The 57,671-nt window shown below is 31.6% G+C and carries 47 protein-coding genes (2 of these 47 only partly in view); 25 read left to right on the forward strand and 22 right to left on the reverse strand.

All coding sequences use genetic code 11. From position 1 onward, the window contains the following. Positions 1-656, forward strand: the end of a protein-coding gene (locus tag KFE69_06110; protein UTW43661.1) for a DHA2 family efflux MFS transporter permease subunit. It extends 862 nt beyond the left edge of the window; only the last 656 of its 1,518 coding nucleotides appear in the window; its start codon lies beyond the left edge, outside the window; its stop codon occupies positions 654-656. On the opposite strand, the gene asd is transcribed toward KFE69_06110, so the two are convergent. Continuing rightward, the gene (asd, locus tag KFE69_06115) at positions 653-1,744 is read right to left on the reverse strand and encodes an aspartate-semialdehyde dehydrogenase (GenBank protein ID UTW43662.1); all 1,092 of its coding nucleotides are present in this window, start codon (positions 1,742-1,744) and stop codon (positions 653-655) included. The two genes, KFE69_06110 and asd, sit on opposite strands and share 4 nt — an antisense overlap. A 103-nt stretch (positions 1,745-1,847) precedes the next feature. On the opposite strand from asd, the gene thrA reads away from it, so the two are divergent. The 8 genes from thrA (at position 1,848) to KFE69_06155 (ending at position 10,796) form a co-directional block, all read left to right on the forward strand. Beyond that, positions 1,848-4,277 carry a bifunctional aspartate kinase/homoserine dehydrogenase I gene (gene thrA, locus KFE69_06120; protein ID UTW43663.1) on the forward strand — a complete coding sequence of 810 codons (2,430 nt, stop codon included), beginning with the start codon at positions 1,848-1,850 and terminating at the stop codon, positions 4,275-4,277. After that, positions 4,277-5,254, forward strand: a complete 978-nt coding sequence (locus tag KFE69_06125) for a homoserine kinase (GenBank protein ID UTW43664.1) — start codon at positions 4,277-4,279, stop codon at positions 5,252-5,254. The genes thrA and KFE69_06125 overlap by 1 nt, the downstream gene beginning before the upstream one ends. Before the next feature lie 5 nt (positions 5,255-5,259). After that, positions 5,260-6,543, forward strand: a complete 1,284-nt coding sequence (thrC, locus tag KFE69_06130; GenBank protein ID UTW43665.1) for a threonine synthase — start codon at positions 5,260-5,262, stop codon at positions 6,541-6,543. A 93-nt stretch (positions 6,544-6,636) separates the two neighbouring features. After that, positions 6,637-7,053: a SufE family protein gene (locus KFE69_06135; protein UTW44023.1), complete on the forward strand. Its 417-nt coding sequence runs from the start codon at positions 6,637-6,639 to the stop codon at positions 7,051-7,053. After that, positions 7,046-7,816: a uroporphyrinogen-III synthase gene (locus tag KFE69_06140; GenBank protein ID UTW43666.1), complete on the forward strand. Its 771-nt coding sequence runs from the start codon at positions 7,046-7,048 to the stop codon at positions 7,814-7,816. Before KFE69_06135 ends, KFE69_06140 begins: the two co-directional genes overlap by 8 nt. 13 nt (positions 7,817-7,829) lie before the next feature. After that, positions 7,830-9,071, forward strand: a complete 1,242-nt coding sequence (locus KFE69_06145) for a uroporphyrinogen-III C-methyltransferase (GenBank protein UTW43667.1) — start codon at positions 7,830-7,832, stop codon at positions 9,069-9,071. 2 nt (positions 9,072-9,073) lie between these two features. Then, positions 9,074-10,282: a hypothetical protein gene (locus tag KFE69_06150; GenBank protein ID UTW43668.1), complete on the forward strand. Its 1,209-nt coding sequence runs from the start codon at positions 9,074-9,076 to the stop codon at positions 10,280-10,282. A 112-nt stretch (positions 10,283-10,394) separates the two neighbouring features. Further along, on the forward strand, positions 10,395-10,796 hold the full coding sequence (locus tag KFE69_06155; protein ID UTW43669.1) for a hypothetical protein: 402 nt from the start codon (positions 10,395-10,397) through the stop codon (positions 10,794-10,796). A gap of 54 nt (positions 10,797-10,850) precedes the next feature. On the opposite strand, the gene KFE69_06160 is transcribed toward KFE69_06155, so the two are convergent. The 6 genes from KFE69_06160 to KFE69_06185 form a co-directional block, all read right to left on the reverse strand. Further along, the gene (locus KFE69_06160; GenBank protein ID UTW43670.1) at positions 10,851-13,889 is read right to left on the reverse strand and encodes an efflux RND transporter permease subunit; all 3,039 of its coding nucleotides are present in this window, start codon (positions 13,887-13,889) and stop codon (positions 10,851-10,853) included. Beyond that, positions 13,890-14,945, reverse strand: coding sequence for an efflux RND transporter periplasmic adaptor subunit (locus KFE69_06165; GenBank protein UTW43671.1), 1,056 nt, complete (start codon positions 14,943-14,945; stop codon positions 13,890-13,892). 126 nt (positions 14,946-15,071) lie between these two features. After that, entirely contained in the window at positions 15,072-16,229 is a 1,158-nt protein-coding gene (locus KFE69_06170; GenBank protein UTW43672.1) for a hypothetical protein, read from the reverse strand. Positions 16,230-16,332: 103 nt separating this feature from the next. Continuing rightward, a complete protein-coding gene (locus KFE69_06175; GenBank protein UTW43673.1) occupies positions 16,333-18,522 on the reverse strand; it encodes a hypothetical protein in 2,190 nt (729 codons plus the stop codon). A 73-nt stretch (positions 18,523-18,595) separates the two neighbouring features. Continuing rightward, a complete protein-coding gene (locus KFE69_06180; protein ID UTW43674.1) occupies positions 18,596-19,084 on the reverse strand; it encodes a retroviral-like aspartic protease family protein in 489 nt (162 codons plus the stop codon). 7 nt (positions 19,085-19,091) lie between these two features. Then, the gene (locus KFE69_06185) at positions 19,092-20,348 is read right to left on the reverse strand and encodes a D-alanyl-D-alanine carboxypeptidase (GenBank protein UTW43675.1); all 1,257 of its coding nucleotides are present in this window, start codon (positions 20,346-20,348) and stop codon (positions 19,092-19,094) included. A 240-nt stretch (positions 20,349-20,588) separates the two neighbouring features. Between KFE69_06185 and KFE69_06190 the strand changes: the two genes are divergently transcribed. The 7 genes from KFE69_06190 (at position 20,589) to KFE69_06220 (ending at position 29,450) form a co-directional block, all read left to right on the forward strand. Continuing rightward, positions 20,589-21,362 (forward strand): hypothetical protein, encoded by a 774-nt coding sequence (locus tag KFE69_06190; GenBank protein UTW43676.1) that lies wholly within the window; start codon positions 20,589-20,591, stop codon positions 21,360-21,362. 294 nt (positions 21,363-21,656) lie between these two features. Further along, positions 21,657-24,686 (forward strand): DotA/TraY family protein, encoded by a 3,030-nt coding sequence (locus tag KFE69_06195; protein ID UTW43677.1) that lies wholly within the window; start codon positions 21,657-21,659, stop codon positions 24,684-24,686. Between the two features lie 120 nt (positions 24,687-24,806). Next, positions 24,807-25,583: a hypothetical protein gene (locus KFE69_06200; protein ID UTW43678.1), complete on the forward strand. Its 777-nt coding sequence runs from the start codon at positions 24,807-24,809 to the stop codon at positions 25,581-25,583. A gap of 139 nt (positions 25,584-25,722) precedes the next feature. Beyond that, positions 25,723-26,496: a hypothetical protein gene (locus KFE69_06205; protein UTW43679.1), complete on the forward strand. Its 774-nt coding sequence runs from the start codon at positions 25,723-25,725 to the stop codon at positions 26,494-26,496. A gap of 91 nt (positions 26,497-26,587) precedes the next feature. After that, positions 26,588-27,115, forward strand: a complete 528-nt coding sequence (locus KFE69_06210) for a superoxide dismutase family protein (GenBank protein UTW43680.1) — start codon at positions 26,588-26,590, stop codon at positions 27,113-27,115. A 27-nt stretch (positions 27,116-27,142) separates the two neighbouring features. Next, entirely contained in the window at positions 27,143-28,285 is a 1,143-nt protein-coding gene (locus KFE69_06215; GenBank protein UTW43681.1) for a nitroreductase family protein, read from the forward strand. A 193-nt stretch (positions 28,286-28,478) separates the two neighbouring features. Next, complete coding sequence (locus tag KFE69_06220; protein ID UTW43682.1) at positions 28,479-29,450, forward strand: hypothetical protein; 972 nt, start codon at positions 28,479-28,481, stop codon at positions 29,448-29,450. A gap of 20 nt (positions 29,451-29,470) precedes the next feature. Here the strand turns inward: KFE69_06220 and KFE69_06225 are convergent, their stop codons facing one another. The 4 genes from KFE69_06225 to KFE69_06240 form a co-directional block, all read right to left on the reverse strand. Then, positions 29,471-30,388, reverse strand: coding sequence for an alpha/beta hydrolase (locus tag KFE69_06225; GenBank protein ID UTW43683.1), 918 nt, complete (start codon positions 30,386-30,388; stop codon positions 29,471-29,473). Between the two features lie 119 nt (positions 30,389-30,507). Next, positions 30,508-31,437 carry a DMT family transporter gene (locus KFE69_06230; GenBank protein UTW43684.1) on the reverse strand — a complete coding sequence of 310 codons (930 nt, stop codon included), beginning with the start codon at positions 31,435-31,437 and terminating at the stop codon, positions 30,508-30,510. A 61-nt stretch (positions 31,438-31,498) separates the two neighbouring features. Continuing rightward, positions 31,499-31,951 carry a hypothetical protein gene (locus KFE69_06235; GenBank protein UTW43685.1) on the reverse strand — a complete coding sequence of 151 codons (453 nt, stop codon included), beginning with the start codon at positions 31,949-31,951 and terminating at the stop codon, positions 31,499-31,501. 7 nt (positions 31,952-31,958) lie between these two features. Then, positions 31,959-32,804, reverse strand: a complete 846-nt coding sequence (locus tag KFE69_06240) for a sulfite exporter TauE/SafE family protein (protein UTW43686.1) — start codon at positions 32,802-32,804, stop codon at positions 31,959-31,961. A 161-nt stretch (positions 32,805-32,965) separates the two neighbouring features. Between KFE69_06240 and ppa the strand changes: the two genes are divergently transcribed. Further along, on the forward strand, positions 32,966-33,490 hold the full coding sequence (gene ppa, locus KFE69_06245) for an inorganic diphosphatase (GenBank protein ID UTW43687.1): 525 nt from the start codon (positions 32,966-32,968) through the stop codon (positions 33,488-33,490). Between the two features lie 6 nt (positions 33,491-33,496). Here the strand turns inward: ppa and KFE69_06250 are convergent, their stop codons facing one another. The 7 genes from KFE69_06250 to KFE69_06280 all read right to left on the reverse strand — a co-directional run bounded on the left by KFE69_06250 (position 33,497) and on the right by KFE69_06280 (position 39,433). Continuing rightward, positions 33,497-33,904 carry an MAPEG family protein gene (locus KFE69_06250; protein ID UTW43688.1) on the reverse strand — a complete coding sequence of 136 codons (408 nt, stop codon included), beginning with the start codon at positions 33,902-33,904 and terminating at the stop codon, positions 33,497-33,499. 27 nt (positions 33,905-33,931) lie between these two features. Next, a complete protein-coding gene (locus KFE69_06255) occupies positions 33,932-34,723 on the reverse strand; it encodes a membrane integrity-associated transporter subunit PqiC (GenBank protein UTW43689.1) in 792 nt (263 codons plus the stop codon). 1 nt (position 34,724) lies between these two features. After that, the gene (locus KFE69_06260) at positions 34,725-35,642 is read right to left on the reverse strand and encodes an MCE family protein (protein UTW43690.1); all 918 of its coding nucleotides are present in this window, start codon (positions 35,640-35,642) and stop codon (positions 34,725-34,727) included. Continuing rightward, positions 35,632-36,471: an ATP-binding cassette domain-containing protein gene (locus KFE69_06265; GenBank protein UTW43691.1), complete on the reverse strand. Its 840-nt coding sequence runs from the start codon at positions 36,469-36,471 to the stop codon at positions 35,632-35,634. The genes KFE69_06260 and KFE69_06265 overlap by 11 nt, the downstream gene beginning before the upstream one ends. A gap of 2 nt (positions 36,472-36,473) precedes the next feature. Then, the gene (locus tag KFE69_06270; protein UTW43692.1) at positions 36,474-37,637 is read right to left on the reverse strand and encodes an ABC transporter permease; all 1,164 of its coding nucleotides are present in this window, start codon (positions 37,635-37,637) and stop codon (positions 36,474-36,476) included. Between the two features lie 67 nt (positions 37,638-37,704). Beyond that, the gene (locus KFE69_06275; GenBank protein ID UTW43693.1) at positions 37,705-37,995 is read right to left on the reverse strand and encodes a hypothetical protein; all 291 of its coding nucleotides are present in this window, start codon (positions 37,993-37,995) and stop codon (positions 37,705-37,707) included. A 55-nt stretch (positions 37,996-38,050) separates the two neighbouring features. Then, positions 38,051-39,433: an O-acetylhomoserine aminocarboxypropyltransferase/cysteine synthase gene (locus KFE69_06280; protein UTW43694.1), complete on the reverse strand. Its 1,383-nt coding sequence runs from the start codon at positions 39,431-39,433 to the stop codon at positions 38,051-38,053. A 179-nt stretch (positions 39,434-39,612) separates the two neighbouring features. Between KFE69_06280 and KFE69_06285 the strand changes: the two genes are divergently transcribed. The 5 genes from KFE69_06285 (at position 39,613) to KFE69_06305 (ending at position 51,969) form a co-directional block, all read left to right on the forward strand. Next, the gene (locus KFE69_06285) at positions 39,613-40,686 is read left to right on the forward strand and encodes an efflux RND transporter periplasmic adaptor subunit (protein UTW43695.1); all 1,074 of its coding nucleotides are present in this window, start codon (positions 39,613-39,615) and stop codon (positions 40,684-40,686) included. Position 40,687: 1 nt separating this feature from the next. Continuing rightward, on the forward strand, positions 40,688-43,714 hold the full coding sequence (locus tag KFE69_06290) for an efflux RND transporter permease subunit (protein UTW43696.1): 3,027 nt from the start codon (positions 40,688-40,690) through the stop codon (positions 43,712-43,714). Positions 43,715-43,826: 112 nt separating this feature from the next. Next, the gene (locus KFE69_06295) at positions 43,827-44,600 is read left to right on the forward strand and encodes a hypothetical protein (protein UTW43697.1); all 774 of its coding nucleotides are present in this window, start codon (positions 43,827-43,829) and stop codon (positions 44,598-44,600) included. 396 nt (positions 44,601-44,996) lie between these two features. Next, complete coding sequence (locus KFE69_06300; protein ID UTW43698.1) at positions 44,997-51,320, forward strand: pentapeptide repeat-containing protein; 6,324 nt, start codon at positions 44,997-44,999, stop codon at positions 51,318-51,320. Positions 51,321-51,399: 79 nt separating this feature from the next. Continuing rightward, positions 51,400-51,969 carry a GNAT family N-acetyltransferase gene (locus tag KFE69_06305; GenBank protein UTW43699.1) on the forward strand — a complete coding sequence of 190 codons (570 nt, stop codon included), beginning with the start codon at positions 51,400-51,402 and terminating at the stop codon, positions 51,967-51,969. A gap of 2 nt (positions 51,970-51,971) precedes the next feature. On the opposite strand, the gene KFE69_06310 is transcribed toward KFE69_06305, so the two are convergent. Genes KFE69_06310 through KFE69_06325 form a run of 4 tightly spaced genes read right to left on the reverse strand, consistent with a single transcriptional unit; the run spans position 51,972 to position 54,656 of the window. Further along, a complete protein-coding gene (locus KFE69_06310; GenBank protein UTW43700.1) occupies positions 51,972-52,304 on the reverse strand; it encodes an aspartate 1-decarboxylase in 333 nt (110 codons plus the stop codon). A 27-nt stretch (positions 52,305-52,331) separates the two neighbouring features. Further along, positions 52,332-53,099: a pantoate--beta-alanine ligase gene (gene panC, locus KFE69_06315; protein ID UTW43701.1), complete on the reverse strand. Its 768-nt coding sequence runs from the start codon at positions 53,097-53,099 to the stop codon at positions 52,332-52,334. A 20-nt stretch (positions 53,100-53,119) separates the two neighbouring features. After that, complete coding sequence (gene panB / locus KFE69_06320; GenBank protein ID UTW43702.1) at positions 53,120-53,908, reverse strand: 3-methyl-2-oxobutanoate hydroxymethyltransferase; 789 nt, start codon at positions 53,906-53,908, stop codon at positions 53,120-53,122. Continuing rightward, positions 53,895-54,656, reverse strand: coding sequence for a DUF2520 domain-containing protein (locus KFE69_06325; GenBank protein UTW43703.1), 762 nt, complete (start codon positions 54,654-54,656; stop codon positions 53,895-53,897). The genes panB and KFE69_06325 overlap by 14 nt, the downstream gene beginning before the upstream one ends. A 340-nt stretch (positions 54,657-54,996) precedes the next feature. On the opposite strand from KFE69_06325, the gene KFE69_06330 reads away from it, so the two are divergent. The 3 genes in view from KFE69_06330 to KFE69_06340 are tightly spaced (at most 47 nt apart) and all read left to right on the forward strand, a layout consistent with a single transcriptional unit that may run on beyond the window. Continuing rightward, positions 54,997-56,196, forward strand: a complete 1,200-nt coding sequence (locus KFE69_06330; protein ID UTW43704.1) for a multidrug effflux MFS transporter — start codon at positions 54,997-54,999, stop codon at positions 56,194-56,196. Then, positions 56,189-57,154 (forward strand): alpha/beta fold hydrolase, encoded by a 966-nt coding sequence (locus KFE69_06335; protein UTW43705.1) that lies wholly within the window; start codon positions 56,189-56,191, stop codon positions 57,152-57,154. The genes KFE69_06330 and KFE69_06335 overlap by 8 nt, the downstream gene beginning before the upstream one ends. A gap of 47 nt (positions 57,155-57,201) precedes the next feature. Then, positions 57,202-57,671: the 5' portion of an O-acetyl-ADP-ribose deacetylase gene (locus KFE69_06340; protein ID UTW43706.1), read on the forward strand. Its footprint extends 34 nt past the window's final position; 470 of the gene's 504 nt are visible here — the first part of the coding sequence; its start codon is at positions 57,202-57,204; its stop codon lies beyond the right edge, outside the window.

Consider the following 57,671-nt stretch of genomic DNA (forward strand, 5'->3'; position numbering starts at 1 on the left):
AGGCTGTGGTTATGGAATCAATTATGGGCTATACACCAGAGTTAGCTGGTTTAGTGATGGCGCCAAGGGGCATTGCTTCAGCAATATCAATGATATTATGTGTGCCACTATCTAAAAAAATTGATATGCGCATACTATTAGGTATTGGTATTGTATTTTCAGCTTGGGGTTCATATGACTTTGCATTATTGCCAATTAATGCCGATTTTTATAGTTTAATGATGCCTGGTATTGTCCAAGGTTTTGGCATGGGGTTATTTTTTGTACCATTATCAACTTTAGCTCTACAAAGATTACCAGAGAGTATGATTGCTGAAGGCAGTGGTATCTTTAGTTTTGCCAGAAATTTAGGTACTTCAATTGGCGTATCTGTAATGACTACAGTATTAACACAAACATCTCAAGCAGGTTGGAATACGATGATTGGTCATATTCGTGATGATAATCCAAATTATCATACCTGGTTGCAGGCATTTAATTGGCATGCGAGTGACCCTTTAGCGATTACAGTCGTCGGTCAAATCATTGCAGCACAGAGTACCATGATAGGCTTTATTAATAGCTGCTATTTAGGGATGATTTTTTTAGTTGTTTCGTTACCATTTGTGTTTTTCTTACAAAAATCGATTTCAACAGAAATAAGTACAGCTCATTAGATTTTATTAAGTAAAATATTTAACATTCTTCTTAATGGCTCTGCTGCTCCCCATAATAGTTGATCGCCAACAGTAAAAAGATGAATAATATTTTCACCTAAATTTGATTTTCTTAATCTACCAACGGCAATATCTAATGAGCCAGAACTAGCGACTGGTGTTAATTGCTCCAAAGTATCTTGAGGATTATTTTCAATCAATTTGACCCATGGGTTGGCATTTTTAATTAATGCTTTTATTTCATCGAGTGCTAGATTATCAGTTAATTTAATCGTTAATGCCTGACTATGCGAGCGAAGAGATGAAACACGTACACAAAGTCCATCAATTGGGATTTGCGCATTAAGTATTTTGTTCATTTCAGCACTAGCTTTATATTCTTCCTTGGACTGGCCATTAGCCATTTTAATATCAATCCAGGGAAATAAGTTAAATGCTAAACTATTAGGTAATACTTCATTAGGGAATGACGTATCTTGTACTTTATTTCGAATATGTTTTTCAAGCGTTAAAATATTCTTTGATAGATCAATATCATCCAATAAATACTGATATTGATAAATCAACTCTTTAATTGCTTTAGCACCGGCACCAGAGATGGCTTGATAAGTCATTGCAGAAATTGATTCGACTATGTTGGCTTTTAATAATCCATCAATACCGAGCATCATTAAGCTGACAGTACAGTTACTACCAATGAAATTTTTGACTCCCTTATTTAATGCTGTATCAATTTGTTTTCGATTAATGGGGTCAAGAATTAGGCAGGCATCATCTTGCATTCTAAGTGTAGATGCGGCATCAATCCAATAACCATTCCAACCTTCATCTCTTAAGGGTTGAAAAATCTTCTCTGTATATTGACCACCTTGACAAGAGATAAGTATATCCATTTGCATAAGCTTATTAATATCATAAGCATTTTCTAAAAGAGGTAAATTAATGCTAATATCAGGTGGTGGATTTCCATGTGCTGAAGCACTAAAAAAAGTTGTATCAAGATTTAAAAAGTCATTATTTTCAAGCATGCGGTTAATTAAAACAGAGCCGACCATACCGCGCCAGCCGATAATACCTAGTTTTTTCATAGATAATTTAGTTAATTATTGATGAATATTTTTATAATAAACTAATGAAGTTCTTTGTATAATGAATTCTTATCTAAATAATTAAAAAAATTAATGGAATAAGATGCGCGTTGTACATAAATTTGGCGGTAGTTCACTCAAAGATGAGAAAAAAATTAAAAATGTATTAAATTTAATTGATGGTAAAAATGAAGTTATTGTCGTTTCAGCAATTGGCAAAACAACACAAAATTTAAAAAACTGCGTTGATGCAGCAATGAATAATAAATCCTATGTCAAATTACTAAATAGTATAAAAAAACAGCATTTAGCCATTATAGAAAAAATTGCACCAAGAGCTAAAAGTAAATTAATGAAAGTTATAGAACATGATGTTGAAAGTATATTATATTTACTGATTACAATGCATTTAACAAAACTTGATAGTGAAAAAATAAAAAATTATATTCTAGGTTTTGGTGAAATTTGGTCTGCTCAGATTTTAGCAAGTGTTTTAGTTGAAGAGAAAAAACAAGCTAAATATATTAGTGCTGAAGAAGTACTTTGTGTTGATGATTCAAGAACACCAGTATTAGTTGATTGGCAGAAAAGTCATGAACTATTAAATAAAGCGATTGACTCTGAGTTTGATGGTGTTTATGTGATAACTGGCTTTATAGCATCAAACCATGAAAAACAAAGAACAATTTTAGGTATGAATTGTAGTGATTATTCAGCCAGTATATTTGCTAAATTATTTAACGTTGAGCGACTTATTATATGGACGGATGTTGCAGGTATTTATAGTGCAGATCCATCCGTTGTACCGACAGCTAAACTAATTAAGCATGTTTCCTATAAAGAAGCATTAGAGTTAGCATATTTTGGTGCTTCTGTGGTTCATCCATTAACTATTGGTCCAATGATGGATGAAAATATTCCCATTTTTATTAAAAGTAGTGATGAGAAAAACGGTACTGGAACAGAAATTTCTAATAATATCCCTATGGAAAGTGATGCTTTAATTAAGGGATTAACCTGTGTTGGTCAAGTAACTTTAATTAGAGTTCAAGGTGCTGGCTTAATCGGTGTTTCAGGTATTGCAGCAAAAATTTTTAGTATCTTACATGAAGGTAATATTTCAGTGATGATGATTTCACAAGCCTCATCGGAGTATTCAATTTGCTTTGCCGTTGATCTATTAGAAGGCGATCAAGCGGTTAAGTTGTTGGAAAAGGCCTTTGAGGTTGAAATTGATCGAGGCGTTATTGAGCATATTCATAGTGACAAGCATTATAGTTTAATAACAGCTGTTGGTGATGGCATGAAAAATATGCCAGGATCTTTAGCTAAAATGATTAATCCATTATCAAAAGCAGGTATTAATATTCATGCTGTTGCACAAGGTTCTTCAGAAAGAAGCATTACATTAACAATTAAAGAAAGTAGAGAAAAAGCAGCTTTGAATTTAATTCATCAGGAGTATATTGATGATATAGAGGTTGTAGCGATTGCAATTATTGGAGCTGGTAATATAGCTTGTGCATTAATTGAAGAGATTCAACAATCACAAGAGCAGTTAGCTAAGCTTAGAATTAAAATTAATTTAGTAGTAATTACTAACTCCAAAAAAATGCTGTGTTCAGAAACAAGTCTTATTGATGAAAGTTGGAAGTTAAAATTATCAAAAACGACTAAAAAAATGAGCATAGATGCTTTAGCCGATTTTATAGGTGATTTGCGAGTGAAGTATCGTATGTTGGTTGATGCCACAGATAGCATAGAAGTTGCACAGTCTTATTTATCATTCTTAAAACGTGGAATTAGTGTTATTACACCCAATAAATATGCTAATACACAATCAATGGAATACTATTATGCGCTAAGAAGTACAGCATCTGATACTAGGGCACAGTTTAAGTATGAAACAAATGTCTGTGCAGGTTTACCATTGATTAAATCGATTCAGGAAATGATCTATACTGGCGATAAAGTTGAATGTATAGAAGGAGTTTTCTCTGGTACATTAAGTTATCTTTTTAATGAGCTTAATCAAGGAGTAAGCTTTTCAAAGGCAATTAAGAGCGCTTATGATTTAGGGTATACTGAGCCAGATCCTAGAGAAGACTTATCTGGGATGGATGTTGCACGAAAAGTTGTTATTTTAGCTAGAGAGATTGGTTTCTCAGTTGAAGTTGAAAGTTTAGAAATACAAAACCTAACACCTAAGGCATTAAGAAATTGTAGCAAAGCTGAGTTTTTAAAACGTTTGTCAAAATACGATAAAGAAATGGATCAATTATTTAAACAGTTAAAAGGTGATGCATTAGGACTTCATTATATTGGTATGATTAATACAGAGGGTAAGATTAGTGTCAAAATTCAGCCCTATGATCATTCAAGTGTATTTGCAAGAATACAAGGTACTGATAACTTAGTTGTTATTCGGTCAAGTCGCTATCAAAAGTATCCATTCATTATTCAAGGACCCGGAGCTGGTGCTGATGTTACTGCTGCGGGGGTATTTGGTGATATTTTACAGGTTATTAAATAATGGTAGATGTTCAAATTAATCCTAATATTTATTCAGTGAGTGCATTTGCACCAGCAACAAGCGCTAATTTTTCAGTTGGATTTGATTTAATTGGCTTTCCAATTACAGGTGTGGGCGATACGGTTAAATTAGTTAAACGATCTGATAGTCAAATTAAGATTTGTGCAATAAGTGGTGTTGTTAATGATTCGGTATTATCAAAAGATATCGATAAAAATTTAGTATCCATTGTAATTGATAAACTATTAAAAGATTATAAATTATCCATTGGTTTTGATATTTATTTAGAAAAAGGTATTACTTTAGGTTCAGGTATGGGTGGTTCTGCTGCTTCATCTGTTGCAGCACTTTTAGCACTCAATGAATTTTTTGAAAAGCCACTAGCGCTTGATCAATTGATTAATTATGCTGTTTATGGTGAAAGTCAAATCTCTGGTGGTGCCTATCATGCCGATAATGTTGCACCTTCAATGTTTGGTGGCTTAGTTTTATTGCAAAGTTCAAAACCAGTAAAAATGATTCAGCTTCCTACATGTGATTTGTATGCTGCAATTGTTCAGCCTCAAATGAGTATTGAAACAAAACAAGCACGCGCTATTTTAACCAATCCCTATTCACTTAAAGAAATTACACTACAAACAACAGCATTAGCTGCTAGTATTGCTGGGTTGTATAGAAATGATATGACATTATTCAGTAATAATTTAAAAGATATTTTAATTGAGCCTCGAAGAAAATATTTGATTAAAGGCTATGATGATGTAAAGTCGGTTGCACTATCAAATGGAGCGATTGCTTGTGGTATCTCTGGTTCAGGTCCTTCTATGTTTGCAGTGGCTATGAATACCGAAGATGCCAATAGAGTTGCTTTATCAATGAAAGGTGCATTTGAAAATTTAAACATTCATGCACAATCTTGGGTAACTGCATTAGATGCAGAAGGTGGTAAAGTTCTTGAAGTAATTAAGGATGAATAAAATAGATGAAATTTCATAGTACAAAAGATCGTTCACAATTAGTTTTAGCTTCAGAAGCAATGCAGATAGGCTTAGCAGCAGATAATGGCTTGTTTGTGCCAGAGTATTTCCCACAAATTAACTGGCAAGCTTTTAGTGATCAAATGAAGTACCCACAGTTTGCAGCAAAAGTGTTAGCACCATTTTTTGAAAATGATATTTTATCATATCAGTTAGATGAGGTTTGTAATGAAGCATTTAATTTTGAGATTCCTTTAAAAAAACTGGATAAAAATAATTTAGTTTTAGAATTATTTCATGGGCCAACATTATCATTTAAAGATATTGGTGCGCGCTTTTTAGCAGGCTGCTTAAGTCGAATCCAGTCAGAAAAAACATTTACTATTTTAGTTGCCACATCAGGTGATACTGGTTCAGCTGTTGCTGCAGCATTTCATAAAAAGCCAAATATTCGGGTAATTGTAATGTACCCAGAAGGAAAAATTTCACTTAGACAACAAAAACAGATAACTTGTTGGGGAGATAATATATTAGCAGTAGCCGTTAAAGGTAGATTTGATGACTGTCAAAAATTAGTTAAAGCGGCATTTACAGATAATTATTGGTATGAGCGCACTGCATTAAATACGGCAAATAGTATTAATATTGGTAGATTATTACCACAATCAACTTATTATGCTTATACGAGTTGGCAATATTATTGTTCAACAGGAAAGGGCGCAAATTTTATTGTACCTTCTGGTAATGTTGGTAATATTTCAGCTGCTTTTTGGGCAAAGCAAATGGGGTTTCCAATTGATGAAATTATCTTAGCGCAAAATGCAAATAATGTAATTGGTGATTATGTAGTAACTGGCAAGTATCAACCCAGAAATAGCATAGAAACGCTAGCAAATGCTATGGATGTAGGCAAACCTAGTAACTTTGAGCGCTTAGCTTATTTATATCCTGATTATGCCAACTTTATAGATGAGATTAAAGTGTTTAAAGCCGATGATAAGGGAATTACAGATACAATTATATCTGTATATGATCAGTATCATGAGACTATTTGCCCACACACGGCAACTGGTTTTTATGCAAGAGCGCATTTAAATAAAGAAAAACCTTATATAATGGTTGCAACTGCACACCCGGCAAAATTTGAACAAATCATCGAACCTATATTAAATCAAGTAATTCCACCAACAGAACAGTTAAATACATTACTTAAGCGTAAACATTTTAATATGACAATTGACTCTGATATGCAAAACTTAATTCAAGCAGATAAAGCTTATTTTGGTTGAATTTAACTGTAATAGGTGCGCTGTTAAGTGCTATTGAATATGATATAATTTGAAAATATAAATCACTAGCAGGAATGACTTTATAAAATGGAAATAAGTATTGATCAAAAACAAAAAGAAATTGTTGAGAATTTTGATTATTTTGATAACTGGGGTGATAAGTATGCTTATCTAATTAGCTTGGGAAAGTCTTTAGAAGCATTTCCAGCTTTAAAAAAAGATCAACAACATTTAATTAAAGGCTGTCAATCATTGGTTTGGTTTGATGCTGAATATATTGATGGAAAAGTGTTTTTTAAAGGTACAAGTGATGCTGCTATTGTCTCGGGTCTAATTGCTTTATTATTAGATATTTACAGTGGTCAAACACCACAAACTATAATAGATACAGAACCTTACTTTATTGATGAAATTGGCTTATCACAGCACTTAAGCCCAACTAGAAATAATGGCTTATATGCTATGTTAAAAGCAATTAGGAATTTTGCTAAACATTATGCAAATGAATAATAATCAAGGTGTTTATATACTAAATACTCGGCCAGGTAAGCGAGGAGAAGCTTTAACTATTGAGTTAGAACAATATGGATTTCGAGTATTAACGCAACCAATTCAGAAAATGATTCCATTAACAATTGATATTTCATTATTAAATGAACTTGATAAAAATCAAAGTGATTGGATTTTTATTAGCCCAACAGCGGTTGAATGTTTTGTTAAAGAAGTTTCACCAGATAAATTAAAACTTAAATATAAGCCTAAATTATTAGCTGTTGGTAAAGGAACGGCAGCAGTATTAAAATGTTATTTCCCACAATATGATATTTATTATCCAGAAGGTAGCCATGGTGCTGAAGCATTACTTGAATTGATATTTAAACAAGCTTCAAAAACACAGTCTTATTATATCTTTCGAGGTGAAACAGGTTCAAAACTTTTATCAGAAACACTAAAAAGTCAAGGTGCTGATGTTAAATCTATTATTTGTTATAAACGTCAAGTAACAGATGCAGTGAAAAATGGTAGTCTCAATCATTTACTTCAAAGTGATTATCCGAAAATTGTTATATTAACTAGTTTTGAAGCATTTGAACTTTTGCATTATTATTATACTAACGCCTTATGGTTAAAACATGCTTTAATTACAGTAACAAGTAAACGTATGCTTCACTGGGCAAAAAAAATGGGTTATGAAAAAGTGTTATTTCTTGAGTCTTTAGATAATGAAGCAATTTTAAATAAAATCATTTTGAATAATAAACCTTCGGTTTAAAGGAGTATAGCAGGTGAATGACAAGATTGATCCTGAAAAGGATAAGAACCAAAAACAAGAAGATAAAAGTAAAGCTTCAGTAGAGAAGAAAGATTTAAAAGCTGATCAGAAAGCACAAGTTAAACCTGATATAACTAATCATCAAGATATCAATAAACCAATGACTAAAACAAATAAAGGGCACTCGTTTGTCGTATCATTAGCTTTTATAGTTGGGCTCGCAGGATGTACAATTGCAGGTTATAGCTTATATACACAACACCAACAAGTTAAGTCATTTAATACAACAATTGCGCAAAAGAATACAGAATATAATCAATTAAAATCAGAAACAAAAAAAGCATTAGTGACTTTAAATGAAGTTGTTACAACTCAGAAACAGTCAAGTAAGCTTAATCAAGTAGAGAAAGATAATATTTCATCACTAATGAAAAAAACCTATGCTTTGAATCAACAAGTAAAAGCAATTAAGTCAGATTATTTATTACCGCAGAGTGACTTATATCAGCAAATGATTTTGATTCAAGTCAATGCCGCAGGTATTTATTTAAATATGGCTGATAATTATCTAAAACTATATGCTGGTGGCGATCAAGCAGTTAGTTTGATTAAAGCAGCAGAATCTGCATTAGTTAATGCAGATGAGCGTGCAAAACCTGCATTAGCATTGGTTAGAAAAGCACAATATGCAGTAGAAAATGCAACACTTTTTACGCAATATGGTGATAATATGACTAATATTAATCAACTTATAGCAATGCTAAGTGAATTAAAACTTAAACTACCAGGAAATGCAGCTAAAGTTGATACAGTAGATCATGCTTCTACTGTCGATCAAAGTTGGTATCAATCACTTAAAAATAATTTAGATAAAATGTCTTCTTTAGTGCAAATTCATAAATTAAATCAAACAAGTCAATTACTGACAAATTCTAGCGCAAGAGAAAATCTAGTTGTTACATTAAAATTACAGCTAGAGCAGGCAAAATGGGCTTTACAAAGACGTGACTCTGTGGCGTTTAAAGAAAGTATTACTCAAGTAATTGATGAAGTAAAAACATACTATCAAGTCGATCAAACTCAACAGAAATGGTTGGAAATAGCTAATAGTATTCAATTTGGTCAATCGCAAAACTATATGCAAGCAATGCACCAGGCTATTTATGCTGTTTCTCGACTTGAAACACAAATTATTGCTTCAGCAACTAAAAATAATAATGCGGACCAAAATCAAACTGATAGTAAAGGAGCATGATTATGAGCCGTTTTATCAGTTTTTTAGTGATTATATTAATTGCAGGCTTTATTGGAATTTTGCTTGTTCAAGAGCAAGGAATGATGATTATTACAGTATCTGGTTATATGATTGAATCTCCACTTTGGTTTGCATTATTAAGTATTATCGTTTTAGTTTTTGTTTGTACATTATTAGTTAAGATCTTAAAAGGTACAATTCAAGTACCATTTTTGTTTTCATCATTAATGGTTCGTAGAAAAAGAAAAAAAGCTTTAAAATTATTAAAAGAGACAATGTTAAATGATTTAAGTGATGATTATGATTTGATTTATCAAAACACAAAGGATTTAAAAAATATTAAACATTACCAAGCTTTAAATTATCTAAATTTAACGGATTTGGGTTTATTAATTCAAGCCAATGCATTTCTTAAAACAAAAAACTATCAAGCTTTAGATGAACTTACTACATCAATGGTGAAGAAAAAAGTAAAAGGGCCATTTCTTGAGTGGATTAAAGCACAAAAATTATTAGCTTTAGAAGATGATAAAAGCACTAATCAGGCACATCGAGTGCTGACAGAAGCAAAACTGGATTTTCCAAAATCTAGATTAATTTATCGAGCATTGATAGATTTTAATTTGAAAAAAGGTTATCCGGTAGAAGTTTTACCATTACTTGAAGAAGCAGAGCACCATCGATTATTTACAGAGAGTGAGAAGGATAAATATTATCATCAGGCAATTATTGGTGGATTAAAAGGGCTGAGAGATGCAAATGAAGTTAATTTAAGTGAGTTTTGGAGTGTCATTCCAACTAAATATAAAAAAGATAATCAAATACTATTAGCTTATATTGATGTATTAATTCACATTGGTGAATATGATCAAGCTAAACAAAGTCTTAAAAAACTATTTAAAAAAGCATACTCAGTAGAATTTGTTAAATTATGGGCAAAGCTAAAGCCAATTTCAGCACAAGAACGACTTGAATTTTTAAAAGAACAACTTAAAAGTACAGAGTTACTTCAAAACCCAGAGGTTGTTGTCATTTTTGCAAAGCTTGCAATGGAGTCTAATGATTATGATCAAGCTAAAACATATCTTGAAAGTATTCCTGAAACACCTGAAGTTACAGGTTTGTTAGCAGAAATATATCATCAACTGAGTATGTATCATAAATCAGTTGCCTGTTTTCAGCGTGCATTAAGCTGTTATAGAGTGCAGTGAGTTTTTAGTATGAAAAAGCTAATCAAATTATTAAATGTATGTTGTATTTAGGTATGAGTTTTAAATAAGAGGTTAATATATGCTAAAATTTAATATTCAAATGTTATCATCTATGATAGCTTTGCTTTTTTTAGTTTCAGTTAATATGGTAGTTGCAAAAGATCCTTGTCAACTGGCTTATAAAGCACTTGCAGAGAATGATGATATTATTCACGTAACTGAATATGATTTTAGAGTACCATTAACAAGTATTTCAAATACAGTGTATACGAGTAAAGATTGTCAATCATTTCAAAAGGCATTCACAGTGTCTGACCCGGATTTACTAAAATGTACAAATGGTCATTATGTGGGTGTTTTACCTTCATCGGAAATAAAACCAAATTTAAAATGTTTAAAAATTGTAACCTGCGTTGGTAAAATGTGTAAAACAAATATGATTTACCTTAAATATAATAAATCAGTTAAAAAATATACTGCAATTCCACGAAGTAGTTATTTGATTTTTTCTTAGTAGAGACGTCGATTGATCGCGTCTCAAATAAATAGTCTAGTGCTTATCTAGTTTTTAATATTTAGAATTGCGTTTAAACTTACCTAAGATGCTATAGGCAAGCGGTACAATAATTAATGAAAAAATACTACCAACTAATAAACCTGATACAATTACCATGCCAATCTCTCTTCTTGCTAGCTCACCAATACCTGTTGCTAGTACAAGTGGTAATGCACCTAAAATCATCGTAGCCGATGTCATTAATATAGGTCTTAGTCGAGTCGATGCGCCAGCAATTGCCGCTTCAACTAAAGTGTAGCCTTCAGATAAACGTTTATTAGCAAATTGAACAATTAAAACACCATGTTTGGTAATTAGACCAATTAAGGTGACAAGGCCGATTCCAGTATAAATATTAATACTGCCGCCAATTATTTTCAAACCGACTAAACTACCGATTACGCTTAGTGGAACAGTTAACATAATAACCAAAGGATCAATAAAACTTTCAAAAAGCGCTGCTAAAACAAGATAGATAAAAATAATACCAACGATAAATACCATCAACATACGTTGATTACCTTCTTTCATATCTTTAGCTGCACCAGTAAAATGAATACCAGTAGCAGGAGCAACTTTGGGTATAACTGATTCAATCGCGCTAATGACAGGCCCCATAGAAGCACCTGGCGTAAGTGTAACATCAATTTCAATGGCATTTTGATTATTGTAAGTGCCAATAACTGAAGATTTTGCAATTGGTTTGATATCTAAAAGACGTGCAACACTTATCCAAGTGCCACTCGTTGATTCGATATGAATTTTATTTAATGCATCAAAGGTTGATAAGTTATTTTTATCTAATTGGATAACAACGGGGTAATCAATACCATTTTGACGGTAATCATTATCAAGTTGATAGCTACCAAAATAGATTGATAATACTTGTTGTAATTGTGTTAAATCAACATCGAGAAGAGACGTTTTCTGATCATTAATCGATATTTCATATTCTGGCGATAAATTACTATCATTACGATCAGCAGACTGAACACCATTAATTTTTTCAACTGCATTGACAGCTTTTAGTGATAAATCTTCTAGTTTTTCTAAACTCATAACGCCAGTTAGAAAGAATTGAATATCACCACTACCCGGGTCTGAATGGCTTTGGTGTAATGGAACAGCCATTGCGCCACCACGAAAATTACTATCTTTTTGAATATCTTGGCTTATTTTATTCACTAACAAAGATGCTTTGTCAAAATATCTATCTTTCAAAATAATAAAATTAATATTAAACAAATTGCCACTTTGGCTCATTGTGATGCTGCCATAGTGATTAGCATAGCCAGTTTCGGTCATATCATTAGCAATCTGGTTGCCTTTTTTCTGAAGCGCTTCAACTGAGGTTGAAGAAGAGCCTTTAATAAATGATTGAATAATACCAATAGTATCATTTGGAAATAGGTTAGAAGATAGATTACGACAGAGAAAACCACTGAAGATAATAATAATGATCATCAGTACAGTCCATAACCATTTACGTTTAAATAAACGATTTAGTAGTCGCTGATATAGGTTGGTCAGTTTATGTAAGAATAATTCGAGACCTTTTTGATATTTATTTTGAGCTTTTGATTTAAGTAAGTAGGCACACATTGCAGGAGTTAGCGTTAATGCAACAAAGCCAGAGATTAAGATGCTCAGTGCTAATGTAAAGGCAAATTCTTGGAAATAAATAGCAGAAGGTCCTGACATAAATGCAATTGGAAAATAAACAGCGATAAGCGTAATGGTAATACCAATGATTGCAAAATAGATTTCTTGACTACCAATAAGCGCTGCCTTGTACTCATTTAAACCTTTTTCAATATGTCGTATGACATTTTCAAGTACAACAATTGCATCATCAACAACTAATCCTACGGCTAAGACTAGTGCAAGTAAGGTCATCATATCAATAGAGTAGTCTTTAACATAAAGAAAGATAAACGTACCAATAAGACAGACTGGAATTGTTACTAAAGGTATAATTGTTGCCCTTAGCTGTCCAAGAAATAATAATGAGACTAATGCAACTAAAATAATTGCGATTATAATGGTCTCAATGACTTCAACAATGGATTGCTTTAACGGTTGTGCTAAATTCATTAACACAGAAATACTCATACCATGGGGAAGTGAGGCATTGATTTGATTAACTTTTTCAATCACTAAGTTTGCAACATCAATAGGGTTGGCATCATCAGCTGCTTCAATCTCTAGTATAACGCCTGCTTTACCATCAATGGATGCAGAAGTTTCATCAGGAATTGTAGCTGCACCAAAACCAATATCAGCAACATCTTTTAGATAAATTAAGCGACCATTACGTTTTGCGACAATTACTTTTTTAAAGTCTGAAATATTTTTAAATGAACTGGATAAATTGATCGTAATATTGCCACCTTGTGTAATTAATTTACCAGCAGCAGTACTACTATTTAATTTATTTAAAAGACTGGTAATATCGATAGGAGAAAGTTTGTATTGTGCCATTTTATTAGGATTTAAGCTAACACGTACGGCTAGTGTTTGTGCAGTTAAATCAATACCACTAACACCAGGGACTTGATTTAAATCTTGGGTGATGGCACTTTCAACATAGGATGCTGTTTGGCCTGTGGTTTTATTTGGGTCGGTTACACCAAGTAAAATAATTGTATTGCCACCACCTGATTGTTGAAGTTGTGGAGTTTGAGTATTTTCAGGTAAATTCACCGATGAAATTGATCGAGAGATATCTGCTTGAGCAGAGACGAAATCAGCCTTAGAGATATTATTAAATTTAATTTTGATAAAGCTTCTTCCATCAACAGAGAATGCATTGATAAAAGCAATATTAGGAACATTTGATAGTGATGAGACAATTTTTTGTGTCACATCGCTTTGTACTACTTCAGCACTTGCACCTGGATAAACTGTCATTATGCGTAAAGTTGGTTTAAATTGTTTGGGCTCAAATCGTACAGGCAGAAGTAATAAGGTTAATAAGCCAAAAAGAATAATTGTAGCTGAGATGACAATAGATAAGACCGGGCGTTCGATACATAGCTTAGATAAATTCATTTATTTAGTTACCTTAACAGCCATACCGTCAGTGATGCCATTAGCATTTTTAATAATTTTTACTCCAGGGTTAATTCCTGATTTGATAATATACTGGCCACTAGAAGATACAAGCCCGACATCAATTGATATTGCTTTTGCTTTACCATCAACAATTTCAAATACGCTATAACCTTTATTAATCAATGCAAGTGCACTCATTGGTACTAAAATTACCTTACTTTGAGCATTAAGAATATGGTTAACATCAACGTTCATACCAGGCGATAGTAAATCATCAACATTATTATATTTTGCTCTGACATTAAAAGTTAAAGAATCCGTATTTACATCTGGAGAGATATAATTAACGATGGCTTTAAATTTTTGGTTTGGGTAGGCGTCTGTTGTTATGATTACACTTTGGTCAATTTTAACTTTACCGATTAACGTTTCAGGTAAAGCATACTCAACTTCAAGGTCCTTTCGATCTACAAGTGTTACTAATGCGCTACCACTTTCAACATAGCTTCCAATAGCAACTTCAGCGACACCTGTTTTGCCATCAAAAGGTGCTTTAACTTTTGTATGCTCATAGTTTGCTTGTGCTGATTGATAGTTTGCAAGTGCAGTTTGGTATTGTGCTTTGAACTTGTCTAACTCTTCTTTTGAGACAGCTTGGGCGTCTTTATAAAGTGTTTGATAGCGTTGATAGTCAGCTGTTAGTTGATCGAGTTGAGCTTGTGCTGTTTGTAAAGCAGACAATGCGTTTGCATCATCAACTGTTAATAGCAATTGTCCTTTTTTAACCAATTGACCATTGGTAAAGTTAATTGACTGAATAACGCCTGTAACTTGGGATTTTAAATCAACCGAATTCGGTGCAATTAATGAACCATAGGTTGTATATAATTCTGGAGAGTTGGTTTCTTTTAATTCAATTAAATCAACATAAGTTGCTTCTTTATGACTTGAAACAAGAGACTTTGAAGCATTTGAATGGAAATAAAAATAGTAAATACATGATGCAATAATAATAATTGCGATAACAATGATTAAAGTTAAGTACTTTCTCATAAAATATGGGTATATCCAGTAGAATTTTATTCTATTTTATAGCATATCATATTCATTGGTTATTTAATTTAATATTTTTATTTTTAGAGGATTAAAAGTAATCTAAATATTGCTAATCACTTAGATTCAATTTCGACCTAATAAGGCAGAAAAATTCCAGATTGCAAATTTAATGTTATTTGTATTGATATCATATTGTTGCTGTAGTGTTTGGGTTAGCGCTTGATTAAATTGGCATAAGTTTTGTTTTGACCAGCCAGTGTCACCAAAAAATTTAGGCTCACCGGAGAGGGTAATAAAGACTTCAGCATTACTATCATTAGGTTTGCTATTTAATGGTTTTTTAGAAAATAAATAAGCCAGATAATCAGCAACCAAAGTTGGGTTTTGTGAAGTATATATTGTATTTTGCATTCTATTTTGTGCTACAGCAAGTGGCAGGATATTACCTGTATAAGGCTTGCTACCCATATTGGCATCAACAACACGATAAGTTGTTCCAGCTTGTAATGTGCCAGTAGAAGATTTAGGTAAATCAGGTGTTGTTTGTCCTTGTTCAAACGTGAAACTTGATTCTAAATTATAATATTGTGGATAACCATAATCTAAATCATTTGGACCATAACGAGATACATCACCATAGCTTGGACCGACATATCCATAGCTAACAGCGGGTTCTGCTAATGTAATACCTGTAGGACATAATGAGGCAGCATTACCATTAAGGCATGATTTTTCTGCTCGAAGATCATTAATATCTTGTGGTTCTAAATAACTTTGTTCAATTGAAAATTCAGTAAAGCCTTTACCTGAAGGAAAGACAGCATTGATTTTATTCATAAGTATGATGCTATTACTCATAACACATTGCCAACTGATGCAATTTTGTGTATTGGGATTTCCATTATCAGGGTTCCACCAGATATGATATTTAGCACTACTTTTAGAATTATCAGGGTGAAAGCCAATACTGATTGTGTGATTTCCATAAACAGAGTATAACGCTTTGATAAGGTTTTGATACTTTTTAACGAGCTGGTTATAGGCTTCTATCGTTGTTATTCCAGCAAGTGTAACACGTAGATTAATACGTTCAACATTAGGTGCAAGTTGATAGATATCATTAGCATATTGTTGAATATTATCCGGTGGTTGTGTTTCAGCAATCAATGCTTTGATCCAATTATTATTACAAGTTGTTGTATTTTCATGAGCAGATATAAAATTAGGTAAGCCTATAACTAATAAAAACATGGTAATGAAGTAATTAAATTGAAAATTCATATTTGTTACTTTACCTTAAAGCAGTTGTTAATTTGGTTTTATAATCATAGTTGATCTATGATAATGTAGCGAATTTTTACTAATGTAGATCGTAATAATTAACTTATGCATTGATTAATTGAAGTGGTTTTGCATGGGTAGTTTTACTAGGATTAAATAAATTTTTAGGCATCATAGGGTAATGATGATTATTTAGCGTATTTTGTTTAACAAAACGACTAAACTCATTAACACTTACTTCAAATGATTGGCGATCTGCTCGTCTAACATAGAAATCCATCATTTTAGGCTGTAGTTCGATAATCTGTTGATGTATTTGCTCATAACGTTTTAATTTTTGTTCAATAGTGAGAGATTGATTTTCTATTAGTTGATTTGCATAGTACTTAATGTAATTGGTTACAGCTTGATTCATATAAAAATTACAGTGTTTCGATTCAACTGATTTAAGAGGCTTGAGATTGAAAAGTTTATTGATATTTTCAACAAATGATTGCAGTTTATCGATATTAATAGCTTGAGTATCTACGCATTTTAATAAAATATGATTAAAGCATTCTTTTTTAATATCTGGATTGTTAATTTTATCAATTAAAAACACTAATGAATCAATGATATTTTGATCAAAAAAATCATCTAGGTTATATAATAAATCAATTTGCTCTTGTAAATTGAAAATAGATAAGCTTTGCGCTAATTCATATTGGCATGTTTTAGGATAAAGTGTTAATAATGCCTTGATTGTTTTTATAGGTAATTCGTTTTCTGGCAAAGTATTTTGGTATTCATTGTATAATTGTTTGATTGCAGAATTAATGGTGTGATATTTTTGTATAATATAAAATTTAGCTGCTCGATAGCGTTGATATAGACTACCTTTAGGGTTTATACGCTTATAGTTATGAATAATATAATGATTAATGTCACCAAAAATACTTAAATAATTTTGTTCATGATTAGCATATTTATCATTTAATTGAGTAATTAGCTCTCGATGATGGCGTTTTTTAAAAAAGCCAGGGTTATTGTATTGATTAAAAAATGATAATAAATCTGCGATATCAATAGGCTGCTGTTTTGCTAACTGATGCTTTGGTTTAATTAAACAATAAGTTTTATAAACTAAAAAGGGTGTTGCTAATACAGCACCTGCAATGATACAGCCTAAAGATACAGCAGCATCAGCTAATGGGTGTTGACTAATTAGAATATCAATACCAGCTGCAGCAGCAAGTGAGTTTTTAATGGTGTTAACATAATCTCTAACCGTTGAAAATGGTTTTGAAATAGCTTTATATACTTTATAGATTGGGTTATTTTCAAATTTATCTTTTTTAGCATTGAGTTGGATTTCTTTATTGGTTAAGGCAATTTTTAGTTGTGCTTTAATTTCATCATCTGTTTGACCGTCAATATGCCCAATATATTTTTTATAATTAGGATCATGTTTAAATTGATCATGATATGTAAGCAACTTATTTTCTTTATCTAGTGTTTTTAGAAATTTAAGATATTCAAACTCTTCTTTTAACTGTGTTTCTTTTTCTTTGAAATATTTATTAATAATAGAACCTAAAGTATAGATACCATAAAATACAGCCATACCAATAGCGACAGGTGGTACAGAAGCTGATACACCAAATAAACCTAAGAGCATAAATATATTACCAGCAACATATAACCCATCTGTTAAGCCATCAATAACATTGGTAAAAATAAGCTTGCGGTTATTTTTAGTGTTTGGTGGTTTTATTGTATTAATGGAATGTGTAGTAGAATTGATAAGGTATTGCTCGATTGCTTTTAAGTTAGCATTTCTTTTCTCTTCAAGTTTTAATTTATACAGATTATTTGCAACTAATAAAATACCAACTGTAAATCCAATAGCACCAGCAGGTGAAAGTAGTGAAGATGCAATACTTTGATGGCTAAATGTAGCAACTAAATTTGAAATATTAATCACTGCATGACGGCCATTTTTAGCGCCACTTAAACCAGTTCTAAATTGTTTATAATACTGATCAGTTTTTTTATGTGTATGAAATTGAGAGTACGCTTTAAAACTACCAAATATGCCAAGCATTACAAATAAGCTTAAGGATGAGTAATAGGTTGCATCATGCTCAAAATTTAATTCTTTGCCAGAGATATCTTCAAAATAGCCTAAAATACTTTCTGCTAAATAAATTGAGTCAGCTTGTTGGTCAAATGCATTTAAAATACGTTGATAGTAATAACGTTCATTGTCAAACTTATTTTGATAATAAATATTGTCTAATTCAGTATAACTCATCATAAGTACCTAAAACTGAATATTTTGACGTTATTATGGCAAAGAACTGTTACATATTTATTAAATGTGTGATTTATTTGTTTTGAATTAATATAAGCTGATTATTTTTTTGTTGCATTTCAAGACGTCTTAATGCACTCATACCGAGTAAAATATAATCATCATCAGATGATGGGTTAATACTAGCTACAACATGATTAAGCGTAATGCTACCAATTGTTAATTGATCAATATAAGTTCGATAGATAGTAATTTTACCATTAGCAGTCATTGCTTGATAGCGTGCACCTCTTTTAAGACCTATTGTTTTAGCAATAGACTCTGGGATAGAGACGCTGGTTGCACCGGTATCAACGATAAATTTAACTTTATGATTATTAATATAACCATAGGTGGCATAATGATGGTTGATAGCATTTAGAATTACAGTATTGCGATGGAGTGTTTCATTGGATTCTGGTGTTAGCTGTTTCTCTTGATTTGTTTGCATAATTATATGAATAATAAATGCTAGGCAAATAAAAGCTGCAATCCAGAATATATAAATCGTTTTTTTTTGCATTTAAATCTTAAAACCAACCACGAATGGTATGTCCTATATTTGTAAAAAATCCAGCTTTTTCAACAGATTGTAAAGCATATACAGGTGTGGTGACAAGTATCTTTCCTTTTAAGGTAACAGTTAAAGTACCGACTACTTGATCTTTTTTAATGGGGGCTTTTAAATTTTCATTCGCCATAACATTTAAATGAATAAGTTTATCTTGGCCTTTAGCAAGTGTTAAAACTACATCATTTTTAACAGCTACTGGTAATTGATATTGGTAAGTTTCAGCATTATTAATACGCAGTTTAGCAATGCTTTTTCCATGATCTGCAACATCGTAGTTTTCAAAAAATCTAAACCCATAGGTTAGAAGTTTATTTGATTCTTCAGTTCTAGCTGTATCACTTGGCGCACCTAAAACAATAGCGATTAGACGTCTACTATCTTTTATTTGAGAAGATGCAAGGCTAAAACCTGCCTGGTCAGTATAGCCTGTTTTTATTCCATCAACACCTGTTTTTTGATTCAGTAATCGGTTGCGATTATTTTGTGTAATACCATTAAATGTAAAACTTTTTTGACTGTAAAGTTTATATAGCTCAGGAAAAGTATGAATATAAGCTCGCGATAAAATAGCCATATCATAGGCAGAAGTATATTGATTTTTAGCCGGTAATCCATCTGAGGTTGAAAAGTTGCTATGATTCATTCCTAACTGTTTGGCAGTATGGTTCATTAATTCAACAAATGATTGTTCACTGCCTGCAACAAATTCAGCTAAGGCAACTGTTGCATCATTTCCAGAAGAAATGACCATGCCTTTAAATAAATCGCCAACTGTTAAATGATCAGATGGTTTAATAAACATTTTTGATCCTGGTGTTTTCCAGGCCTTTTTACTAATTGGGACTACTTCACCCCATTTGATCATATTATCATGTAATGCTTGACCTATTACATAAGCAGCAAGTATTTTTGTAAGGCTTGCAGGTTTATGCTCTTTATTCATATTTTTTTCAGTTAAGATTTCACCAGTTTGATAATCCATTAATACCCAGGCAGCTGCATTAAGTCTAATTTTAGGTGGTTCAGGAATAACGGTTGGAATTGATTGTTGTGGCATATAATGTGTTGAGGTATTTTGTGCAAGTTGTATTTGAGGTTTATTATCAACTTTAATCATACTTTGGTTAGTATTAGCAATTGTTACTGAGGCTGTAGAAGTTATAATAATAGAGCCTAAAGCAATTAACCCATATGATTTGATTGGATGAATCATTTTCCTTTATACTCCTTATAAATGATTTTAAGTCGCTATTTGTTAATTCTAGTATAGATTTGAAATCCTTTAAAAATAAATAATTTTCTAGTACTTATGGTTATTTTTTCTGATTGGCTTTAGTGTTGATTATATGAAGCACTTAAACTTTTATTGTTTTTTTCAGTTTTTAGTATGACTTATTATGCTTAAACTAAGCGTAAGCGAAATATAATAATAACAAATTAGTAAGAGATTTTAATGAAATTAAGTATATATCAGAAAGTTTTTATCTTAGGTTTTAGTTTTTTTCCTGGCTTTGTATTCGCTAAGTGTGAAACAGTTGCTAAAGTGGAGATGCAAAACTCTTGCCCATTTGCAATTAATGTTATTGTTGATAATAAGTCACCACAAACAATACAGCCGGGTGATACGAAGATGGTTGGGGATGTGTCAAATGGAACGATAAAATTTACAGATGGGATAAATAACGATATTAATACAGATTATGGAGAGATTAAAGTTAGTAAAACTGATACGGGTTCTGGGTGTCAGCATCATATTAAAGAAGATAAGGCTCATGGAGATTTTAGTGATCCAGATGGTTTTGATGATAGAAGTTCTGATAAAGGTAGTGGACAAAAGAAAACTTATACATGGCATTTTGATATATGCAGAAATGGCTATGATAATGCAGTAACAGTTCAAGCAATTGGCTTAGGTAATATTCATATTGAAAAAGATAATACTTATTATTCATCGAATGTAATTTATTTACAACCAAATGATAATGGTGGTTATGATACTTATGATATTACATTTAGCAATACTACAACCGCTTGTCATTTGAAGTATGATTATAATGGTAAATACTTTGTTTCATCATGTGATGGAAGTAATATTAAGGGGTTTTTTACAAATAATAATACGCAGTTAGTCTATATATGCCAACAAAATAGTTCCGGTAATTTAGAATGTCCATTTTTAAAATCCAATGCTGTATCAGAAAGTTATCATTATAATTATGGCGTTTAAAGCATATTACTTTAAACATGAAAATACTGAAAAAATAGCGCATTGTTTCAGTTTTTTGAGATTTATAGTTAATTATAATTAAATAAAACTATAAAAAATATGATTAATTAACAGGCGGGAGCAACAAACCATGACTAATTTAACACGAATCAAATCGGGTTGACTTCATTAAAATTACTTAGGTAATACATCTTTTAGAACTTCTATCTAAAGATAGCAAATTAACAAATTCTCTAGCACTTTAAATAAGTGTTTGTGGCTTATTATATTCAATAATATAGGTGAAAGTAGCGTATGAGTTCGACAATTTGGGGAACAGTCCCAGCAGGTGATGCCTCACAAAAAGTACTAAACACAATATTTGGTGGTGATGTTCAAACCTTATTAACAAGTATTAACCCAACACTATTTAGTACTACATTTAAGTATTTTAATGCAGGCCTTTTAGCTGTAGTTTTTATTATTTATGCTTTTGTTATTCTTGTTGGTACAGTTAATACAGCTAGAGATGGTCAGTTTTTAGGAAAAAACTGGAGTGGGCATTGGATCTCATTAAGAGCTATTTTTGGCACAATGTTTGCAGTGCCATTAAGTACAGGATATTGCGTTGCTCAATACTTGATCTTTGCAATGGTAACAGCAGGAGTGTCATTTGCTGATTATGTTTGGGAAAAAGTAGTTGGGGATGTTATAACGAATAATGTACCTCCGGTTGTTAGCTCAGAAGTATCAAATAATATTGATACTTATTTAGCTACTTTTATGATGAGTAATTTAACAAGAGATATGTTAGGTAATGATACGTTTGTAAAGCCTGAGGGTAGTTCAGGTAACGCTCCGTGTATTAAGGCAAATAATACATTGCCAGTTAAAGTAAAAGTTCCTCAATCAACTTATGATGCAAATGATAATGTTACAGGAACCAGTTATACAACTGAGAAATTTCAAGTTCATCCTATATCATGTGATATTAGTTTTTCAACAGATATTAATAATAGTTTTGTTCAATCGTATGCTGAACCATTAGCTACTGCAGTTCAACTAAATTCTGATGGTTCAATTAATTCTAGCGTAAAACCATTTGATAGTTATACATCGATATTAAATCAAGGCTTATCATCTTGGTCTCAAGTAGAAGGCAGTAATGATCAGTATATTCAATATAAATTAGATACAGCTGACTGGATTGGTAAACTTAATATTAATCAAATGGTTAATCAGCCAAGCCAAAGTGATATTAATACAATTGCAGATCAATATGGTTTATCTGATTATAGTTATTTAATAATTAATTTAGTTGAAGACCCTGATGAAATTTTAGATCCGAAATATTCGAATGCAATTAATGATACATCAACACAAATTATTAAAAAATTAGAAGAATATTCTGGTTCTATAACAGAAGAATGTGACTATTCAGATGATACAAATATATGTTATAAGGCTAAAAATTATGGTTGGTGGGATGCAGATACACTTTATCTTGATTTAGATAATAGTTTATCGCAGAACTTACAGAATCTATATGCCAATTTTGCTAAACTCTCTAATGCAGCAAACTTAGTTTCTAATCAAACAACGATTCCAATTGATTATCAATTTCTTAATGTTCATTACATAAGAGTTGAAAATGGGATTGATAATTTAATAAAGAACTCAGAGTCATTTGACCCAACAGATAATAGTAATTATCAATATCAAGCACAAGTTAACTTAGAACCATTTCAAGATCAGATAGCAGAAGATGATTCATTTACCACTTCAATGAGTGCAGTTAGAGATTTATTTAATCAGATTATCAGTGACTCCAGCTTATCTGATAGTGATAAAAGTTTATATCAACAACAAGTAAATAATCTTTTAACTGATGGTATGCAATTTCAATATGCACAGTATCTTTATATTGATTATTCATTAGTTAGTTCAGTTTATTCTCCCTATGTGGATTCAAGTATCAGTAATAGTAAAAAACAAACTGAAGCAAATAAATTATTTAACAAGGCTGTATTGCCAATTATTAATTTATTTACATTTTTTTCAGGCAATGATATTGATTTTGGTGGTAGTGAAGCTTCAGTTAATACATCAAATGTAACCGATCAAGCACAAGAGCTGTTAACGGAGATATTTAATTCATTAGGTACGAATGATAACTCAGCTGCAGCTGGTGGTTTATTACAACAAATTTATGATATAGGTTGTGTTAATGGTGACTGTAGTGGAGACAGTGACTACACCAATGATGAAGGTGGAACAGATTTTGCTGCACAAAATTTCAGTATGATTCAAAATGTGCAAGCAGTGGGTATGGCGCTGATTGAAGGAACAATTAATAGTATGATGGGTATTTTCTCTCATGCTAAAGATCAACTGCAAGAGATACAAAATTCAGCGCAGAAAAAATTTAAAAAAGATAAAAAGAAATCAGAAGAGTATGCAGGGTGGAATGCTGCAACAGGAGGCTTATACAGTAGTACATTTGCCGCACAAAGTGGTTTAGATTATGCCCAATCTATGTTTCAAGTTACAATGAAGCTAGCAGAATTTTCATTAAGTTTAATGTGGCTACCATTAGTATTATTTGTTTTAACGAGTATATTTAGTATTGGTATTTCATTCTCTATTATTATACCGTTAACGCCCTATATTCTTTTTTGGGCTGGTAAAACAGCATGGTTATTATTGGTTATTGAGGCAATGGCTGCTGCACCTGTTGTTGCACTTGGTTTGGTTTATCCAGAAGGGCATGAAGTTTTTGGTAAAGCAGAGCCTGGTATTCAGATTTGTATGAATTTGATATTAAGACCTGTATTTATGATTTTAGGTATGATTTTTGGTATTGGTCTAACTTATGTTGTTATTCAGTACTCAGCAGATGGTTTTCATGCAATTACAGATTCATTATTAGACTTAATGCCAGCATCTAATGGTACAGATGCGGCAAGTTATGCCAGAGGAGTATTTTCTTGTATGATCATTTTCTTATATGCAACATTTTTATCCATGGCATTTATGAAGTGTTTTTCATTAATTTATGTTATTCCTGATAAAGTATTACAGTGGATTGGCAATACTAGAGGTGAACGTGCAGGGGAGGCTGAAATCCAAGAGTTTAAAGGTGCAGGTATGCAATATGCACAAAGTGCAGCTCAGGCAGGAGGACAGACAATGACTCAAGGCATTGAAGCTGAAAAATCTAAAACATCATCCTATGCACAAGGTAAAAGAGAAACATCTCAAGCAACTTCACAGCGTAATTTAGCAATTTCAAATGACTCTGCAAATACAGCTAAACAAGCAGGGGAGGCGGCATTAATGATGTAAAGAAATTGTCTTTGATTGCTTAAATTTTTCATAATAATTTCAGTTTAATTTGCTTACTAATCTAGTTAGTCTAATTAAAGTTATATTAACAGTATAAATATGATGTGGGGTTGTATCATTATGCTAAGACCAAACCAATTGACTTATTTAATAGCATTACTATTTTTACCAGTGTTTGCATATGCAGGGTGTAAAAGTAAAGCAGTTGTTAAGATTAAAAACTCTTGTCCATTTACGTTAAAAGTAAATGTAGATGATAAGAAAACGATAAAAATTAATCCTGGAGATACACAAGAGGTTGCATCAATATCAAATGATACGGTTGATTTTGATGATGGAATCGTGGTAGGTAATGCTAAAATTAAAACATCATCTAGTGGTAATGGTACGACTGAGTGTAAATGGCATGTTGAATATACTTATTATAATGGATTTGACGATCCACAAGGCTTAAATGATGGATTAGATAATTTTAGTAAAAGTAATTCTAACTGGCTTGGAGTGAAACAAACTGGAACATGGAAGTTCAATTTAAATATGTGCCAAGGAGGGTATAAATTAAAGCCAACAACAATTGGTTTAGGCAGAGTAAATGTTGAAAAAAATAATACACCGGATTCAGATGGTTATATTATTTTAAGTGGGGCTGATGATAATAATAGCTACCCTATGTATGATTTTAATTTTACTTCAACAACAACTGCATGTCATTTAAAATATGATTACTCAGGAAATCATTATGTTTTATCTTGTGATCAAGGTAATGTGAAAGGTTTTTTTATGAATGATAACAAAGATCTTGTATTTATGTGTCAACAAGATGCTTCTGGTCATTCAAAGTGCCCTTATATAACACCTAGAGGATCAAATAACTATCAGTATAACTACAAGAGTTAACTTATATTTACCCTAACTAATAAGTTTTATTACTGAGATTTTTCTTAATAATTTCAGTTTTATTTGATTATTAGCTTAGATAGCCTAAAAACACATTTTATATTAAGAATAATAAATATGTGATTGGGGTTGTGTGAATATGGTAAAATCTAAGCAGTTAATCAGCATAATAATAACATTATTATTACCAATATTTTCTTATGCTAGTTGTAAAAGTAAAGCACAAGTTACCATTAAAAATTCATGTCCATTTACATTAAATGTAACCGTTAATAATGGTTCAGCTCAAAGTATTGACCCAGGGAGCAGTAAGCAAGTTGCTTCTGTATCTAATGGTGAAATTGATTTTAATGATGGCATTGTTAGTGGTACGGCATGGATTAAAACATCGGCAAGTGGTTGGGATAATTTCTTAGGTCATGATTGTACAGCCAAAGTGCAATCATCTTCATCTTATAATTTTGATGCTGGTAGTCAGTTAGCAACCCAAACAACAAATGGAAGCCCTAGCTGGTCAGGTGCAACTGGTACTTGGAAATTTAATCTCACTATTTGTGAAGGGGGGTATAAATTAACACCGACAACGATTGGTTTAGGTAAAGTATCTATTGAAAAAAATAATTCTCCAGATATTGATGGATATGTCACTTTAAGTAGTGCTGATGATAATAATAGTTACCCAATGTATGATTTTCATTTTACTTCAACAACAACTGCATGCCATTTAAAATACGATTACTCAGGAAAACATTATATCCTATCTTGTGACCAAGGTAATGTGAAAGGGTTTTTTATGAATGATAACAAAAATCTTATATTTATGTGTCAACAAGATGCTTCAGGTGATTCAAAATGTCCATATGTAACACCTAAAGGATCAAATAATAGTTATCAGTATAATTATTTGAGTTAATTAAAAATTAAGACAATACAAAAACATAGCTGGATATAATAACTAGAACTAAGCATAATAAACTTAAAGTTTTTAAAAGGAGTATTGATAGATGTTTAAAAAGGTATTAATTGTTTTATTAATGATTTTATCATCGCAAGTATTTGCACATAGTCAAGTAGAAGTTGTTAAAATGTATTTGGTTTCAACTAAAGGGATGGGTGCTGAAATTGGTACAATTACATTTAAAGATACGGCAAATGGTTTATTAGTTATACCTGATTTAAAAGGCTTAACACCAGGTGTTCATGGTTTACATATTCACCAAAATCCTTCTTGTATGCCCGCTAAAAAGGATGGAAAACTAGTACCGGCATTAAAAGCCGGGGGACATTATGATCCTGAGAATACCAATCAACATCTAGGGCCTTATAATGCAAATGGCCATCTAGGAGATTTACCAGCTTTAACAGTAAATCAAAATGGTACAGCTACTTTACCTGTATTAGCACCAAGATTAAAATTAGCTATGGTTGATCATCATGCATTAATGATTCATCAGGGGGGTGATAATTATTCAGATCATCCACAAGCTTTAGGTGGAGGTGGTGCACGAGTTGCTTGTGGGGTAATAGAATAACATTATCTAGTATTTGGAGTTTTGCTAGTGGCATTAGAAATACAAAATAAATTTGAAAAAAGTGCTTTATGGCGATTGAAAGTTCGTTTGCAATTTAGTGGTTGGTTACAATATATTATCCATGCAGTATGGGTTGTGGTTTTATACTTAATTGCAGGTATTGGTTGGTTTATTGGTTACTGGCAAATTATTTTATTCTGGCTGCCATTTGTTCTTGCTATTTTTTTTACTATTGCATTGATAGGAACTATTCTAATCGTTAAATATGGTTTACACCCGCAAGAGAGAATTCCAAAACCAAATGATGGTCTTGATGAATTTACTTTAATGAGGAAACGCCATTCTTGTCGATCTTTTCAATCTCGTAAATTAACAGAAAGACACTTTCAAGAATTATCAAATACGATTAATTTTTATACTCAACAAGAGAATCAACTTGGAAGCTTACCAATAAGATTTGAGTACGTTGCAACTGCATTAACCGTATGGCCAGTTGTTGGAGCGCATGAGTTTTTAATTGCAATTGCCCCAAAAGAATATAGTAGGTTAGCAATTATTGATATTGGTAGAAGCTTACAAAAAATTGTGCACGAGGCTACTAAAATGGGTTTAGCAACGTGTTGGATAGGTCCTGGAGCAGATCAAAAAAGTATTATTCAACATCTTGGTGATAAATTTGATTCGAGTAAGGATCATGTAATTTGTGTTTGTGCTATTGGTTATGAATCCATGTTTAAGCCATTATTTATACGGCTTATTCAAAAATTACAGCATAAACGATTGTCATTATTACAATTAGTTTTTACAGATGAAAAATTAACAAAACCTGCAAATATAATGGAAAAACCATTAGATGAATATGGTCGTTGTTATGAAGTTTGTCAGTGGGCTCCCTCATCCTATAATGGGCAAACAACAAGATTAGTAGCAGTAATAGATAACACCTCAGAAAAAGATAAGTTAGTTAGATTTGATTTTTTGACAGCAACTAAATCTAGGTATTATGCACCTTTAGCGCTTGGTATTTGGTGTGCTAATTGGGAGATTGGTTGTTTAGCATTAAATAAAAGTGGTTACTTCAAAGTTTTTTCAAATAAAGAGCGTGGTAAAGTTAATATTTCAAAATCATCAAACTATGGTATTAGCTGGATAGTTGGTAATATTAAGTAGCTTAATAACAATAAAATATTTCAATGTTTATCATGTTATAACTCTATGGTTTTAATAAATATAAACTAAAAAAATTTCATTTAGTGCTAGAGAATAATAATTTTATATTACACCAGTTTTATTTTTAAGCTTTATTTGCTTCAAAATGTCTGATTATTATGAGGTGTGTTAAATTGATCTGGAGGGTAAGTTTATGCCATTTAGCTGTATGAGTGATAATCAACCATCTGATGCAACCGTTAGAGAATGGGATAGATATCGTGGTGAATTAAGAGCACTTAATGGAAATATTATAAGCATTACAACTCGTCATCCAATTATTTATCAAGAACCACAAGGGGGTGTTAATCAACTAGCAAGAAATGCAAGTAAACTAGAATGTGCAATTTTGAAAAATAATATCCAAGAAAGTGGTAAAGATAATTGGAAACTAACCTCTGCCCGCTTAATTGCTATATCACGATTGATAGATACTTATACGATTGATTTTGAAACTGCATCTGAAAAATTTATGGGTGATATTACAAATCGTAAAAATCATGGTGATTTAGAATTAGCAGCTTATCGATTAAAAGAAGCTTATTTAATAGCAATAGAAGCATGTCAAATTGCAATTACTCAAAATAGAGCTAAACGCGATTCAAAAGCAGAAACTCGTCAAGAAGTAGTTAATGGATTAATTGGACGTATTCAACTTAGCTTACCTAGGCTAAATCGTATCTTAGAAAATGCAGAAGAAGCCACTATCTCAGCAGGTTCAGGGTTTCGGAATCTATGTAGCTTACATATGGCAATGAAAACAAATATAGCAGCAGAATATGAAAAGGAATATCAAGGTGCTGCTGGTGTTTTGGTTATGTTTAGACATGACACAAGAGAAGATGATGTAAAGTTTTTACAAAGTTTTACTGACTGTGCTGAGAATGATCAGCAGCGCTTAGGTGCATTATTATTAGTACATGATAATATATCAAGTAGTAATAGTGCTCTAAAACGAATTATTAAAGATACAATTGAGTCATCTTTTCCTGGTGTAGAAGTTGGTCAAGACAATAGAGATAATCGAAGCTACAAACAACAAGCAATAGATTTTATGAGAGTTAATGATGATTTGATTGATATACCTGAGCATATGAGAGAAACCTCACTTTCTGCACATAGATAAAGTTATACATCCATTTATTTTTACAAATTATTAATCCATTGGCTTGTTTCTTCTATTGCTTTAAGGGCATCTTCAATTACACCAATATAGCCGATAAATCCATGGACCATTTGCTTATAAGTTTTAACGGTTACTATATTATTATTTTCTTTTAGTTTTTCAGCATAGGCAATGCCTTCATCATGCAGTGGGTCTAGTTCAGGTAGGATAATTAGAGCAGGTGGCAGATGATCAAAATTTTCAAAGTATATTGGTGAAAAATTAGGTAGGTAACGATCAGCATCTGATCTAGCATAATTACTGTAAAACCACTCAAGCCAATTTCGATCCAACATATAGATAGAATCGGTATAGGTTTTTTTTGAAGGGTAGTTGTAGTCTGCATCAACTGCAGGATACCAAAGTACTTGTGCTTTGGGTTTCATTAGTTCATTTTTAGTTAAATGTGCTAATGTGGCAGTTATGTTGCCACCAGCGCTGTCACCGATAACAATAATTTGATCAGGTTTAGCATTTAAAGACACTGCATTTTTCACTAGCCAGTGGTAACTATCAATTGCATCTTCCAAAGCAGCAGGAAATTTATGTTCAGGCGCTAAGCGATAGTCGATGGATAATACTTGTGATTTAGACTCATCAGCTAAATAGTCACAAATCAGTTGATAGGTATCAATAGAGCCTAAACTCCAGCCACCACCATGTATGAATAAGATAATATTATCATTATGGCTTTGGGGTGTATAAAGCCGTGCATCAAGCTGATGAAAGCGAGTTTCTATGGATATATTGGTATGCGTAATTTCAGGCTTAATGCTTGTAGAGTAAAATGTTGCAATTCGTTCAGCCCATAATTTACGTTGTTCTTTTGCAGGTTGTGATTTGAAATAGCTAATCATTGGATCTGCTATTAGTTTTTGTAATACTGGATGAATCACCATACTTAATTCCTTGATGAGGTAGCAATTGCTAAATTAGAAGTTTGATGATTTATTTTAATTTATATGTTTAATTTGTAAAGGTATGTTACTTTATATTTAATTTTGTGAAGCTATACTATTTAATTAATTTTGAGTTTTTTAAATTTTAATTTTGGCATATTATTAATCAGCATTGCACCAATAATCATGACTAAGGCAATGATAGTTGATAGATATAGATGATCTCCCATGAATAAAGCACCAGCAAAAGCACTGACTAGAGGCGCAAGATAATTAACAAATGAGGTAAACGTTACACCAGCACGTTTAATTAGTTGAATATACAATAAATATGCAATACCTGAAGGAAAAATACCTAAGATTAAAACAGTCACTATAGATACAGGTGTAAAGTTTAAATAGGCTTGTGGTTCTTTGATTAGTGTAAATAAAAGCATTGGAACAGCAGCAATAATTAAAACATTACGGGTTAATCTAAGTGGTGATTTTTGTTCCATAGTACGAATAATTATTAATGATGAAGCAAAGCATAATGCACCAAAAAGAATAGCTAATTCAGCAATTAAATTATTTGATTTACCCATATTAATCGATGGTAATAGTAGAATAACTAACCCTGCAAAGCCAATGATAATACTAGTAATAACACGTAATGTTGCTTTTTCAGCGGGAATAAAAAGCGTAGCTAAACAAACTGCAAATAAGGGAATTGTACCCATTAAAATACCAGTGATACTACTATCTACATATTGTTGTCCCCAGGCAATAGCAATCATTGGTATGATGGTTTCTAAAAATGCAATTGCAATATAACGTATGATAACTGATCGTGTGAGTTTTTGTTGTTTATTTAATACCTTATGAGCATTATTTTCAAATAATTTAAGCAAAATACATAAAGTTATTGCACCTATGGTTATTCTTGAGGTTGCAAGAATCTCAGGTGAAATAGATTTTAGAGCAATACTATTAAAAGCAAATTGTAGCCCCCAGATTAAAGCTAGTATAATTAATAGATAATAACTAACGATTAAACCATTTTTTTTCATAAATCTCCCACGAAAAGATTGAAATTTCAATCAAGCACGACAGTTTAGCATATGAATTTATTTAATGATAGATAGTTTTGACTTTGATAAGTTGTGGTTGATAAGGCAGCCATGATGGAATATTTTGAGTTAGTCTTGTGGCCTCTTCTTGTGAATGAATAGGGCCAATTAGAATTTGATAAATAAGTTGTGGTTCTTCAGTTGATTGACTAATATCAACTCGGCGAATAAATACTTGATCGTTAGGATAGTGCTGATGGAGTATTTTATAAGCTTCTTTAGCCGCTTGAAAAGAGTAAAATGAAGCGTATAGTAAAAATGTCATTGTTCTATAGGCGGGCTTTGCTTGTGCTTTTTGATTTGTGTTATTTTTAGTTTGTTCAGAAGTATTAGCTTTATTAGTTTGTTGTGTATTATTTGTAAAATATTGCTTCCATGTACTACAGCTAGTGGTGAAATAGATTAAGCCTATTGTAATAAGATAAAATAAGATTTTAATTAATTTTAAACGCATTATCTTTTTATATCAGCCATTGTATTAGGACAATGTAAAACATTTTAATACAGATTAAAAGAAGGAGTATAATAAATATTCTACGTGTTATATTCGGTGGTGTTACAGTTGATAGCTTTGCTCCTAAAGGTGTTGTTAACATACTAACAATACCTACGGTAATAATAGCAGGCCAATATAAAAAACCACTCGAATAGCTAACATTTTCAGAAGAAGCAATACCAAGTAAGGTGTAACTAACACTACCAACTAATGCGATTGGTAGGCTTAAAGCAGATGAGGTGCCAGCTGCATATCGAATAGGCAAATTTTGCGAAATAAGAAAAGGAACACTAATTATTGATCCACCAATTCCAAGCATGCCAGAAATAAAGCCAATAATACTACCATATTTAATGCGGCGTGATTTACTAACATTAATATCTATTTCATTGGCAGGAATTTGATAGTTAAATGGTGTTTGTTTTTCTTTCTTATTACGGATTAACTTAAAGATCATAACCAGTAGCGTAATTGAAAAAACTAAAATTAAGATATCACCATGAGCAAAACGAGCAACAACAGCACCTAAGATACACATAGGTAGAATAATTGATAATAACTGCCAGTACACTTTAGTATGGATTCTGCTTAAACGCGCATTGGCAATAATTGCTGATGTGCCTGTAAAAATCATAATACCTAGTGAACTGCCCATAGCAAACTGTGTATCATATATAGGTGAAAGGTCTGTATAATGGAAAATAAAAGTTAGTCCAGGAACGATGATTAACCCACCACCGATACCTAACATACCAGAGGCAAGTCCTGTAATTGCTCCGATGACAATATAGAATAAAATCATTAATAACATATTAAAGTATCACTATTATTTTAAGCATTTTAGATGGCATTATATCACAACTATTTTGATTGATGAGGGGTTCTATCTGAATTTATAAGTTGAAGTTATGCTTGAATTTAGCGAGAATAGCACCATGAAAAGTATTTTATTAAAAGTAGTAAGGATAAAGAATGATTAGTTCTATTCAACCTGGAAAAAATATCCCAGATGATATTAATGTGATTATTGAAATTCCAGCCTTTAATGAGCCTGTTAAATATGAGTTTGATAAAGAAGCAAATATTTTAGTGGTTGATCGTTTTATGACAGCAACAATGCAGTATCCATGTAACTATGGATTCATACCTAATACTTTATCAGATGATGGTGATCCAGCTGATGTACTAGTTTATACACCAGTACCTTTACGTCCAGGAACTATGATTCGTTGTAGACCTGTTGGTGTATTAAAGATGACAGATGAATCTGGTGTTGATGCAAAAATTATTGCAGTTCCTGTTGAAAAACTATGGAAGAGCTATGCACATATTAAAGATATTGATGATATGCCTGAAACATTATTAAACCAGATTAAGCATTTCTTTGAGCATTATAAAGATTTAGAACCTGGTAAATGGGTTAAAGTTGATGGTTTTGATAATGCAAAAGCTGCTAAAGATGAAATTATTCAAGCCGTGGATAATTTTGAGAAATAGTTAAAATTAGATGATAAAAAAAGCATAAAATACAAAACAAATAGCAGAAAAAATAGTTGATGTAAACGTCAATATCATACCTAGCTTTCGATAGATGAGCGTTGGTTTTTCTAGTAGTTCAGCGCTCAATGAGCTATAAGCATGAAATATTCTGCCAATAATTAATAAAATAGCAAATAGCGCTAATAAATATGCATTAACCTTGATTATAGCTAGGCCAAGGTGAATAATTAATGTAATCGGTACATACTCTGTAAAATTACCTTGTGCTCGTATTGCTTTTTCAAGTGCTATTGTTTTTGCACCTGTTGCTATCTTATCTTTTCGACGATATTTAATAACTCTTAAACTTAGATAAAACAGCATGCATGCTAAGACTAAACATTCTAATGAAAAAACTTCAATTGCATTCATTGTTAACTTCCATGTTAATAATTAGGTTTAATATAATTGATAAAAATTACCTTGTGAATTAGGTAAGTGAGTATCAGCTTGTTTCACAGGTGTTATGGTTGGCTTCTTATCTGGCGTGTGCTTTGTTGCTGTAGCTAATGGTTGAGCTTTTTTAGCAACAGGAATCGGTATTTGGGCTTTTGGGATTGGCTTGTTATTTAACCAGGCAATCATTTGTTCTACTAATATATCGGTTGATTGATTCATTGCTGTTACCATACCTAGAGGCGTTGATTGAGAGTTAGCTTTAATATTAAACAAATGTTGTTTTAATACAGTGCCTGATTGATTATTTGCTAGTTGAGCTAATACTTTCATCGAGGTATAACTATAGTTTTTTTCCATATGTTGGTTAAATTCTAAAAGTATGGTACTTAATCGGTAATTTACTTGTCCTAAAAATAAGGGTGATACGGTTGCTTGGTATAAATCAGCATGATCAATTTGTTCTAATAGTATATTACTTAGCATATTACTTGGGGATGTAATCCAGCGACTATAAGCATAGGGCTTAATTTGATTATTATCCATTGTATAGTACATATTGGTATTGTTGTAAGGTGAAGCACTTTGCATTTTATCAATTCGAATAACACCTTTTTTGGGAGATGTATTTTTTGTTACCTCTAACTGTTTAGAGGTATTAACTTGATAGGTTTTAGTTTCAGGCACTTTAACAGGAGCAAATAAACCACAACCAGTTAACATAATTGAAAAAGTAGTTACTGTTAATATGTTTAAGGATAATCTGATTGATTTTTTAGATGTATCATAAGCCATATTACTCTCCTGGGCCAGGTTGTGATGGTATTTGTCCTTTTATAAGCATAGATGGATTTTGATTAAGTTTATTAATCAATTGATTAAAATTATCCGAAACTGTATCAAAACCATTTAAAGTATTACTTAACTGTGGAATCAGAACATTATTTATATTAGGCAGTGTTTGTTGCTCAATAGTTTGTGTAAAAGACAATATTTCCTTGGAAATTAAATTAAGTTTAGATGTTGTTACATCAACATTATTAATAATATTATCTATTTTTTCATTATTTTTTTCAAATGAAGTTGTAATGTTTGCTGTAGACTGAATTAATTTAGTTGTTTCTTCACTGGATATTTTTAGGTTTTCTGAAATTGCAGCTGTATTTGCTAAAATATCACCAATATGCTGCGTATTTTGTTTATTCAGTAAATTATTTACTTTTTTAGAAATGCTACTAAGACTATCTGACAGTTCTTGGAATTTGTCGGTTAAGCTACTGATAAATGATAACTTTGACTTAATGACAGGATAAGGGGGCTTTGTTGTAGGTTCAAGCAATTCAATTTTTTTATTTAATTGATCTTTAGGTGTTTGAAGACCAATATAAGATAAGCCAGTAATTCCTTGTTGTTGAAGTGTTGCATAGGTATGCTTAGTGATTGGTGTACCAGCTACAATAGATAGTGTAACGTAAATATTTCCAGGGTTTGTTTGGTCTAATTCTATTGATTGGACTTTACCAACATTTACACCGTTATATAAAACATTGGAATTAATACTTAGACCATCAACTGGCTCATGAAATACACTCACATAGTTGTAATAAGTATTTTTGGATATACCAACAGTAAGCCAAAGTGCAATAATAATCATTGCTGCAGTAGTTAGAATGACAAAAATCCCGAGTGTAATAAATTGCTTTCTATTTCTCATCAGATGTATTCCTTAGACTAGCAGGTAAGCTTGATTTATGAATGGCTTTAACTTTATGGCCACGAGGGCCATTAAAATAATTATAGAGTGCTTCGTGTTCTTTGTTTTCAGCTGCATTGGCAATGGTATCATGTAAAAGTACTTTTCGATTGCCTAAATAAACGACTTCATCAACAATATGCCAGAGTGTATCTAAATCATGCGTAACCATAATAACAGTTAAAGATAAAGACTCTTGCAATTCTTTAATTAAAATATCTAATTCATGGGCACTATTTGGATCTAAGCCTGCGGATGGTTCATCTAAGAAAATAACTTCAGGGTCTAATGCAATGGCTCGAGCTAATGCCGTTCTTTTTATCATGCCACCACTTAAATCAGCAGGAAATAGATTAAAGGCACTTTTAGGTAGACCAACTAAATTGAGTTTTACTTTGGCAATTTCTTCTAAAGTATGGTAACTAAAATCAGTATACTCCTGTAGTGGATACATGATATTTTCAAGCACAGTTAAAGAAGAAAACAGCGCTCCTTTTTGAAACATCATGCCCATTTTACTTGCCATTAGTTTCGATTCTTTACTTCCAGGGGCAACCTCAGTAACACATTCCCCCATTAAATAAATACTACCTTCAGCAATTTCTTCAAGCATTAAAATTTGGCGCATTAAGGTTGTTTTGCCAGCACCACTATCACCAATAATAGCAATAATTCGATTAGGCAGAATTTCTAAATTAAGTCCTTTATGTACCCAATGTGTATTAAAGCGCGTACCAAGGTTATGAACCTTGATAATTGGTTTTTGGTTAGAGTTAGTCAATACAGTCATGACTAAATCCCTAATGTACTATATAGAATTGAGAATGCAGCATCAGCAACAATGATTAAAAAAATTGATAATACGACAGATCTTGTTGTTTCTTGGCCAATGCTAGCAGCACTACCTTGAACACAAAAGCCTCGATAACAACCAACAATAGCAATTAGAAGTGCAAAAACAGGCGCTTTAATTAAACCAAGAATATAATTTTTTGCAGCAATAACCTCTTGAAAACGAGTTAAAAACTCAAAAAAACTTATCTGTAGGTATGCTTTAGACATAATCATACCACCAATAATACTACTAATATCAGCAAGTACTGTTAATAAGGTTAATGCAATAATTAAACCAATAATTCTTGGAGAGACAAGTCGTTTAAAAGGGGATATACCCATTGTTTGTAGTGCATCTATTTCTTCTTGTACTTTCATTGTACCAATATGTGCTGCAAATGCACTGCCAGAACGTCCAGCGACAATAATAGCGGTTATTAGTGGCGCAAATTCACGAAAAATAGATAAGCCTAATAGGTTGACTACAAAAATATTTGCACCATAAGTAACTAATTGCACACCCATTTGGTAAGTTAAAACAATCCCAATTAAAAACGATAAAAGACAAACAATGCCAACAGCTTTATAGCCATCGTTAATAACAATTTCACAGATTAGTTGTAATCTGGTTTTAAATGGTATTTTAACCCATTGAAACGTACTTAAGGCAATGGCACCTAAAAATGCTAGTAAATTTAAAATATCTTTAGCTGTTTGGAAGGTTTGCTGGCCAATATAATATGCAGTTGCTTTTGGATTAATGCGCTTTACTTTTTCAGGTGGGCTAACGGTTACTTTTTCTTTAACTAAGTCATATAAATCTTTATGTGTTTGTTTTAATTTTAATGTAGAGATCTGGATATTTGCTTTTAGTAGCTGATCAAGTAATAATTTTAAAAATGTTGCACCAACGGTGTCAAATTTATTAATTGCTAACGCATTAATTGTAATTGTATTAGTTTGACCATTTTTTAAAATTGCCTTTAGAATTTGCTCTAGTAAATGTTCATCAAAATTTTGCCAGTTCCAACTACCACTTAAGCTTAAGGACTGTTGATCACTGATGAATTCATAAGCTGCAGGTATACTATCTGAAGCATTTAATATTTTTTCTTTAAGCATATGAATCTTTAAACTTTATGGTTATTAACTAATTAAGGTTTAGATGAAAATCGATGTATTTTCAAGCTTATATATACCATTGTGATAGAAATTCTTGGCGAGTTATAGGATCAAATGCAGTAACTTTATAATCAGCAAGCCCATGAAGATTATATGGGTCGTTTTGAATAAATGCATTAATTTCAGCTCTATCTCCTTTAGCAATCAGTATGCCACCTGTTCTTGGTGTTTTCGGGCCAGCTGCTAGCAACAAACCATTATCAGATAAAAATGATCGCAAATAAGCTCTATGCTCATCAAGTATAAGGTTAATTTCATCTAATGATTTTGTAAAAGTAATATCTATTAGATAAAGCATTGATCAAACTCCTTGATTTAGAATATATTTGTATGAATTCTAACAGGAATGATATTTAGCTTGCAAAAGATAATTTTACTTTATTTAGATATTTTAATGCTTGATCTAAATCATCAATAATATCATCAGGGTTTTCTGCCCCCACACTTAAGCGAATCAAATTATTTTTAATATCGGCAGTTTCTCTTGCTTGTTCACCTTGTTGTTGGTGTGTTGAGATAGCTGGAATTGTTGCAACGGTTTTAATTCTTCCTAAATCAGTTGCACAAAAGATAAGCTTTAGTTCGTTTAATACTTGTTTTGCACTTATAACATTGCCTTTGACTGCAAAGGATAATAAGTGACCATATCGTTTGATTGGTGTTTGGTTTGATGATAAGGATTCTGAATCAACTAATGAAAAATACTTATTTGCTAATTCTAGTTGTTGGAAATTATCAAGGCCAGGGTACATAACAGATTCAACATTAGGGTGATTATTTAAATACTTTGCTACTTTTAAAGCATTTTGTGAAAACTGATCAACACGCATTCGTAGTGTTCTTAATTCTGAGAGTGTAAGGAATGCTTGCATAGGGGATAAGCAAGCGCCATTATCACGATTGGGTAATAATTTTAAATACTGACAGAAGTCATTTTTTATTTCATCAGTGAGATAATATGCATTGATATTTTCTTTGGCAATAATAGCACCACCAATAACCATACCAGAAGCAGAGATTATCTTAGAAAGTGAATGAACCACAATATCAGCACCAAATGCAAAAGGGCGTAGAAGTGCAGGTGTTGCTAAAGTACTATCAATAACAAGTGGGATATCATGTTCATGTGCAAGGTTTGCAATAGATTCGATATCACAAATGCTTAAATTTGGGTTTGATGGAACTTCAATATAAATAAATCGTGTATTATTATCAATCTGATCTTTCCATTGTTCTAGTGGCGCATCGGGTTTTATCCATCGAACTTGACGTAGCTTTTCACTTTGGCGTTGTGAAAATTGTTGATAGGTGCCGCCATAAATTTGAGTCGATGAAATAAAGTTTGCTTTGGGGGTATCAGCTAATAGATTTTCAGCAACAGTAGTAATTGCTGACATACCAGAACTTGTAACACAAGCACTTGCATTTACATTGCATTGATATGACTCTAATAATGCTAGCGTTGATTCAAGATAATATAATGTTGGGTTATGTATTCTGGTATAACTCCAGCTTGGAATTTCATAAGCAAGTGCTGCTTCTAGTTCATCCGCACTAGAGAAACCTTGTGCTGTTGTCATATAAATCGGCTCAATAATAGATCCTTGATTAAGTAGTGCTTCATTAAGATCATAGACACCATGTGTTGCAATGGTATCAAATGATTTGTTTTTAATGTTTTTTATTGCGTTTTCTCTTGCCAATATTTGTTCATTTAAACGTGATTTATAATCCATATGACTAGCCTTAAAACTAAAGAACTCTATTATTAAAATGTAGATATGGATCATTTAGTATGCAAGTTAAGAGTAAAAATTTTAGCTAAAATATTGATATTGTGTTTTTTTGAACTATTTGATAATTTAAGTTATGCTAGATAAATTAGAAGGATGATCATCAATAGATAAGGATTTCAGTGATATCTAAAAAATCAATTGTATTTTTTGTAATTGCTATAGTGCTAATGATATTAATTGTTTTATATTATTATTGGCCAACTAAAGAAGAGACATTTAATCAATCATTACAACCAGTTAATGTGAAAACAGCAGAAGCTAAGATAGTCTCTAAACCAGACATAATCAATTTAATTGGTATTTTAAAGGCAAAAAATATAGTAACAATAACCTCTAAAATTAGTGGTACAGTTGCTGAAAGGTTATTTAAAAATGGGCAGAGTGTTCATAAAGGGCAATTATTATTAAAACTTGAAAATCAAACATATCAACTACAATTAGAAGCGGCTAAAGTACAGCTTAAACAGTACGAAGATATTTATAAAAAGTCAGAATTATTATTTAAAAGGCGGGCAATTTCTGAATACACATATAATACAGCAATTGCTAACTATCAAATGCAAAAAATTCAAGTGGCAACATTAGAAAAAACAATTCATCAGACGATTGTTAAGGCACCATTTACAGGTATGCTAGGCAGTAGTTTTTTAACAGTAGGTTCTTATCTTTCAACGGGTAAATCCATTGTTAAATTAGTCAATACAGATAACTTACTCGCAGTTTATAATATTCCAGGAGAGCTATATCCAAAATTAAAGCTAGGACAAGAAACTACAATCTCAAGTGATGCATATCCAGATAAATTATTTAAAGGTAAGGTTACTTTTGTCTCGCCAATTATTGATGAGAATACAAATACGATTACTGTCCAAGCACTGATTCCAAATTTAGATCATATATTAACAGCTGGAATGTATGTTACGGTTTGGCAAAATTTAGGTGATAAAAAATCTATGGTGGAGGTACCAAATATAGCTTTAGTATCTGATATTTCGGGTAATCAAGTTTATATTGTTAAAAATAAAAAGGCGAAGTTAGTTGATGTCAAAGTAAATGCAATTATTAATAATACAGCATATATTACTTCAGGCCTTAAAAATGGTGATCAGATTATTGTAGAAGGTCAAGAAAAGTTAAAAGATGGTGATTTAGTAAATATTATTAATCCTAAATTAAATATAGGGCGTATTTAAGGTGAAGTTTTCAGAAGTTTGTATACGTTATCCTGTATTTACAATTGTGATGTCAATTTTAATTGTTATTGTTGGGTTAATTGGGTATTCACGATTACCAGTTAGTGGTTATCCTAAAATAGCGACACCTGAAATTGGTATTCATACAACTTTATCTGGTGCAAGTGCTACTTATATGCAAGAACAAGTCTCTGATGTGATTGAAAGTGCAGTTTCGACAATTACTGGGGTTGATGATGTTGAGTCTAATAGTCAAGATGGTGTTAGTGATGTCATTATTCGATTTGTTCCTGGAGTAGACCTTAATAGTAAAATGAATGAAATATCAAATATGGTTGCTAAGACAACTAGCCAATTACCAAATGGTATTGTTGGCCCTGATATTAATCAAGCAGATCCAAATGCAACACCAATTCTTAGCCTTTTTTTTTACTCAAACTCAATGACAATTACTCAACTGACAGATTATATTAATCGTTATATTTTAACTCGTTTAAGAAAAGTAGAAGGTGTGGCACAAGTTCCATTATTTGGTAATAAAGAGTATGCGATTAGGGTTTGGTTAAGACCACAAAAAATGGCGACATTACAAGTTACAGTTAATGATCTTATCGGTGCAATATCAAGTCAAAATACCTTAAGCACAAGTGGTGAAATTAAGTCTAAAGATAGAGTTTATCCTTTAATGCCGCAGGCAAAGATATCTGACCTTCTAGGATTTGAAAATATTGTGGTGTCACATTATCAAGGGAAAAATATTCATCTTAAAGATGTAGCTGATATCAAATTAGGTACCAATGAAAATACAACAGCTTCCTTTATGAATGGAAAAAAAGGAGTTGGAATTAATATCATTGCATCAAGTACTGCAAATCCAATTACCGTTGCTAATAATGTTGACAATGTTTTAGATCAATTAAGACTCTCTTTACCTGATAATATTCATTTTAAAGTGGGTTTCAATGCAACAAAGTTTTTGAATAAATCGATTGAAACAACATATGAGACATTGATTATAGCAATTATATTAGTAATTTTAGTTGTTGTGATATTCATTGGTTCTATTAAAGCGAGCTTAATTCCAATTATTACTTTACCTATTTGTTTAATAGGTAGCTTTATATTTTTATATTGGATGGGATTTAGCCTTAATATTTTAACTTTATTATCCTTGATACTAGCCGTTGGGCTGATTGTAGATGATGCGATTGTCATTTTAGAAAATATTCATCGTCATATTCACTTGGGGCTAACACCATTTGAAGCAGCCATAAAAGGCTCTAAAGAAATTGGTTTTGCAATTATCGTTATTACACTTACATTAGCAGCTGTTTTTGCACCTATTGGTTTTAGTGAAGGGTTAACAGGACAGTTATTTTGGCAGTTTGCTTGTACAATTGTTATTGCAGTTTTATTATCTGGTTTTGTTGCAATTACATTATCACCAATGATGTGTGCTTATATACTAGATGAAAATAAATCGAATAAGTATAGCTTATGGTTTAATCATTACTTTGATCGATTTATAACAATGTATAGCAATAAACTAGCGATTTGGGTGAGTTATAAAAAGACAATATTAGCCATTTTTATGTTATTGATTGGATTGGGCTTACTAATAACATATGCATTGCCTAAGGAATTAGCACCTGAAGTAGATCAAGGTAATATTACAATTCCTTTTAACGCTGTGCCAAATGCAAGTTTTGATTATATGAAGTTTCATGCATTAGAAATTAGTAATGCGTTGTCTAAGACAGCTGAAAAAGAAAATATTATCATAAATTTAGGTCAGCCTAATCGTTATCAAGGTAATGCAAATTTGGTTTTAAAGCCATGGAGTGAAAGGAGTAAATCACAATCTGAAATATCGAATCAACTACAATCAAAAGTACAAAATATTCCAGGAATTACTGCTGCAGTTGCACCGCCACCACCTATGGGAATTGGTGGACAAGGTGGATTTGCTATGGAGTTAATTTTAGTCTCTCAAGGATCTTTTGAATATTTGTACCATGTTGCACAAACTTTAATGGAAAAAATGAAATCAAATCATGGTTTTAAAGATATACAGACAAATATTCAATTTAATGAATTAGAATATTCAGTGAAATTAAATCGCTCATTAGCTGCTGATTTGGGTGTTAATATTTCTGATATTTCAAGTACATTAGGTATATTTACTGGAAACTATCTTGCTGGAGAGTTTTATTATGATAACTACCCATATGACATTTTATTATCTTCTAATTTTTCAAATATAAATTCTTTAAAACAGCTACAAATGATCTATGTCAAAACATCATCTGGGAATATGGTGCCTATTTCATCTTTTATAAAGCCTAAAATGACTGTTTTACCGACAGTTTTATCCAATTATAATCAAATGCATGCATTGCATGTGATGGCGAACTTATCAGAAAACTATAGTACTTCTGATGCAGTTGACTATATGCAATCATTACTTAGTAAAGTTTTGCCTGATGATGTTTCATATGTTTGGTTTGGACAAACTAAAAACTATCTTGAGTCAGCGAATAGTATGTTACAGAATTTGATATTAGCACTTATTTTTATTTATTTATTATTATCAGCTCAGTTTGGAAGTTTTAGACAACCATTGATTATTTTAACAACAGTTCCAGCTGCTTTAGCAGGTGCAGTACTATTTCTTTATATAACAGGTAGTAGCTTAAATATTTTTAGTCAAATTGGTTTAATTGCTTTGGTTGGTCTAATTACAAAGCATGGTATTTTAATTACAGAATTTGCAAATCAATTATTAGAAAAAGGTCAAAATAAGGTAGATGCCATTATTAATGCTTCAAAAGCAAGAGTGAAACCTATATTAATGACAACAGCTGCCATGATATTAGGTGCTTTACCTCTAGTTCTTGACTCAGGTCCAGGTTCAGAGTATGGAAAACAAATTGGTATCGTTATTATTGGTGGTTTAATGATTGGAACTTGTGTAACTTTATTTATTGTGCCAGTATTTTATTTGCTGATTTCTAAAATAGACAACTAAATAAGGTGGTGTTTATTAAATTTTGTTATATAGGTAAAAAATTTGATATTTTGAAACTAAAATAAAACTATGTTATAAATTTTATGATATGTAATCAAAAATAGGGAGTGCTATGGGAAACCAACCGGTTAGACGGTTTGATGCAATTACTTATCGCGGAAAAATATTATTTTCTGATTTATTTTTTAGCCAGCATTTAACTGAGGAAGGTAGAACATTTTTTAAACCAGATAAAGCAAATGAAGTACCTCGCCAATTTGCATTTCCGTTGGGTTATAGCACCATGTTTGATGACTTTCTTTTATTATTTGAAAAAAAAGAAGAAAGTATTACACGCTATGGTGTGGCATTTTCATTTGATTACTTTGTTGTTTTTACATTGGTTCGTACTCCCTTTATGTCAGAGGGTAAAATGGTTGGAATTGTTAATAATGTTGATTATGGTTATCACCAATTGATATTTAATCCATGTTATCAGGAGATTATGCCACTGCCTTGCCAGTACGATCGATTAACAAAAAATGAAATGCAGTTATTATTTTTATTAGCACAATTTCCTGAACTTAAAGCAAAAGATATAACAGGCCTTATGGATGTTCAAATCCGCACAGCTTATATGTATAAATATGATTTAATTAATAAACTAAAAGATATTTTCCATCAAGAACAATTAAACTTTGTAGAGTTAATTAATAAGATTTTTCATGTAGAGGTACCAAAGCCTGTATCAGATACGCAAAATTTTATTGTATTACCAAAAGAAGAGTTTTTATCTCATTGTGATTTACTATCTAAAGATAAATCAGTACAAACATTACGTTATGAAAATAATTTTGATGAATCAACATTACAACGGTGGGTGGATATATTTAAAGAGTCAAGCTAGTTTTTTGTAATAATTAACTTTGAATTCTTTGAATATATACTTGATTTATAAATATTTAATTCATATTGTTTTTGCATTACTTTATGAAATTATGAGATTTTATCAATAAATAGTATATATTTTATGAAATATGATGATATTGAGTAAAAACACCTAAAGCTTTTCTTTTTTTCCTTAACCATTTGAAATAAATTTTATACAATTATTCATAATCAAACATTAAATGTAATTCTACATAAATTATCTCATTTTTTTTCAGTATTTGAGCGCGATGTAAATTAGTAATCTTTATCTAAATATCATGATTAATAATTAAGTTGTTTGTCTGCTTTTGATCTCCAAATAATTTAATTTCAATCATGTTTTTAAAAGGTTGCACATCAAAGGAGGTTTGCTATGAAAGAATATATTGGTCTAAGAAGTTGGTTAACATCAAAATTTGTTGAAGCAGTATTATATACTAAATTACATCGTGTCAATCAGCCAGAACCAGATCGAACCGTAGCTATCCCTTCATTAGATGATACTGCGACTATTTCTAGTGTACTTGTTTCTCATAATGAAACTTTAGGTGAAGAAAGAATTGTCTTAGATCCTCTTAGCTATTCAGGTACAAGAAGAATTGGTATTCGTGATGGTAAAAATTGGGATCAATATGATCAGTTTGTTATTCCAATTAATACAAGTGCGGCACATAATGAGGCACTTATTCTATTTCCTGGTGAAAATCCAAAAAAAGCTATTTTTGTAGATCCAATGGGTACTGAAATCTCAGCTAAAAGGAGGTTAGAGTTACAAGAATTAGGATTTACAAATATTCTATCAGTGACTCATCAGGTGCAACAAGATGGGTTTCGTTGTGGTGATTATACGATTGCTTTAGTTGAGGCAATTTTAAATGAACTAAACCCTGAGCTAACTGATCAAGAACGTTTAAATGAAATTGCAAGAAATATTCCAACTGTTCAACATACATTAGATAGAAATCGTGCAAATTATGTTCATGAATATCTTTTATCACTTACTTTAGATGGTGTTGATCCTACAGATAGGGAAGTTGTAGTCAGTAATAGTTTGATGAGAGAAATTGAAACGGCGCAAGCTGATAATGATTATCGTAGTCCATTTTTATCTGAAGAGCCTGATGTTGATGTTTCACGTCATGATTTAGATGCAAGAATTAGAGATAGCTTAGTATATCGACGTTACTTTAGAAATAACTTAGATAAAATGTTAGAAGATGGAGTTAGTAGTGATATATTCAGTCAACTAGAAAGAGAGTATAAATCACAAATGAAAAGTGATACTAGTGGCTCTTCTGATGTGTCAAGTATTACCACTACTTTAGATAGTCATGATGATTTAACCCTTGAATTAAGTGATAAAGAGTTAAGAAAACAAAAAATTGCTAAAAGGCAAGAAAATATAAAGGAATTAGAGTCTAAAATAAAATCATTAAATGAACAGATTGAGTCATTAGATAAAATATACAGAAAAAGTAAAATAGACACTAGTGATAAAAAGTTATTAAAAGTAACGAATATAGAATTAACAGAACTTCAAGATCAGTTAAAGCAATTAGCAGTTGAGAAAGAAAATTTTAAAGAGAGCTTAGATAAAAAAGCAGTTGAAATACAGGGTAAACTTAACATTGCTTTTGAAAAAATTATTGATACAAAACTTTCAGGTGTAATTACTAAAGAGATAAGTGCTTTTTTAAATTGGAAAGGATCTATAGATACTGCAATTAAGGATGATACAACAGGTCTTGATGATAAATTAGGTCCATTATTTGAAGTAGCTAATTTATATTTGAAGCAACAGAAAAAACTTAATCAGGCAAAAGATATTTTGAGTGAAAAACGAGAGGGTCTTGAGTCATTAAAGAAATTAGGTACAGATAAATTAGATATGGTTAAACGGTGGAAAATACTTGATACTGTATTTAAAAAAGCGATGCTAGAGTATGAAGGAAAACTAAAAAGTTCAGTAGAAAATGATGACCTTGAAATTGATGTAATGATTTCAAGGTTAAAAAGTAAGTTTGGCCCATTTTCAGGATATGGAGCAACATTTGGAGATGGTGAAGATATTGATAAAATGAACTATAGAGGAATGGCTGAGGCGCTTTACAATAGCTATCAAGTTATTATGGAAGAAGAATCATTTATTAGAAAGTCACGTAGTCGTAAATTATTATTAAGCTCATTAAATTTGGTTGGTATTGAACAAAGTGATTTTAAATCTATTGACTATTTAGCGCGTAAAATTGAAAGCATAGTGTGTGATGATAATCCATTGATTCAAAGGATTGAGCCAAGATGGTCATTAAAACAATTAAATTCATTTTCAGAAATGTACCTTAAAGATCGTTTGCGAGAAAAATATCAACGAGAAACGATAGATGTTGCTCAAGAACAAGTGGAAATTGAAACAAAGGCATTATTCAGAATACAACAAAAACATGAAGACTCATTAAAAAGAATTGTATCATTAGTTGATGATAAAGCACTTGAAGAAAATCTTAATGCTTACTCTAAAGAGTTAACAGAATTAAAAGATGTAGATTCAAAAATTAATATTACGGATAAATCAGCAGCACAAATTATTGATAGAATTGATAATCACACAAAGGATTATATTACTACTTTAATTGAGCAACAAAGAAAGGTGCTAAATGAAAGTAAGCAGGCTTTAGATAATGAAGTAAAAGAGGCATTTAAAGATGAAATATCATTTGCAAAAGTAGCTCTTGATAAAGAAATTAAACATTACTTGACTCAGTTAGATAAACTAACAAAATTTAATGATACACAATTATCATTATCAGAGAAAGTAGTATTTAATGATATGATAAAAGAATTGAAAAATCACCATAAATTGCTAGGAACTTTATCTGATAAAGTTCGATACTCTTATGAGCAATGTGAAAGAGCATTGGTTAGTAAAAGTTTACCAGGTGAGTTTTATGATATGTATTCTCAATTACAAAATCATTTAAATAACGTAACTATGGAGGTCAACCAAGTTGGAAAAGCTATGTCTGAGATAGTTTTTTGGCTATCTGTTAATATTGATAAAGATATTAATTTAGGTATAGACATTGCTCAACTTAATTTTGAAGGAAATGATTTAAGAGCTGCTAACCTTAGCAGAGTAAAAGAAAGTACTAGTTTTTCATATGATTATGCTTTTGCAAAATATACAGATTCAACTTTAGGTGTAGTTGATCATGATGAAATTCAAAAACGATTATTAAAGTTTAAAAATGCAATTGATCAAAGTGATGAATCACTAAATACAATTTTACAAGATGTAAAACTAGGTAAACTTAATCATAAGCAATATAAAGAACATTGGAATTTACACTTTCCTTTTTTCCCAATACTAGCAAATGATAATGATGCAATTATGACAAATTTAATTAGTTATATGGAAAAAACAGCTCAGTTGCTAACAGAAAAAGATGGACAGCTTTCAACACGTTTCCCAAAAGATATGGACTATAGTGATTTTAGTGATGCCAAATTTGTTGGTAGGATTCAGAATGTTTCATTAGAAAGTGCTATTATGCCAAAGGATCTAAGAGGTATTAAATTTAAGAATTGTCCTTTAAAAGGTGCTGATTTTGGTGGTAGTCGTGTTGATGAGCATACTAAGTTAACTATATCAGCTAATAATTTACAAGGATTAGTTCTTGATAGCGGTATGATTAAACGTGGAAAAAATTTTTCTTTAGTAGGTTCTTGTATTGATGGTATTGAAGGTGGGTCATTACCTAGAGACTTAAGAGGATTTGATTTATCTCACGCAACTTTGTCAAATATAGATTTAAATAATCATATTATTGATGAAACAACTATATTAGATTTTGTTACTTTTGATAATGTCACATTTAATAATTGTGATTTGCAAAAAGCGATGTTTAGTAAATGTACGTTTGAAAATTGTCGATTTATAGGGCAGAAAACAAAGCTAAATGAAGCCCAGTTCGATGGGTGTGACTTTGTAAAAAGTATTAGATTTAAAGTAAGTATGTCTAAGACTGAATTTAGCAAATGTTCATTCGAGAATTGTCAATTTGAAAACGAAGATGATATTTTTTCAAGTATTAAAGTAAATGCTACATTTAAAAGTAGTAAATTTTTAGGAAATACAAAAGTTGGCTTATTTTGTGACTTGTCTCAAAGTTCTATGGAGAGTGTATATATAAATGATTTATCATTAGAGCTAGGTGGTCAGCTACCAGAAAGTGGAAAATTGATTAAAATTAAGCATTTGAAGCAAAGTTTAGGAACAGATATTAGTAAAAGTATCTTTTCTAAAAGTGATAGTATTGAATTTACAAATATGTCGTCAGATCAGTTTATTAGTCTACTAGACAGCCAGATTAAATTTTTGAGATTAAAGAGTAAATCTACAAATAATTCTGTTAGAACGGGTACATTAAACTGGGTACGTGAAAACATTGGAAAAGTAGGAGACATAACTGAATATTATAAAATTTTGGATAGATTACAAGATTGGCAAAAAGGAACGGGTATTAGTAAGACAGATAAATTAGATGATAAATGGCGTGTATTTAATCATTATCATGAGTATAAGCGCAAAAAAGTAGAACCATCTGATCAAGGAAATCAAATTTTAGCTTTAGTTAAAGATAGAATATCAAGAATTCAAGCCATAACAGTAAAAACTAGATATGAACAACAAATACCTGCTGAATACCGATTTTTTCAAAAAGCGTTTAATGAACTATTTACAAATAGTGAAGTTGATAAATTAAACTCAAAGTCTATTTATACAAAATTAATTAGAGAGATTAGAGCAGGACATTTAGCTTTTAGAGGAGATGTTTTACAACAATACACACAAGCAGCAATGGAGGTTGGCGGTTTAAGTGAAGTGAAAATGACAACGAAGCGTTTGAATCAAGTTGTAAGTATTACAAAAGATAAAGGTAGGCATAAATCAGCTTCAAAGGCTTTAAGCTATGCATTAACTGTAATGCAACCTTCAAGAATAGATCAAACTATAGACTCATTTACTCCAACGGAACTATTACAAGCGGCTACAGTGTTAGGTATTTATAATCCAGACTTAGATGAAAAAATTACCAGTTCTGGAGACTTGAATAGTCTGATTAAAGAAGCCTCAATTGCTTCAAACACATTACTTATACTATTACATGGTGCTATTGAAAATACTGTTGCTAGTTTAAAGTTAAAGAGTGATAGAAGGTTTTTCTTAAATTTGATAGCAGAGTCACCGTTATCGCATAAAATCTTTATTAATAAAGATAATATAGAAAAATATTTAAATGGAGAAGATCGTATTGAGTTATTTCACTGGGGTGCTATGGCACCAGACCAAAGAATTGACTTGATTAATGAAATGTTATTATATTTTGATGACCGTTATGTTTTTCATGACTTAAAAGATAGAGAGTCTTATCAGAGGGTAAAAGAACAGTTCTTATTAGAATTTGATCTTGGTAAATCAAAACTTATGTCTGAAGCTAAAGACATTATTGTAGATGGCTTAATGAGACAGTCACCACCACTTAAGCAAAAAGAAGCTGAAGCTAAATTTGAGCGTTTAATCAAACAGTTTGAATTTAAAACTACCCATCCATTACACGTTGGTTGGCCGTCTGATACAGTTAGAGAGTTTGAGGGTAAAGATGATTATGAAGACTTAAAAGATACAATTAAAGAATGGTCAAGAGAAACTGCTTTGGCAAAACAAATTGATAGTTTTGTAAGGAAAGTAATAGATGAAACGGTTAAAGCAAGTGGAGCGTTAGAAGATATTGCAAAAAAATTACCAAATGGAGAAGTAGAAATAACAATTTCTAGTAATCCTTTGCTAACATTAGATGATTTAAATAACACTATGAAAACTCTTCATAAAACTAGAAGGTTTACTGGGTGGGTGAGAGATTCAGAAGAAGCAGTTATGCGTGCAATTGAAAAATATGTCAATGATCCAAGTATATTTAAGCCTATCTCTGGATCAGGAATTACATTTGTTGAAACTAAAGGAGAATTAAAAGATAAGCGATCAGTAACATTTAGTTTAGTAAAAATTAAACCAACTAATGATTTAAACAGTTCATTAGGTGGTGATTCAAGACCTAAAGAATTACCATATAAAGTTTGGTTTGGACTGAAAAAACTTAATAAAACCTTAAATTTATTAAAGCATTTTGACCAAATTACTAAAGAATCTAAGAAAGCAATTGAATTATCTGCTTCAGGGGCACCAGAATTAAGTGATCTTAAAATGGATGAATTCAGATTTATAATGGAATTTGTAAAGTTGACGGATCCATTGTTTGTAGATGAAAGTAGCACAGATAAAGCTTTTGAATTACCAGAGCCATTGAGAAAGTTATTTGAGGGGCCTGATGTGCTTAAAAGCTCTCATAAAAGAGCAATGAAAAAACTGACTCAGCATAAAAAGCAAATTATTCGAGATATTAATAACTTAATTAAAGAATTACCTGATGATAAATTCAGTACTAAATCTATAGGAGGTATAAAAGAGTTGGCAAATAGTATTAATAAATCATCTACATATAAAGATGTTTTAACAGTTTGCCAGAAAATAACTCGAACAGTAAACGAAGGGTTTGGAATAACAAAAAGCTCAGAACCACCATCACCACTCCGTGATCATAGTACAACATCTAATGAACCAACTCATGAGTTGGTTTAGTTAACTTAATTTACTTGACTTATGTTATTATGGACTTTACATTTTAGCCTAATCCTAATGACTTTATGATTAAGCTAAAATGAAACCTTTCTATTATCAATTCAATGCTGAGATTTATATTGCTTCATTAGAGCAAGCTGATCCTTTAGCCGTATTGGACTTTTTTAAACGTACGGATAAAACCTTTTATGAATTAACACCAGAACGTAGTGAGCATTTTTATACGCCACAATATTGGCATTTTGAAGTAGAGATGGCGCTTCATCATTTTGATAAACAAAAAAAAGCTAGTTTTATCATTGCACATAAGGATGATGATAATAAAGAAATTGTTATTGGCTGGGTTAACTATAACAATGTGATTCATGGTGCATTTAAAGCCTGTTATTTAGGTTATGTCTTAGATGAGTCTTTTCATGGCAAAAACATTATGTATACAGCTTTATCTGTGACGATTCCTTATGTTATGGATGCATTTCATTTAAATCGAATCATGGCAAATTATATTCCTGAAAATAAACCAAGTGAGCGTGTATTATTACGTTTAGGATTTGAAAAGGAAGGCTATGCCAAGCGTTATTTAAAATTAGGTGGTCAATGGCGTGATCATGTGATGACTGCTTTTATTAATCGTGATCGATTTGAATGATATTAATTATGTTTCAAATCAACCAATTTAGGTGCTAAAGTTTCTTCATTTGGATCAATCATTGCATAAGATAGAATAAAAATTTCATCACCAATTTCACACTTTCTAGCAGCTGGGCCATTAAGGCCAATAATTTTACTGCCACGTTCACCTGCAATAACATAAGTTTCTAGTCGCTCACCGTTATTCAAGTTAACAATAGATACTTTTTCATTAATAGAGATTGATGCTTGATCCATAATATCTTCATCTATGGTGATACTGCCTACATAATAAAGATCTTTTTGACTAACTGTCGCATAAGATATTTTTGATTTAAGTGTGCTTATTAGCATAATTTAACTTGTCCTTCTATTTTTATTTTAAAGTTCTATATTATCAATCAAACGCACATCACCAATGTTAACTGCGCTTAAAAGTCGATTTTTATATTGTTTGATATATTCAACATCAATGCCTAGTTCGCTTAATTTTTGACTAATTAATTTAGGATTATTTCGATGCTGATTAAATATGATTGCAAATTGTTCGGCTTGATGTTTCTCTTGAGGGTTTAGGCGAGTATTTCTTGAGCTTAAAGCAAGGTTTGAATTTTTTTCTCGAATTGTAGGACATGGAGTAATTTTAGTATCAAGAAAAAAGGCATCTGCCATTGATTCAATCAGTTTAAATTGTTGATAGTCTTTTTCTCCAAAGTACGCATTATTTGCTTTAACTAATAGTAATAGTTTCATAACAACGGTTAATACACCATCAAAATGCCCAGGTCTAAATTCCCCTTCCATTGTTTTTGATAATGGGTGATCTGTTATAATTTTAGTTAAGTAATTATCAGGGTAGAGTGCTTCTTTTTGAGGCATTAATACATAATTTACACCTAAAGATTCAGCCAGTTCTAAGTCTTTTTCAGGCATTAATGGGTAATTATTAAAGTCATTTGAATCATTAAACTGTGTTGGATTAACAAAAATACTTAAAATAGTTAAATCATTTTCATCAATTGATCGTTGAATTAATGATGCATGACCTGTATGTAAGCAGCCCATTGTTGGCACAAAGCCAATAGTTGCAGTAGCTGATAAATTTTTACGTAAGTTTCGCCAATGTGTTATTTCTTTAATTACTTCCATGAGTAACAACCCCTTATTATTTAATTAAAACTATGTTCTTTTTTTGGAAATGCGCCATTTTTAACCTCAAGGTTATATTCAGTTAGCGCATTTTGAATTAATTGAAAGCCATTTAAGTACTCTTTAACAAATTTAAAAGGACTATTTTCTGTAAGCCCAAGTAAGTCATGCCAAACTAAAACTTGACCGTCCGTTTGATTGCCTGCGCCAATACCAATTGTTGGTATATTTAATAGAGATGTAATCTCAGCTGCCAAATCAGCTGGCATACACTCAAGTACAACTGCAAAACAACCAGCATTTTCTAAATCTTTCGCTTGTTGAATTAAACATGACTTTGCTTTATCGTCTTTTCCTTGAACTCTAAAACCACCAAAATTATGGACATGTTGGGGTGTTAAGCCAATATGTCCCATGACAGGGACACCTGAATGAACAATGTGATTAATAATATCAAGATTACCATGGGCGCCTTCAAGTTTAACAGCATGTGCGCCGGATTGAACCAAGATTTGAACAGCAGAAATTGTATCTTTTAAAATGCCACGATATGACATAAAAGGTAAGTCAGCGACGATAAACTTATCTTTTGCACCTGTTGCGACAGCTTTTGTATGAAGTTGCATCATTTCAATTGTTGCAGTTGTTGTATTTTGATGTCCATGAACCACCATAGAAACACTATCACCAACCAATAAGACATCAATATCAGTTTGATTGGCAATTGCTGCTGTTGTTGCATCATAGCAGGTAATAACGGTTATTTTTTCAGCATTTTGTTTTTTGCTTAGAAAATCAAGTACGTTCATTTTCTTGTTTATCCTGTGACAGTTGATTTAGATGGGTTTCTACAAAGGCTTTGTAAATCTGAAGAAAATTATCATCATTGATATTAAGTGCATCAATATGAAAGTTAATGGTATTAATATCATTTCTAGCAATGGGTCCAGTTAATGCATTTTGATAGTCATTTTTTAAGTTGATTAATGTTTGTTCTAAAAGTGGGATTGCCATGATAGGATCAATGTTAAAGTGACTTTTAAGTGTATTAAAATATTTTTGCCATAATAGTGTTGTATAGTTATTTGCAATAGCACCCAGTGCATGATAATAAGCTTTATCTTTACGCTTTATCTTAAAAAAGCGGTTGGGTATGCCGGGTAATAATTGACTGAATTTAGGACCTTCAGATTCGATTGCAAATGGTATATCTAGGTAGCATTCAGGTGTATAAAGTGACTTTGAAAACGTTTGTAATGGGTGTGTAGTATAGGCATATTCGGAACTTAGTGAACCTGAAAAGTGAAGGTATAACTGATCTTTTTGTTTGTACTTTAAACAGTTTGTTTTAATAAAATTTTCAATGGCATCATCTTTAATTAAAAAAAGAATATGCGTTGATTCTTTTAATAGCAAAATTAAATTTTCGATTGAATACGATCGGTACCAGTGCTTGTAAGATAGCTTAAGTATATTAAGATAATGAATAAAATGTTTAGCCATTAGGCCATTGCCAATCACTAAGTATTGTGTATTTGATTTGCTCAAACAATCCATTTTCAATATCCTAAAATCATTAACTAAACTAGATTTGGCATATAAGCATAAACAGATTTCAAAAGACTCGCAATATAAAAAATATCTTGAAAATAATTATAAATTTTAGTATGATTTCTGGGCTGGTTATTTAGCCTATGCATAAGAACAAAAAAATATAGGGGAAAGAAGATGATAGTCCTCAGCGGAGTTAATCAATAAAAAGTTAATCAAATGGTTTTCAATAATTATTTGGTGTTATTGTTTCAGTTGTAATTTGGTATAAAAATACTATGGTTAAATAGCATTGTACTATTTTATAACTTATTGAATTTTAAAATTTTTATTATTGAGGTACATTATGTCTTCTGTAGATAAATCGCAGCATCGGGCGATTATTTTTGTTGTTATTGCATTAATTATTTTAATGGTTGGTGCAACCGATTTACATATTCCATCATTACCAGCAATTCAGAAAAGTTTATTTGCAAGTGTTGGTGAAGTCCAGTTAACGGTAACGCTTTATTTAATTGGTTATGCTGTTTCACCGTTAGTTTATGGCCCATTATCAGATGCTTATGGTCGTCGTGGTATTTTAATTTTTGGTTTAGTCATTGCATTTTTTGGTAGCCTATTATGTACATTCGCTCCATCAATTGAAATGTTACTAGCTGGACGAGTATTACAAGGGCTTGGCTTAGGTGCAGGCAGTGCCATGATGCGGGCAATTTTTAGAGATGCATTTACTGGTAAAACATTGGCTAAAGTAGGTTCTTATATGGGAACAGCTAGTTCATTAAGCATGGGCTTAGCGCCAACTTTAGGCGGTTTTGTTCAAGAGTATGCTGGCTGGAGATTTAACTTTGCTATTATTGTGATAGCCGTTGTTATTGGTTTGTATTGTGTTTTACGTTATTTACCTGAGACACATCATAACCGTAATATAGAAGCTAAAAAACCACTTAAATGGTTTAAAAGTTACTTTGAGTTAATTAGATCAAAAGCATTTATTTCTTGTGTTTGTATGGCAGGCTTTGCATTCTCTGGTTTAATTGTTTATGCAACAGCCGCACCATTTTTATTACAAACCAACTATGGGTTAAGTGCAGCACAATTTGGGCTTTTATCATTATTTATTGCAGCGGCACAAGCAGTTGGCTTTAACTTAAATGGTCGTCTGTTAAAAGTAGTTAGCATTAATCAGGCAATGCTAATTGGCGTAATTATGATGCTAATTTCTGGCTTAATGCTAATATTGTTTTATATAATAGGTGGGTTAAGTGTATTTAGCATTATTGTAATGATTGTTATTTATGTCATTGGTACAGGTTTTATTTATGCCAACGCCTATGCGCAGGCTTTTAGTCCATTTGGCCATATTATTGGCTTTGCAGCAGCGATGTACGGCATGTTACAAACAACGCTTGGTGGTCTATCAAGCTTTATTGTTGCAGTTATACCTCACTATAATGCTTTAATAATAGGTATAATGTTTAGTGCATTGGCTGTTGTCAGTTTAATAACATTAGCTATGGTTGTGAAGTATGTAGAGCATGAATAAATCAGAAACTAAAAGTAACAATAAAAAACAATTATTTAGTCCGCCTAATTGGCTGAAAAATCCACATTTTCAGTCAATTTATGGCAGTGTTATTCGTTATAAATCAAAATTAGTTATTCATTGGGAAGCTATTTCATTAGAAGATGGTGACTTTATTGATATTGCATGGGTTGGCCAAAAAGATAAGCCAGTTGTTATTTTATTACATGGTTTAGAAGGTTCTGTAAATTCTCACTATATTCAGATGAGCATTGACTATTTGATTGATGTTGGTTATCAGGTTGCTGTGATGCATTTTCGTAGCTGCAGTTATCGAATGAATGCTAATAAAGAAAAAAGTTATAATGCTGGCGATACTGAAGACTTTAAAGCAATTTTAGATACATTGATCTGGCGATTTAAAAAACCATTTAAAGTGGTTGGCTATTCATTAGGTGGCAATGTTCTTTTGCGTTATCTTGAAAAATATGATGATTGGCGTATTGAAAAGGCAGTAATAATCTCTTCACCATTTAATCTTGGTCTATCAGTTGACCAATTATCACCATTTTACCATAAAGTTTTCTTAAAAAGTTTAAAGAAAAAGGTAATTTATAAAGTTAAACGCCAGGGGTTAATTGGAATAGATTTAAAATATTTAAAGTCAATTAAGCATTTGCGGGACTTTGATAATTATATTACAGCTAAAATGTATGGTTTTAAAGATGCTGAAAGTTATTATCGGGCTTCAAGTACAAGATCAGATTTGCATCGAGTTAAGCAAGATACTTTAATTATTCATGCTTTAGATGATCCGTTTGTCCCTTATTTTACAATACCAGAAGATGAAGAACTATCTGATTCTACAAAATTGATACTTACAGATACTGGGGGCCATGTTGGCTTTGTAGAGGGCGGTTTACCTTGGAAGCCGAAGATATGGTTTTTTAAACCAATGTTAGATTTTCTAAAGCAATAAAAGGGTTTAACTGCAACATGATTTAGTTATTTAAAAGGAGTTTATCGATGGCTATTTTAAAGGTAATTCAAGCGGATATTACTCAACTAGAGGTTGATGCTATTGTCAATGCCGCAAATAATAGTTTATTAGGCGGTGGTGGTGTTGATGGTGCAATTCATCGTGCTGCAGGCTCAGAGTTACTTAAAGCATGTAGAGAGTTAAATGGCTGTCAAACAGGGCAAGCCAAACTAACCAAAGCCTATCGACTACCTTCAAAGTATGTTATTCATACGGTAGGGCCAATCTATCATGGTGGGCAGAATAATGAAGCTCAATTATTAAAATCTTGTTATCAATCATCTTTAATGCTAGCTGATCAAAATGGTGTTAAATCAATAGCATTTCCATCAATTAGTTGTGGTGTCTATGGCTATCCAAAGGATGAAGCGGTTAAAATTGCAATAGATTCGGTTAAAGAAGTGATTAATACACTAGATTTAGTTGAAACCGTTTATTTTGTATGTTTTGATGAATC

The sequence above is a fragment of the bacterium SCSIO 12844 genome, from assembly GCA_024397935.1.
Classification (GTDB): Bacteria; Pseudomonadota; Gammaproteobacteria; order Francisellales; family Francisellaceae; genus M0027.

What these genes read in the sequence shown, in the direction of transcription:
- asd (UTW43662.1), bottom strand. Translation starts at nt 1,744, where the DNA reads ATGAAAAAACTAGGTATTATCGGCTGGCGCGGTATGGTCGGCTCTGTT.
- thrA (UTW43663.1), top strand. Translation starts at nt 1,848, where the DNA reads ATGCGCGTTGTACATAAATTTGGCGGTAGTTCACTCAAAGATGAGAAA.
- KFE69_06125 (UTW43664.1), top strand. Translation starts at nt 4,277, where the DNA reads ATGGTAGATGTTCAAATTAATCCTAATATTTATTCAGTGAGTGCATTT.
- thrC (UTW43665.1), top strand. Translation starts at nt 5,260, where the DNA reads ATGAAATTTCATAGTACAAAAGATCGTTCACAATTAGTTTTAGCTTCA.
- KFE69_06140 (UTW43666.1), top strand. Translation starts at nt 7,046, where the DNA reads ATGAATAATAATCAAGGTGTTTATATACTAAATACTCGGCCAGGTAAG.
- KFE69_06150 (UTW43668.1), top strand. Translation starts at nt 9,074, where the DNA reads ATGAGCCGTTTTATCAGTTTTTTAGTGATTATATTAATTGCAGGCTTT.
- KFE69_06155 (UTW43669.1), top strand. Translation starts at nt 10,395, where the DNA reads ATGATAGCTTTGCTTTTTTTAGTTTCAGTTAATATGGTAGTTGCAAAA.
- KFE69_06160 (UTW43670.1), bottom strand. Translation starts at nt 13,889, where the DNA reads ATGAATTTATCTAAGCTATGTATCGAACGCCCGGTCTTATCTATTGTC.
- KFE69_06165 (UTW43671.1), bottom strand. Translation starts at nt 14,945, where the DNA reads ATGAGAAAGTACTTAACTTTAATCATTGTTATCGCAATTATTATTATT.
- KFE69_06170 (UTW43672.1), bottom strand. Translation starts at nt 16,229, where the DNA reads ATGAATTTTCAATTTAATTACTTCATTACCATGTTTTTATTAGTTATA.
- KFE69_06175 (UTW43673.1), bottom strand. Translation starts at nt 18,522, where the DNA reads ATGAGTTATACTGAATTAGACAATATTTATTATCAAAATAAGTTTGAC.
- KFE69_06180 (UTW43674.1), bottom strand. Translation starts at nt 19,084, where the DNA reads ATGCAAAAAAAAACGATTTATATATTCTGGATTGCAGCTTTTATTTGC.
- KFE69_06185 (UTW43675.1), bottom strand. Translation starts at nt 20,348, where the DNA reads ATGATTCATCCAATCAAATCATATGGGTTAATTGCTTTAGGCTCTATT.
- KFE69_06190 (UTW43676.1), top strand. Translation starts at nt 20,589, where the DNA reads ATGAAATTAAGTATATATCAGAAAGTTTTTATCTTAGGTTTTAGTTTT.
- KFE69_06195 (UTW43677.1), top strand. Translation starts at nt 21,657, where the DNA reads ATGAGTTCGACAATTTGGGGAACAGTCCCAGCAGGTGATGCCTCACAA.
- KFE69_06200 (UTW43678.1), top strand. Translation starts at nt 24,807, where the DNA reads ATGCTAAGACCAAACCAATTGACTTATTTAATAGCATTACTATTTTTA.
- KFE69_06205 (UTW43679.1), top strand. Translation starts at nt 25,723, where the DNA reads ATGGTAAAATCTAAGCAGTTAATCAGCATAATAATAACATTATTATTA.
- KFE69_06210 (UTW43680.1), top strand. Translation starts at nt 26,588, where the DNA reads ATGTTTAAAAAGGTATTAATTGTTTTATTAATGATTTTATCATCGCAA.
- KFE69_06220 (UTW43682.1), top strand. Translation starts at nt 28,479, where the DNA reads ATGCCATTTAGCTGTATGAGTGATAATCAACCATCTGATGCAACCGTT.
- KFE69_06225 (UTW43683.1), bottom strand. Translation starts at nt 30,388, where the DNA reads ATGGTGATTCATCCAGTATTACAAAAACTAATAGCAGATCCAATGATT.
- KFE69_06230 (UTW43684.1), bottom strand. Translation starts at nt 31,437, where the DNA reads ATGAAAAAAAATGGTTTAATCGTTAGTTATTATCTATTAATTATACTA.
- KFE69_06235 (UTW43685.1), bottom strand. Translation starts at nt 31,951, where the DNA reads ATGCGTTTAAAATTAATTAAAATCTTATTTTATCTTATTACAATAGGC.
- KFE69_06240 (UTW43686.1), bottom strand. Translation starts at nt 32,804, where the DNA reads ATGTTATTAATGATTTTATTCTATATTGTCATCGGAGCAATTACAGGA.
- ppa (UTW43687.1), top strand. Translation starts at nt 32,966, where the DNA reads ATGATTAGTTCTATTCAACCTGGAAAAAATATCCCAGATGATATTAAT.
- KFE69_06250 (UTW43688.1), bottom strand. Translation starts at nt 33,904, where the DNA reads ATGAATGCAATTGAAGTTTTTTCATTAGAATGTTTAGTCTTAGCATGC.
- KFE69_06255 (UTW43689.1), bottom strand. Translation starts at nt 34,723, where the DNA reads ATGGCTTATGATACATCTAAAAAATCAATCAGATTATCCTTAAACATA.
- KFE69_06260 (UTW43690.1), bottom strand. Translation starts at nt 35,642, where the DNA reads ATGAGAAATAGAAAGCAATTTATTACACTCGGGATTTTTGTCATTCTA.
- KFE69_06265 (UTW43691.1), bottom strand. Translation starts at nt 36,471, where the DNA reads ATGACTGTATTGACTAACTCTAACCAAAAACCAATTATCAAGGTTCAT.
- KFE69_06270 (UTW43692.1), bottom strand. Translation starts at nt 37,637, where the DNA reads ATGCTTAAAGAAAAAATATTAAATGCTTCAGATAGTATACCTGCAGCT.
- KFE69_06275 (UTW43693.1), bottom strand. Translation starts at nt 37,995, where the DNA reads ATGCTTTATCTAATAGATATTACTTTTACAAAATCATTAGATGAAATT.
- KFE69_06280 (UTW43694.1), bottom strand. Translation starts at nt 39,433, where the DNA reads ATGGATTATAAATCACGTTTAAATGAACAAATATTGGCAAGAGAAAAC.
- KFE69_06295 (UTW43697.1), top strand. Translation starts at nt 43,827, where the DNA reads ATGGGAAACCAACCGGTTAGACGGTTTGATGCAATTACTTATCGCGGA.
- KFE69_06300 (UTW43698.1), top strand. Translation starts at nt 44,997, where the DNA reads ATGAAAGAATATATTGGTCTAAGAAGTTGGTTAACATCAAAATTTGTT.
- KFE69_06305 (UTW43699.1), top strand. Translation starts at nt 51,400, where the DNA reads ATGAAACCTTTCTATTATCAATTCAATGCTGAGATTTATATTGCTTCA.
- KFE69_06310 (UTW43700.1), bottom strand. Translation starts at nt 52,304, where the DNA reads ATGCTAATAAGCACACTTAAATCAAAAATATCTTATGCGACAGTTAGT.
- panC (UTW43701.1), bottom strand. Translation starts at nt 53,099, where the DNA reads ATGGAAGTAATTAAAGAAATAACACATTGGCGAAACTTACGTAAAAAT.
- panB (UTW43702.1), bottom strand. Translation starts at nt 53,908, where the DNA reads ATGAACGTACTTGATTTTCTAAGCAAAAAACAAAATGCTGAAAAAATA.
- KFE69_06325 (UTW43703.1), bottom strand. Translation starts at nt 54,656, where the DNA reads ATGGATTGTTTGAGCAAATCAAATACACAATACTTAGTGATTGGCAAT.
- KFE69_06330 (UTW43704.1), top strand. Translation starts at nt 54,997, where the DNA reads ATGTCTTCTGTAGATAAATCGCAGCATCGGGCGATTATTTTTGTTGTT.
- KFE69_06335 (UTW43705.1), top strand. Translation starts at nt 56,189, where the DNA reads ATGAATAAATCAGAAACTAAAAGTAACAATAAAAAACAATTATTTAGT.